Genomic DNA, 57,671 nt, shown 5'->3' on the forward strand with positions numbered 1-57,671 from the left:
CATCAAGTAGCAATCTTTTAAAACCAATACCATTAGGTAAATTATGATCTAGTAAAAATAGTTGGTAAGCTAATTCTTCCTCAATGTGCATTTTGAGGTATTCTAATTTGGGTATTTTTCCTAGTCGTAATCCTGCATATTCCAAATAACTAGAAAATTCCCATTCTCCTGGTTTGTCTACTATTCCTGCTTTGACTGGATTGAGGTGAATATAGCGAGAAAGATGAAAAAGATATTCAGTTTGTGAAACAGGAATACTTTGAAATCTTCCCTGAAATAATACTCCAGAACGATTAAACCTTTTATTAATTGCCTTTGTGTAAGCAAGTGAGAGAGATTTCATAGCATCAGAAAGACTTTCATCTCTCAGATATACCAACAAATGATAATGATTAGGCATTAAACAATAAGCAATAATATCTACTGCATTATTTGTAAGATGTTCTTTGAGTAATCGGAGAAAATAAATATAATTTTCGCGTTCAAAGAAAATATTCTGACGATTATTCCCACGATTATAGATATGATAGAAGTTACCACTTTCTAAGGGTGTTGTTCTTCGAGGCATAAATAAAAATGTGACTTATTAAGAATATTATACTTCTTTAATATCTAAATACAAGATCCCCGACTTTTTTGTGGAATTATCTGTTTTTTAGAAAATAAATTGATCTAAGAAGTCGGGGATCTATAATGGAGACGATGATTCAGATCCCCGACTTCTCTGTGGAATTGTCTGTTTAATAAGAAAATTGATCTAAGAAGTCGGGGATCTAGAGGGGGACTATCTATAAATATTGACCATATCCTCACCAATTTGCTTAATTTTATCAACTAATGATTGTGGTTTTACTACTTTTACACCTGCTTTAAAACCGAGAATCCAGCGTAATAATTCTATGTCATCTAAACACCATTGAGGGAGGATAACTTGAAAGCGATTAGGAAAATTATGATCTCCAGTTGCTGGGAGAGAAAAAATAGCTTTTGGTAAATTTAATTTATTTCCGGTAACTGGTAAAGACATTTTCATTTGTTGTGATGGAAAGCGTTTAGTTCCTTCAGCTACAAACCGAAACATTCCATCACTAAACCAAAGTTCTACAGTAACGCAGACCTGAGAACGTGCTTTTTTATTTCCAGCCAGAAATTGTTTTTGGTCCTGGGAATTATATCCTAAAAAAATTCCTCCACTAGCTTCAGATAGTTTTTTGAGTGATTTTAATGCTGCTTCCTGTTCTAGTTGAGAACGGGTTTTTGTTTGGGGTTTACCAATAAATAATCTATCTAATCTTTCAAATCTCAGTAAACCGTCATCTTTACCTTCAACAAGTTCATAACCCAAATACCAAGCATAGTTAGAAAAAACTATTTGGAGGGGAAAAACTAAGAAAAAACTTTCTTCATCTAAGATAAATTTACCACCACCGGGAAAACGGTTTAATTCTAAAAGTTGTCCGTTGATTATTGCTTCTTCAACTTGTTGTAAATTTCTTGCTAAAGACTCCGCTGGTAAATACTCTGGGTCAATCATACTACGATTTGCGATCGCTCTCACCGGATAAACTTCACTCACACCCAATTTACTTTTTTCCATGCGAGTAGCGAACTTTTCATAAATCTCTAAAGCTATGGGGTCATTAAGACTTTGTGCTTGAGACTGAAGCACTTGAAAGACTTGAGTTAATTCTAATGTTGATAAAATCGCAGTTCCCGCAAAATAACCATCGCGCATAGAAAAATCAGGTAAAATTTTATAGGGTTTGAGAATTTTTTCGATATCTTTACGAACAGAATTTAAAACAGTCTTGAATATATTACTATTATTGACATCAATTATTCCCTGTTCTTGCATAACAGAAACCAAAGTTTTTAAACTTCCTTTTCCAGTGTTGACTAAAAAAGGATGATGTAAAATTAATCTGATTGTGTGTATTAATCGCTGAAATGCTGGTAAATCTGAATAAGGATGAGTTACTAAATTACTGGAAGAATTACCAACATAATCACCAGGATAAATAGGAGTATGGGGTGGTGAAGAAATGGTATTAACGCCAATGATAGCGTTTTTTTGTAACCATAGTAAATCATTAGCGATCGCTTTTTCATCTGCATAGATTTGACCATGCAATTGCATCATAAAACCAGTAATTTCTGATAAAGCAGTTGGAAAATCAGGAACATTACCGAAAATATTTACTATTAAATTAGGTTGAGTTTCTGTTAAGTTCCCAATTCCTGGATAGTTGATTATCAAAGAAATGAGATATATTAAACGTTCAAAATCCAGCAATTTACTATAAGCATGAAAAGTCATTTGACTATTGCGATTACTGCGATTGATAAGAGTTTTATCAAGCTGTTGAACGTGAGTAGAAATTTGTTGAAAATCAAACTTTGCAGCAGTAACATCAACTTCTTTAATAATTGCAAATCCTTCCGCTGCAATGGGGGGAAAATCTTGTAGAGATTCGGACATTTTATCAATTATCACATCTGGAACTTGACGACTGCGTTGTTGATTCCAGTGCTTACAGATTTCAATAGGTGTTTGTAAATACCACCCCATCCACAATACAGGGGTACTCACAGCTAAATTCAGCTTTTGTAATAAATCCAGTCTCCATACACGCTTGGCATTAGTAGCATCATAAATCACGCTAACACCTTCAGTAATAGCTGTCACAACCGCAGAGATGACTTTCGCTTCTATTTCTATCCATTCACCTTGAATAGTCGCATCACTATATAATTGTCCACGAATAGCATCTGTAGAGATAACGCGATAATTGCCTAATTTAGCCAGATTAGCAGCAAAAGTTGATTTTCCGCTACCAGGGACACCGATGAGGAAATGACAGATGGGAGGGTTGGACATTTTTTTTCATACTCATGATTTGTCTTGCATTTTCTCCCGTTCACTAGGGTGAAAGTCTAGTGTTTTCAAGCGAATCACGAATTTTTTCACCTCATTTACCCAGTAAATTTCGTCGTTCGCATGAGTAGCAGTTTACAACCAGTTTTTTACCGCTAAGATAAAAACACAACATAAATCTTTCAAACTTCACAGATTGCAAAATACAGCCAAATTTGTTGATATATCCTTTGATATGTAAACAAAACCTGATGTTTAGTAAACAAAACTTAGTCATTTATGACAAAACCTGTTGCTTTTAATCAATAAATATTACAAAGTATCTTTTTTGAGGACAGTATAACTGATAACGTGTATGTTGAAAATTAAGCATAACAAGGAGATACATAGTTAGTGAATAAATATACTGCTATCACCTTTGCTCCCGTTCAAGGGTTTATTGAAAAGTCGCGTAAACTTCGAGACTTGTATGGTGGTTCTTTAATTCTTTCTTATTTGAGTCAACAAATAGTTAGTTATGTAAAAAGTCCAGATAATGATTTAGTGTTAATTTCTCCTGCGCTTCCTAGTGTACAAAAAGGAATGCCTAACCGTATTTTAATTAAAGGAGAAATGAGTAAAGAAGAAGCTGAAAAAATCATTCTTTCTGCATGGAAAGAAATGTTAAGAGTTTGTCGAGAATGGATAGAAACAGAATTACCTCCACCTGAATTTAAATATGAATGGGAAAGAGAATGGAGTTTATGGGGTTGTCACACTTGGGAGATATTTCAAGGATGTGGTTGCTGTATTGAAGCAGCGATGAATGATTTAGAAACTAAGAAATTATCCCGTGATTGGACTGCTGTAAATTGGATTGGTGAAAGTTCCAGTTTAACGGGTACTGATGGTATTGCTTTTCCTGGTTTGGGTTCTGATTATCGTAATCCTAAAACGTTAGATTATAAATATGATGACGATCAAATCAAGGAGTTTTATACAAGATTAGCGCGAAAATTAGATAATTGTCCAGATGACAAAGAACCAGAAGGTAAATTTATTGCACCTAATGAAAAGCTGAGTATTCCTGAGTTAGTAAAAAGGTTAGTTACTTTACCTGAAATAGCAGATTTAATTAGTAGAGAAAAACCAAAGGATAAACGATTAGCAAAACTCAAAGGATTTAAAGAAATTGACCGTAAACCAACTGATACAACACCTGGACAATGGACAGGGTGGTTTATGGGGGATGGTGACAAGGTTGGAGAGCATTTAAAGAAGTTAGCACTTGAAAATAATGATGGTCAATCAATTACAGAATTTAGTAATGCAATACGTGGTTGGGGTCAAAATTTTGAAAAAGAGTTTCCTAAAGAATTAGGTAATATAGCTAATTCTATCAGCATACAAGATTCATCACAAGATCGTTTATTTCCTAAAAAGTTAGGAAGAATAGTTTATGCAGGAGGTGATGACTTTCTTGGAATAATTTATAATCCCATTTTTCAGAAAAAATCTCACAAACAGATATCAGGTTTTGTTGCTTATAAATGGCTACTCACATTAAATGATAAATGGAAGGAACACGGAGAAAAAATTAATGTTAGTGTGGGTTTTGTTTGGGTTGCGGGTAGTGTACCCCAGCGAGATGTTTTACAACATTGTCGTGAAGCGGAAAAGGTAGCGAAATCTTTAGATAGAAATAGAGTTACTATTCGGGTGGTTTTTAATAGTGGTCAATATGTCCAGTGGACTTGTCCTTGGGACAATTTGGGGATTTTGATGAAGTATCGAGATAGGGATAAACAATCAAATTGGAGTCACATTTATCAAGACTTAGCACATTTAGAATCTCGTCGAGTATTTGATATTGAAAATGCCAATGAAGCACCTATCGTCAAAAAAACAGCTTTGGAATTTTTTGATCTTTACTTTCCCGGTGAAGGTCAGAAGTTAATCACTGATGTAAAGTATGGAAAAAATATAAATGATAAAAAGAATGAACTAGCAAAAAAATTAGTTGGCTTTAGTGATGATAGCGATGAAATTGATCGTTCAAAAGCTATCGTTGGGTGGATTACAGACTTAGTAAAAGTGGGTTGGCATTTATGTTAAAATACCTAATTAGTATTAATCCTTTGGGTTTTATGTATGGTAGTGCTGGGGCATTTTTATCACCAGAAAATTTAGTAGGTCGTTCTGGTGCTAAATTTCCCCCTGATGCTGCGACACTAGCAGGTTTAATGTTTAGCATTAACAAGGTTAACAAAGAATATTCTCAAGAAAAATTGAGAGATAATCTTTATATTGCAGGTCCATTTTGGGCAAACTCAACTAATAAAAGTACAAAACAAAACTTTTTTGTTCCCATTCCTTGGCATAAAATCATAGCTAAAAAAGGTTTCGGAGAATGGAAAATAGAAAAGGATGAATGGAAGTTAGAAAAGAATATAGATAAACCTGAACCGGATTATCGTTGGCAAACTATAGAATCTTGGAAAACCACTCCAAAAGGACTAATAAAAACTGATAAAGTTGCTGATAATCCTTGGAAATTTGTTTCTTTTCTTCATCCAAAAATACAAAATTCAGAACGTTGTGTAGAAAAATCCAATGGACTCTTTTTAGAGAACTCTGTACAAATTCCTGATGATGTTTGTTTAGTCTATTTATCCACCTATCCTATTGAGAATGGTTGGTATAAATTTGGAGGAGAAAATCACATTGTAGAAATATCTTGTGATCAACTTAATCCAAAAACTATCAACCTTTTAAATCAAAAAATCGGTAAAAGTTTCGCATTAATTACACCAGGAGTTTGGGGTTCTAATCGTATATCTCACCGTCAACCGCAAGATAATAGTTTTCCTGAAACTATGCAGATGTTAACTGATAAACCAGTTCCCTATCGTTACCGTTCCCAAGGAACATTAGGAAGAGGACGTTATGCAGTTCCTGCGGGTAGTGTTTACGTTCTCAAAGAACCCATTAATAAACCTTGGTGGGAATGGGACGAAAAATGGTTTCCCCAAGAAGGTTACAGTCTCAAAAAAGTCGGTTGTGGTTTGTGTTTACCAGTAGAAATTCAAGGAGTTAACTAAAATGTACAAAAAAGCTTATGGAATTATTGAAACCTTAGCACCTCTTCATGTTGGTGCAACCGCAGGAGAAGAAAGCGGTAATTTAAACCTGATTTTCCGTGACCAATTTACCCAAACTGGGATTATTCCTGGTAGTTCTATTCGTGGTCGTTTGCGTTCAGAAATGTATAATTCTCAAGGAAAAGAAGAGGCTGATAAATGGTATGGCAATGAAGGAGAAAGTGGTACGACAAATAGTACAACAGAATCTATCGTTAAATTTGAATATGCTTCTATTATTTGGATTCCTGTTTTTTGTCCTGGTCAACCTATAGTATGGGTAACTTGTCCCCGCTTATTAAAACGTTATCAAAGAATAGCTGGTGATAAGGTTCAAGTGCGAGTAGAAGGTAATACTAAACTTCTCAAAGAAATCTCCATTCCTGATATTTATACAGGTTCAACTAATCTTGTAGCTAAACAAGCAACAGGAGGCAAAAAAACCATCTTCTTTAATTTAGGTTTCTTAGAAATTAACAAAACCAAAGACTTATCACCTTGGTTTCCTAACCTCAAAGAACAACCAGCAGTCATAGTTGCTGATGGTGATATTGGCATGATTCATGATATGGCATTATATCGCCAAAGTCGTGTGCGATTAAAACCAGATCAGAAAGTAGTTGATGGTGGTGGATTTTTCAACACTGAAGCATTACCAGAAGGAACTATTTTAGTATTTCCTGTGGCTATTAGAGATGATAAATCTGGTAAAAAATGGCAACCATTTAACGGTAGTTCAACTATAGATATTTATTTAGGTGGGTTAGAATCTATCGGTTTAGGTCATTGTGAATTAACCTTCAAAGGAGTGTAAATATATGACTTGGAAATCTTACAAATTAGACCAACAAGCACAAAAGTTAGTCCTCACATATCGGGATAAAAAAGGTGTAATTGGTCAATCTCATAAAATGCGAAGTACAGTAGCTTATGGTTTAGAACGTTTTTGGGGTGAACATTTACGACTGTTAGGTAAAAATAATGATGAAGAACGGGAAAAAGGTAAATATTGGCGTGAAACTTGGACAACTTTTGTAAAAATCATGAAAGATGCAGGAATTAAATTACCTGATGATCAAGTTGATGGCAATAATACCCCACAAGTACAAGATTATGCAGCGAGATTATGGGCTTTAGATATTGAAGATCAACGCATTTGTTTAGCGGTTTTGACTCAATTTTGCGATAGTTTAGTTTGGTGGACTCAACGTTATAAAAAAGCAGGTGATAGCGATGGCGAACAGTAATGAAGTTCCCTTAATGTTTCAAGCACCAGTTACAGGTAGAGGACAAATTCAATATATTCAAAAACCAGAACAGTCGGAAAGATGGGTTGATGAATGGGTAGAAGCTGCGGCTACAAAATCTCCTGAATTTGGTCATAATGTCAAAACTAAAGAATATCAAATTTCTTGGCGTTTGCTTTCTAATAGTGGACAAGATGACGATATTATCAGACCTGTCATAGCTGCTAATGGGTTTCCCTATTATCCTGGTGCAAGTATGAAAGGTGCATTTTTAAGAAGTTGCACCTCTGAACAAAAAATCAAATATTGTGGTTTTCAAAATAATAATGAAACTAAACCGGGAATACTGCGTTTTCATGGTGCATATCCTCAAGATGATACTTGGTGTGAACAACCATTAATTGATGTAGTTCACCCTCAAGAAAATTGGCAAGTTAAAAATAGTAATTCTCATTCTGCTTTCTTGCAAATTTCCCTCTATGAACCAACTTTAGTTTTTGGTATTTCTAGCACTGTTAAATTAGATGATAGTGAATGGGAAACTATTTGGAGTATTTGGGATAAAGCCATAGAAAGGGGTATTGGTTCTAGGGTAAGTGCGGGTTATGGTCAACCTGTTAACCACCCAGAAACTAAACTCATTACTGTGAATTTAAAAGGACAAGGTTTAGCATCACAATTAGTAGATAAAAGTGGTGAATTTCGTCCAAATATGTTTAAGGCTGCTTTACGTGGTCATACATTGCGGTTATTTAGTGCGGTGACTGATGAGAATACAGCAGAAGAATCAACTAAGGAACTTTGGGGAGGTTTTGCAGGTGCTAAAGGTGCAATAGTGGGAGATTTAGGTATTACTTTTCATGCTGAAAAGTTAGTTATGGATGAGTTTAAATATAACAAAAATAAAATGCCCATCTATGACTTAAAAAAAGGTAATTTAACTATTCTCTGTATGAAAAATCGTTCAGAGGAATATAGAAAGCAATTGAGAATTTTAGCTAAAGCAATTTTGCGATTTTCTTTGTTAATAGGTGGTTTTGGTAAATCATCCCGTAGAATTGATCATAGAATATTTTTCCCTGAGTATTTCGACTATGAAGATAAACCTATGATTGGTTGTCAGTGGGGATTTACTAAAGAATCAGAACAATATTATTTTCCTGTCAATAATATTAAACACATCAAAAATATTATTGATGGTGTTTATAAAGCTGTAAATAATTGGTTGGTTTTTAAAGGTAAATCCCAGAACTATCAAAAAAATTCTTGGCGGGAATCTTTTCATCCTGAAAATGTCCAGGTATGGGGGCGTTTTGCAGTGGATAAAGATGATAGTTTAGCGGTGCGCTGGTTTCATGGAAATTATAAAGGCAGTCAATCAATTAAAGGTTCTAAATTAACGGGTAAAATGGGTCATATTGGCAGAATTTATCACCGGATGTATCCCAGATTGATCAAAACAACAGATGATCAATTACGTCCTAAAGGATATGTAGAATTATTAACCATCTTTCCCGATAAAAGAGATGAAACCACAAAAGAGTTTTTAACCTTTTTACCAACAAGTGGGTTTGAAAAATTGTGGGGTGTTTAAGGAATAAAGTCCCCGACTTCTATGATTAATTGTCGGTTGATTAAGAAGATTAAAAAAGAAGTCGGGGATCTGAAAGTTTGAGTAAATAAATTTTAAGGAGTTGAAAAAATGAGTATTTGGATTGTGACTACTGGTAATAGTGATGTTATTCTTAAACATGATAGAAGTTGGGGAGATTTACACTATGAAGCAATTGATAAATTAGAACATTCTAATTTTGGATCTGTTCATCAAATTGATGTTTATGATCAAGATGCGGGATATAAAGCACCAGCGCGAGTATTAGGGATAGTATATCAAAATCAATTAGATGATTATTTTGATGATTTATTATTCCCCTTGCTTGATGGTTTTACAGAGTATTTAAAATCTAAAAATGACCATGAAAATCTGAGTGTAGATAAGGTTATTTTGATTTTAACTAATCAAGAAAATGTTTTTGATTCGGAAATTGAAGATCCTAAATGTCCTTATTGGCAAGATACCTGCACATTAAAACCAATTTTTGAGAGGTATTTTGAGAAAAATTTTCCTAATTTCAAAGGAGAAATTGAATATTTAGAATTAAAACCTAATGCTTCTGATGAAGGTTTAGATAACTGGGATAAATGTTTAATATTAGTCAATAGTTTATTTCAGCAAAATATCACAAATATCAATAATAATAAAGGAAAGAAAAAAGACGATAAACAGAATAAGATTTTTGTTAGTCATCAAGCAGGTACTCCAGCTATTTCTTCAGCAGTTCAGTTTGCTAGTTTAGCTAAGTTTGAAAAGCAAGTAGAATTTTTAGTTAGTAATGAATATCAAACAGAAAAAGTTACTAATATTTCTAGCTCAAATTATCTCAAAGGGATTAAACTGCAAGAAGCAAAAGAACTATTGGGTAGATATGATTACTCTGGTGTTGATAAAATATTAGCTGAACTGTGGAAGCAGCAATCTTTAAATGCAGAAGAACAGAAAATAAAAGAACTATTAGCAATGGCTATTCAATGGAATAGTGCTAATTTTGATGATTTTGCAAAAGCTATTAGTTTTATCAATGATGATGCTAAAAAACGTACTCAAGAATGGTGGTGGACTGGTTATGAAGCTGCTTATTTAGCAGTTATAAGAGTCATACAAGGTAACTATGTGGAAGCATTGTTTCATAGTTTCCGTGCTGTTGAAGGTTTATTAAGATATCTGGATAAAAATAAATATGAACACAAAGGTATTCATGATTTAGTAGAAATAGTTTTACCTAATTGGAAATTAAGTGATGATATAAAAATGTTTAAAGATTACACATCCAAGCAAAGGAATAACTTATTTCATAACTTGCTAGGATTACAACAAGAGGAAGTATTTAAAGTATGGAATACTAAAGATTATAGTAAATGGCAAGAAAGAGTTTTAGGTTGTATTAATTTCATCTCTAGGCAAAACTTTACTAAGTTAAAAGATGCCAGTCTCATGTCATCTGTACATGAAGAACTAAAAACAGCAATTAATAATTATGAATTGCAAACCTAGCATTAATTAACAATTTACTCATAATCTCTTTATCCCATGATAATACGATCGCCAGATTTTCGACTGCAATTAATAAATCAACTAATCAAGATCAACACTCAAATAATCAACCTGAACACTCAACTGATCAAACTAAACACCCAAATAATCAACTTGAACCGTCAATTAATGAAGCTCATAAAGCTGATGTAGAAAACGAATTGAGATCCCCGACTTCTTTCGATAATCTAGCTATTAAACAGATAATTAAACTATAGAAGTCGGGGATCTTTAACCTTTCAAAAGTCGGGGATATTTAAACAGAATCTTCACACTTTGCCACTTCTAACATAGTCTGTAAAACAGAATCAGGATTCAAACTAATACTATCAATTCCCTCCTCTACCAAAAACTGCACAAATTCCGGGTAATCACTAGGTGCTTGTCCACAAATGCCGATTTTACGATTGTGTTTTTTCGCTCCCGCTATCGCCATTTTCACCATTTGCTTCACCCCTTCACTGCGTTCATCAAACAAATGCGCTACCAAAGCCGAATCTCTATCTATCCCCAAAGTTAGCTGAGTTAAATCATTAGAACCGATAGAAAAACCATCAAATATCTGAGCAAATTCTTCAGCTAAAATCACATTACTCGGTAACTCACACATCACATAAACTTGCAAATTATTCACACCTTGGTGTAAACCATTTTTTGCCATTTCTGCTAATACCAACCTTCCCTCATTAGGAGTACGACAAAAAGGAATCATGGGAATAAGATTAACCAAACCCATCTCCTCCCGTACCCGCTTCATCGCATAACATTCTAAAGCAAAAGCAGCTTGATAACCTGGATCATAATAACGCGCTGCACCTCGCCAACCCAACATCGGGTTTTCTTCCTCCGGTTCAAACTGTTTCCCACCTAATAAATTAGCGTATTCATTACTTTTAAAATCCGACATTCGCACAATTACAGGTTTGGGATAAAATGCAGCAGCTATTCTGCCAATACCTTGGGCTAATTTATCAACAAAATATTCAGATTTATCCTCATAAAGTGCGGTGATTTCACTAATTTTGTTTTTGACAAACTTATCTTCTAACAAATTATAATTAATCAACGCCATCGGATGAATTTGAATTTGATTAGCAATGATAAATTCCGTTCTCGCTAAACCCACACCATCATTAGGAATAGCAGATAAACTCAAAGCTTCTTGAGGATTACCCACATTCATTAAAATTTTAGTCCGAGTCCGGGGTAAATTATCTAAAGGAACTTCCTGTAATTCAAAAGGTAATAAACCTGAATAAACTTTACCTTCTTCCCCTTCCGCACAAGAAACAGTTACGAGTTGACCTGGTTGTAAAATATCAGTCGCATTACCACAACCAACAATGGCAGGTACACCCAATTCTCTAGCAATAATTGCCGCGTGACAAGTCCTACCTCCAGAGTTGGTAACAATTGCACTAGCACGTTTCATAATTGGTTCCCAATCAGGATCAGTTCTGTCTGTAACTAACACTTCTCCCGGTTGAAATTGGTCAATTTTACTAGCATCTAAAATCAGATGTACTTCACCTTGACTAATGGCTGAACCTACCGCCCGACCTATAACTAGCGGTTGTTCTGTCTGCTTTCCATCTCCACCAATTAGCCGATAATTCCGCAGGACATTACCTTGTTTTTGTGATTGGACTGTTTCTGGTCTAGCTTGGACGATAAACAATTGATTGGTAATGCCATCTTTTGCCCATTCGATATCCATTGGGCTGTAATTATTGTGAACTTGAGAATAGTGTGATTCTATTAAACAAGCCCATTTTGCTAATTGAATAATCTCATCATCGGTAATTGCAAATTTACCTTGTTCACCTTGAGTAACTGAAATATTTTTTGTGAATCGAGAACCGTCATCATAAACCATTTTCAGTTTTTTACTACCCAATCTTTTATCAATAATTGGGCGAAAACCTGTTTCTAAAGTTGGTTTAAATACATAATATTCGTCTGGGTTAACTGTTCCTTGAACGACGTTTTCCCCTAAACCATAAGCAGCGGTAATTAAGGCTGCATCTTTAAATCCGGTTTCTGTGTCAATGGAAAACATCACACCAGATGATGCTAAATCAGAACGCACCATTTTCTGCACACCAACAGCTAAAGCCACACTAAAATGATCAAATCCTTTAGTGTGACGATAGGAAATTGCGCGGTCTGTAAATAGGGAAGCAAAGCATTTATGACAAGCTGCTAAAACACTTTCTACACCCACAATATTCAGATAACTTTCCTGTTGTCCCGCAAAACTCGCATCGGGTAAATCTTCAGCAGTCGCGCTAGAACGCACCGCAACATCGGTATCTGCATTGTATTTTTGACAAAGAGTTTGGTATGCTGAGGCGATCGCATCTCGCAGATTTTTGGGAAATGGTGTGTGCATTAACAGCGAACGGGCTTTTTTTCCCCGCACTTGCAGATTTTTCATATCATCCACATCTAAATCTGCAAACAGTTCTCGCAGTTTGCTTTCTAACCCAGCAGATTCTAGGAAATGACGATAAGCATAGGCCGTGGTAGCAAACCCTGTAGGAACATTTACACCTTTGGGTGTTAACTGCTGAATCATTTCCCCCAGGGAAGCATTCTTCCCCCCAACAAAGGGAATATCCGCAATCCCAACTTCATCAAACCAGAGGAGGAGTGAGCTATCTTTATCAGATTGAGATACAGTGTTTCTAGATACTGCAACCATCAGTATTACCTCTTATGTAGATGCTCTAGCTTTCAGTTTATAACCGCTAAGAAATTTTGCCTATATTCAATTGTAGAGTTGTTATTTTAAGTTATGGCACTAAAGATAATAGTCTAGTCAAGAAAAATTAACAATTATTCGAGATAATGATTGTACGTAAAATAAAACCTCAAATACACCATGTCACAATTAGAACGATTCCTGAAAATGGCAGAAGATGAATTAACTGAATACAGCACGGATGCCCGAAAAATGGAAAAACTCCGCCGCAAGATAGGTTTATCCCTATCATTAGTAGAACAGAAACAAATTAAACAAGAATTATTAAATACAATGTCAGCTAGTAAAATTGCGGCAATAGTCGAAGAACAAAGACAAGCCGCAGCTTTACCATTTTGGGGTATTGCTGGTTTGGGTTTGTTGTTTGGAATTTCTCTCAATCAACCAATATGTTTATTAGCAGCCATCCTGGGGACTGTAGCAGCTTTCAGAATTCAAAAATGGGGTTGGCAATTACAAGCAAATCGCCTCTTGTTACGCACCCTAGAAGATATAGAAGCGCGTATTGCTCAACCGCATCAATAATTTTCTTTCAGCCTATCTTATTATTTTGTGATAGTTCTTCCTTGTCGGAGTCTAGTCTATCAGGTTTGAAGATAAAAGTCAATAGGTTAATCTCTTACTATGCGAAATTCTTTTTGTGAAAATTTCTCTTACCTATTTGTAGGATGATAAAAGAGAATTTAGTATTCAGGTATTCAGGCATCTGTGCGATGCTGTTGCATTTTCAGGATAGGAAAATAGAGTGACAATACAAGAACATAAAATCACAGTAAATTCATTAGAATGGTTTTATCGGGAAGCAGAACCCATTGGTAGAAGTGACTTATTGCCAGTGGTATTGCTACACGGTATAGTTGCCCAAAGTTATAGTTGGAGAAACATTATACCAGCATTAGCAGCACAAGGAACGAGAGCGATCGCACCAGATTGGATTGGTTATGGTTTTTCTAGTAAACCAGAAAAAAGCGATTTTGCCTACACTCCCGACGCATTTATCAAAGCTTTAGATGAATTTATTCAAGCCATAGAAATAGAAAGGTTTTCCTTAGTTGTACAAGGATATTTAGGTTCAGTTGGCTTACAATATGCCTTACGTCATCCTGAAAAAATAGCTAACATCGCAATTTTAAATACTCCCATTTCCACATCTGCCAAATTACCTTGGAAAATTCAACAAATGGGTTTACCATTAGCAGGTGAAGTCATGACTCAAGACCCCCTTTTAGTTGATAGAACTTTAGAAGCTGGTAGTCGTTATCGCGTCGAAGATAAAGATTTAGATATTTATCGCAAACCTTACTTAAAAAGTTCTTCCTCTGGACGTGGACTGCTTTCAACAATTAGGAATTTACAACTTGACAAAGCCATGACAGAAATAGAAACGGGATTTAAACAATGGCAGAAACCAATTTTATTACAATGGGGAATGATGGACCCTTGGTTATTTGTAGACATAGCCGAAAGTTTTGTGAAATCTGTACCTGATGCGGAAATAATCAAACTTAATAATGTGGGACATTATGCCCAAGAACATTATCATGAGGTAATTTTACAAGACCTTTTACCCTTCCTGCGTCGTTCTGAATCTAATTAGGTTTAAAGAAGATAAGATCCCCGACTTCTTTTATTTATTGTGTCCATAAATGATAAATTGATCTTAGAAGTCGGGGATCTGGATATAAACGATGAGTATACAAACGTTAAATTATTGTTACGATAATTCACAGTTTTTAACCTAATCTGTATCCTTGTCAACAATTACCGTAACCTGAATAATGAGAGTAAATGCAATCATCTGTAAATTGATTAAGGTAGGTTAGGATTCATGGCTTATTCGTGGTTTAAAGCATTTCATATTATTGGCTTTGTGGTGTGGTTTGCAGGGTTATTCTACCTTGTGCGTCTGTTTATCTACCACGTGGAAGCAAACCAAGAAGCAGAACCCGCAAAAACGATACTAAAAAATCAGTATCAGATTATGGAAAAGCGCCTTTACCATATTATCACCATCCCAGGAATGATAGTAACGGTAGCAATGGCCATTGGTATTCTTTCCACTAACCCAGACTTGTTAAAAGAAACCTGGTTACATTTTAAATTAGGATTTGTGGGTATTTTACTCATCTATCATCATTATTGTGGTAGGTTGATGAAACAGTTAGCCGCAGATGAATGTAAGTGGAGTGGACAACATTTACGAGCTTTAAATGAAGCACCAACATTGTTGTTAGTTGTAATTGTGATGTTGGCTATCTTCAAAAATAATCTACCTACAGATATCACTGCTTGGTTGATTTTTGGTTTAGTGATTTTCATGGCTGTGAGTATTCAAATGTATGCCAAAATCCGCAGACGTAATCAAGAGAAGATGATGGCAGAAATGAATCAAGCTAATCAAGTTCCCCAAGCACAAAGTTAGGTTTTTGAGGTGGGCATTACCCACCTATATCCTGTCAATGCAAAAACCACAAGTTGGTAAATAGAAACGCTAAGGGATATCAAAAATACCATCAATCTCTTCGCTAAGGTGCGAAAATTAGGATGTATGCCTAAAACTCGAAAACTTCTCTCTATTGGTCACTCCTATGTAGTCAGTCTCAACCGCCGACTAGTCAATGAAATAGCCCGTTTAGGAAAGGAAGAATGGGAAGTAACAACAGTTGTTCCTGCATTTATGCACGGAGATTTACGACCGATATCTCTAGAAACAGACCCTGATGAAATCTGTCATCTTCAAGCAATACCTGTGTATAACAGCAAAATTCCCCACATCATGACTTATGGTTGGCGACTGCGGGAAATTATGCAACAAAATTGGGATTTAGTCCATTGCTGGGAAGAACCATACATATTTGTCGGTGGACAAATTGCTTGGTGGAAAACAGAAAAAACTCCATTGGTTTATTCTACATTTCAAAATAAATCTAAAGAATATCCACCCCCATTCAAGTGGATTGAAAAATATGCGATGAGCCGTGCTACAGGATGGATTGCCTTTGGACAAACTGTTAATGAAGCTTTAAAATCTCGTCCAGGTTATTCACTTCCCATGCGAGTGATTCCTCCTGGTGTGGATATCAATCATTTCCATGCTTCTAATGATGCCAAACATCAAATTCGTCGTCTGCTGGAATGGGAAGAACAGGGAACGCCTGTTATCGGTTATTTAGGGCGTTTTGTTCCCGAAAAAGGATTAGATTTACTCATGGGAGTTTTAGATAGTTTAGCAACTCCTTGGCGAGCTTTATTTGTTGGTAGTGGAGTGATGGAATCATCATTAAGAAATTGGGCAAAACGTTATCCTGAACAAGTAAGAATTTGCACAGATGTTAAACATAATCAAGTTCCCCAATATCTTAATGCTATGGATATTCTTGTTGCTCCCAGTCAAACTGTATCTAACTGGCAAGAACAATTTGGTAGAATGCTAATTGAAGCTTTTGCTTGTGGTATTCCAGTAATTGGTAGTGACAGCGGTGAAATTCCTTATGTTATTAAAGATGCAGGTTTGGTAGTTGGGGAAAAAGATCAAATGGGTTGGATTCAAGCTATTTCTGACTTGTTAAATAGTCCATCTCAGCGTCAAGAATTAGGACAGAAAGGTTTAGAGAGAGCGCACAAAGTTTACATTTGGCCTTCTGTTGCTAACCAACATTTGCAGTTTTTTAATGAATTGTCAGATAGTAGATAAATTGAGCAGTAGTTTTTGCTAAATAGCCGCAGTTTTTATACTATTAAAAGAAAATAAAATTAACAATATGGCTCAAATGCGTCTCGCTATTATCTGCGATTACTTAGAAGAAAATTGGCACAGCATGGATTTATGCGCTCAGATGCTAATTAAGCACCTACAATCTGAACAAACTGCATCTATTCAAACTATAGAAATATTGCCAAAATTTAATCACCGGTTTCAACAAATTCCCAGGATTGGTAAAAAGCAATTTGCTTATAATGCAGACCGTCTAATTAACCGATTTTGGGACTATCCCCATTATCTCAAACAGCGGGTAACAGATTTCGATTTTTATCACATTGCTGACCATTCCTACGCTCAATTAGCCCATGTTTTACCCCCAGAACGGACGGGAGTTTACTGTCATGATATTGACGCTTTTCGCTCGCTTTTAGAGCCGGAAAAAGAACCTAGACCAGCTTGGTATCAAGCCATGTCTCGCCGAGTTTTACGCGGTTTGCAATCATGCGCTGTTGTATTTTATTCAACAGCAGAAGTAAGAAAACAAATTGAGCATTATCAACTGCTAGAACCATCACGGCTAGTTCATGCACCTTATGGTATCGCTGCTGAATTTAGTATTAATATTGTTAATCAAAATCATCTTGACCAAGGAATATTAGAAAAAATAGGTACTGCACCTTTTTTGCTCCACGTTGGTAGTTGTATTCCCAGAAAACGTATTGATATTTTATTAGCAGTATTTGCACGACTACGAAATATTCATCCAAAGTTACAATTAGTTAAAGTGAGTGGAGAGTGGACACAAAGCCAACAACAGCAAATTACTGATTTGAATCTTAGTAATTCGATAATTCACCTCCAGGGTTTAGAACGTGCAACTATAGCAGCCCTTTACCAACGAGCATCAGCCGTGTTATTAACAAGTGAAGCCGAGGGTTTTGGATTACCTGTAATTGAAGCCTTAGCTTGTGGGGCGATAGTAATTACTAGTGATATTCCCGTATTGCGTGAGGTAGGTGGAAATGGTGTGATATACTGCCCAATTTCAGATGTATCAGTTTGGGTAAAAACAGTAGCACAAGTATTATCAAATCCAATTACTGCTCCTAGTTTAAATCTCCGTCTGCATCAAGCACAAAAATATTCCTGGTCTAATCATGCTCAAATTATTGCCCAATCTTATCTAAAATTAGCGGGTTATTGAAAATATATGAAAATTGTATTTGTGAATCCGGTGGGTGTTATTGGTGGCGCTGAAAGAGTTTTATTAACTATCTTGGCTGCACTTTTGAATCAACAGTCAGATATTAAATTACACCTAATTGTTGGTACTGATGGACCATTGATAGAGAAAGCGCAAAAATTGGGAGTGCAGGTAACATTACTGCAACTACCAGAAGAGTTTAACCAACTGGGTGATAGTGCTTTTAAAGGTAGAAATAAAGCTATAGGATTATTGATACTATTATTACGACTAACAAAGATTTTACCAGGTATCGGTAAATATTTGGGAGAATTTAGGCGATCGCTCCGTGAACTCCAACCAGACTTAATTCACTCCAACGGCATTAAAACTCATCTACTCATAGCATTAGTTGGAATCAAGGATACACCAGTCATTTGGCATATTCATGATTTCTATGGCTCACGTCCATTAATAGCAAAGGTTTTAAAATTAAAATTCATCAACTATTGTGCTAAATTGGGAATTGCTATTTCTCAAGCTGTCGCCCAAGATGCAAAAACTACATTACCTCAATTACCAATAAAAATAATTTACAACGCCGTCGATATTAATTATTTTTTTCCCATACCTTCATCCCCAAATCTGCCTCTGCGGGTAGGATTAGTTGCCACTTTTGCCCGGTGGAAAGGTCATGATATTTTTCTAGAAGCAGCATCAGAAATTATTAAAACTCATCCTGATTTAAACGTGCGTTTTGATATTGTTGGTGGGGCAATTTATAAAACTCGTGGTTCTCAATTTTCCGAACAGGAATTAAAAGACAAAGCTGCATATCTGAATATTGCAGACAAAGTTAATTTTCTCGGTTTTCAGGAAGATATAGCCGCAGTTTACCGTGATTTGGATATTGTAGTTCATGCCAGTACCCAACCAGAACCATTTGGTTTGGCAATAGTAGAAGCAATGGCTTGTGGTAAACCAGTGATAGTGTCCCAAGCTGGAGGTGCAGTGGAATTATTTACCCATAACTATGATGCAGTTGGAGTTTCTCCTGGAGAACCAAAAGCTTTAGCAGCAGCTATTTTAGATTTACTAAATCACCCAGAAAAACGTCACACTCTATCAGAACAAGCAAGGCATACAGTCACAGAGCGTTTCAGTCACGAACGTTTAGGTAAGCAACTTATGGAAGTTTATAAACTTGTTTTAGATAGCCAGTAAAATTCTAGCAGCAGTTTTATTTAGAGAAATCAAGTATGTGATTGTTAGACTAATAAAAAATATCACTCCTGATGAAATAATTAACATTGGAGTTGATAACTGATAAGTCATAATTTGTGGGTATAACTTAATCACTATTGGCAAAAAACCAGCAGTTATTAAAGCATGGATTAAATAAATTCCAAAACTAAAATAACCCATTTTTTTGGCAATCAGACTAATTAATGAATGACGAGAAATTATTTCAGAGATAAAAATAGCGTAAAGAAATGATATATATGGTACGAACAAATTGAGAAAATATAAATTTAAGTTTAAGATAGCAAAAATCCCTAAAGGCACTAAAAATAATACTATCCATTTGTATTCTCTTTTGTGTCCAATATCAATGCAATTAGAAAGTAATCTTTGCACCGGGTAATCTTGAATTATGATAATAAATATAATGTATGGCATACACTTGATTATCCAAGCTAAGACAACAAGTATAAATCTTATTAAATGAAACAGCCAAGTATTAGCAAATGATGAGATATCAATAATCTGTTTAAATGCAATTCCTTCTCCTAATGCAAAATCATTGCCAGTTGTCACCATTAAGTAAAAAAGATAAATACTGAAGAAAAAACATATTAATACTAATAAAATACTTTGGATTTTTTGGAACATTTTTATAACTGGGATTACAATTAAATTACCACAAAATAACAACGGTAAAAAATATAGTTGCACTCCAGCCGCACCAAAAAATATAATATTTATTGGGTCAGAAATTAATCTATTAAAAGATTCTTGATTTCCTATTAACGAGCCAATAAATCTTGCCAATAAATAAATTAATGTCCATAAAAAATAAGGTATTAAAATTCTTTGGCTGCGATTATTTAAATAATTTTTCGTATCATTCAACGAAATTGACTTTCTAGTAAAGTAGAAAGAAGTTATCAAAAAAAAAGGCACACATAACACTACAAAAGAATTAGAAATAAATAGAGAATTTTCAGTCCGAGGTATTTCTCCCAGTCCATGAATGAGAACTACCCCATAAGCGGCTATACCTCTAAAAATATCAATTCCTAATAGTCTTTTGCTCGCAACTCTAGAATTTTCTAAGGTCATAAGGGACTTCCAAGAAATAAATTATCTAACGAACCGCAGAGGCGCAGAGAAGCCAGTGCTTTGGGCGGGTTCCCCGACTTGTAGCAACTGGCGCAACACAGAGGAATAAGGGTTTGAGAAATTTTTTGGCGTTAGCTGGTTGAGTGTTTTTTTATTTGGAAATCCCTAATCACAATGATTTTACAAATAATCAAATCTTGGGTAAGTTAGATTAATTACCCCTTCTAAATTCTAAATTCTGCATTCTTTTAATAGTACCTACACATTAGACGCACCGTAAGCATAATATTCTTCATTAGCACTGATGCCATTCATCGCTATCCCTAAAACATTTTGGTGAGCTTTATCCAGCATTTCCTTAGAGAGAGAAACGCTATTAGAATCAGCCACTCCAGGTCTCACTACAAACAAAATTCCATTCACCAATTTACCTAAAACAGTTGCATCCGCTGCTACTGTTAATGGTGCAGTGTCGATGATGACAAATTCATATTTTTGTGCAACTTGTGCCACAAATATAGCCATTTGACTGGAATCAAGCAGTGCAGCAGGATTATGATTTATCTCACCAGCTGTTAAAACTTCTAAGTGAGGCACAATTTCTTGGACAGCTTTATCTAAATCCAACTGACGTTTGAGAATGTTACTTAAGCCAACTTCGTTGGATATTTCCCAAATTTTGTGTTGACTAGGATTACGCAAATCTGCATCTACTAATAAAACATTACGCCCTAATTGGGAGATAGAAAAAGCTAAGTTGGCAGCAATGGTTGATTTACCTTCTTTTGGTACAGAACTTGAGATGACAATCACTTTAATAGATTGTTCAGAGTTAAAAAATCTCAGGTTAGTTTGTAGCATCCGAAAAGCTTCGCTGACAGGGGAATCAGGTTGGCTCTTGGCAACTACTTCTGGGATAAAATTCCCATTGGGAAAAGGTGGAATATAACCCAGAACGTTATAACACAATAAATCTTTTGCTGATTTTGGGGTTTTGATAGTATTATCAAATTTTTCTAAAACGAAGGCAGTAGCTACTCCCAAGACAATTCCACCAATTACTCCTTGCAGCAAGTTGATATATTGACGGCTTCTAATTGGTATTCCCGGAACTAAGGCAGGTGTAATAATCCTCGCATTACTTACTTGCATATTTTCTGCCACCTGGAGTTCCTGATAGCGAGCCAAAAGGTTCTGATAACTAGACTCCGTTGCCGCTATTTCCCGTTCTAGTTGGCGTTGCTGCAATTCTAGCTGTGGTACACTATTAGCCCTTTGTTTGTAAGATTCGATGATTCCAGCCAAAGATTTCAGTCGTACCTGCAAACTGAGTCTTGCCGCTTCGGCGTTGGCATAATCAGATAAAAGTCCTTGTTGTAGACTACCAGCTTGTACTATTTGTTTGGAATTTTGGATTTCATTAAAACGCCCTGCTTGTCCTATAAAATTTTGTTCTATCCGCTGCTTGAGTTCTTTTTGGAGAACAACTTCCTGTTCTTTGAGGTTAATTATTGTTGGGTGAGTATCAGTTAAAGTCAAACCTGCAATTTGGATTTGTTCTTGAACATCTTGTAATTTTTTGAGAACTGAGTTTGTTGATGGAGATTCAGCAACAAAGCCCGAAATTACAGCCGATTGTGAAGTGACTCCAAACAGTCGCTGGATGGATTGCATCCGTGCAGTTTGTGTAGATAGCTCAGTTTTAGTTTCAGCCACTTGTTTATCTAAATCAATGATAATTCCTACATTAGCGGCCGCCTCTGATTTCAAGTCTAAGACTTTATTCTGCTGTTTAAAAAATTGTAATCTGCGTTCAGCTACTTGTAATGCAGCTTTTCTGAGTGGCAATTGTTGGGCAATAAAATCTCTAGCCGACCTAGTTTGAGCGCGGTTGGCATTGATATCATTTTCTACATAGTTTTTCATTAAAGTATTAACAACTGAAGCGGCCTTTCTAGGATCTTCACTTTTGTAATATATTTCTAAAATATCAGTATTTTCAATGTTTTTTACTTGCAGGTCTCTTAAAAAAACTAGAGGGTTAATATTAAGTCCAAGGGTAGTTATTGTCTTTTCAGCTAATGGTAAAGAACGCAAAACAGCTACCTCTGTTCCCAATGGTCTACCACTGACTGAATTATCCAGTTGTCCTAATTGGCTACCAATTCCTGTCAGGGAAGAGGTTGAGTTCTTTTTCAGTACCAGCTGGCCTCCTGCCTGATAAATGGGGGTTTCTACTAATGTTTTAACTATGCTCAATACCAAAAGAGTTAAAAAAACTATAGAAGTAGGCAACCAACGGCGCTTAAGTATTGACCAATACTGCAAATATTCTTCCATCTTCTTGTTTATGTAGTTTGAATTTGATTATCAACAGGCAAAAAGCATCTGTTACAGGTTATGATGTTGACATGACTTACGCAACTGGCATATTATATAGATAGTATCATTTTGTATTAATTATTACATTACCGAATTATTAAACATGACGCACCCTATAAGAGATATTTAAGTTATTAAGTGTAACACTTACGTAAGTCTTGATTGTATGTTAATTATGGGGAACTACTGTGATTAAACAGATACAGCACATTACATTTTAATTATATATAAAATTTGTTACATCGCTATATCACACAAAGCTTTTAATCATGACTCATGAATTTTAAGTTAAGGCAACGCACCTCCTTTGAGTGTCAAATACAATACTGAAAGCTATTTAATAGACTGGTTTTATGGTATCGTTGTTTAGTTTGACTAAAATCCATCTAGTTGTCAATACATTAGTTGAAATTACCTTAATAAACTTTACAATAGAGTCTAAGCAAAAATTGGTAAACTATGTTGTCTCAATCTCTTGACTGCTGGTCAATTGACATAAAAAAGTCAATTAAAGTAATATCCTTAATCAGGAAAACATTTTACATTGGACATTTTACCAGCTAAAATGCAATAATGAGAAAAGTAATCATATCTACGGGAAAATACTTAATTGGGAATATCTAATTCTGATAATTCATCCCCTATTTACAGAACATTGACTCATAGATACGCAATACCAAATTTGCATACCTAACCTAATCTATAAAATATTACTTCAAACGGACAAATGAACACAAAAAACCAGGAAAAACAACCAAAAAAGCCCATAGAAATCACAGGTGGTCTCGAAAATCTCTCTTTTCCCATACTACACTTGCTTGGATATATTCTCTTAATATTTTCTCTGGTTGATTACCTGAGTATATTGATTCCCCCCCAGCTAACAAATCCCGTTTGGGAATTTCAAGCTATGGGACAAATGGTAGATCATGTATGGTCTATTTTATTGGGATTAACTTTTATATTTTTACATAACAAAGGTAGCTTCATTAAACCAAGAGAAATCGCCATTTTAAAGTTTTTATCTTGGACTGCCTTAATCATAGGAATATTTTATCTACTGATGCTGCCTTTGGGAATCAATAATAGCCTCACACTCTACAAAAATATTAATAATCAATTTGTCAATCAACAGGGACAGCAACAAGAGCAACTGCAAAAAGTGACTGAAAAATTAAATGCAACCAACTCAGCGCAAGAATTAAATAATTTATCTAGAATCTTGAATATACCGCCAAATCAAAACAGTTCTAGTCAATCTCCCCAAGAATTAAAGACTAAAATATCTCAACAAATTCAAAGAGTTGCTCAAAATTCCACAGCTACTGCTAATGCCGTTAAGCGAGAGCAGATTAAAAATATAGTTAAAAATGCGGTGAGAATTAATTTAGGAACAATCATATCGGGGGTTTGCTTCATTGCTCTCTGGAATATGACTCGTTGGATACGCATTATCGATAAAAATATTTGACAAGAATGAGATTTAAAAATGTTTATCAGTAATCAACAGATGCAGAAAGCTATCCAAGCGTTTTTCCAGCGATTCCAATTCTTACTACTAACCCAGCGATTTTACTTGCTTGGAGTTTTTAGCACCCTGGCTGTTTTGCATTTGGATATTATTAGAAATCATCGAACTGAAGGTGAACAAATCACATTTTATGCCCTTTATTGGGGAGGTCTTTTATACTTAATTTGGCAAATTAAGAGACAAGAGTATACACCCAGTTTTCTATCGAGTTGCTTAGGATCATTCCTGCTGTTTATAGTTATATTTAGACCTATTAATCTTTGGCATTTAGACCTAATGCTATTTAGATTTGGTCCGATTATTGCTGGCTTAGGTTTAGGGCTACTATTTTTTGGATTTGCAGAAATCAGGCATTATTGGCGCTTATTTTTATTATTATGCCTGATGCTGTCTCCCTTTGGTTTTATTAATGGGGTTTTTAATACCCGCTTACATTTTCCAGAATTAACTGCCACTATTTCTGCTTTTTTGCTCCATTATCTAGGGTTTGGTGCTACTCATTCTGGAAATTTGGTGAAATTACCCACAGGTCAAGTTGAAGTTATTTATTACTGCACTGGTGGACTTTTGATTGTCTGGTTACTACAACTGACGTTATTGATTCTAGTAGTAGTTAGTCCTTTGACTTGGAAACAGAGATGGGGATTAGTAATATCTGCTGTTAGTACAGGATTTTTAATTGGTTGTATTCGTGTCGCTTTGTTAGCTGTGGTGGTTAATAATAAGAGTCTATTTGACTATTGGCATGGTCAGACGGGAGGAACTATTTTTATGGCGATCGCAACTATTAGTTATGCCGCCTTATGTAATTGGATACTACCTGTGGATTTTTTATCCCCAACCACAAACCCTATTCAAACTACAACGTTTATAGAACCAAAAAGACGTTTTCTTCTAGCGGGAACTTGGTCAGGAATTATAGTCACAGCTATTTATTTAATAGCCAGTAAACAACCCATTGGTACTGCTATTTTTCCAGAAGCGATCGCTGTTAATAATTGGCAACTAATCAACGTCAAATCCCTAAATCAGTACAAATATAAAAATACCGTTACTGATAAATTTGAGGTAGTGCAATCTGGACAAGACTATAGCTATCTCAAAAATGGACAGAAGTTAGCAGTGCAGATGCGTTATGTCATCAATACTAGAGGAGAACCAAATCCTTTCGTATATCAGCTAAGTAAAGAATTGATGAAAGAAAGCCAAAACAATATTAAACAGTTAACAGGAATTGGTTACTATGCACTCTATAGCGACGGCAAACAAGCTTATTTGACAGCCTGTATTAATCCTCGTGGGGGTAGTACCGTAATTTCATCTCAGTTTATGAAGAATAGATATAAATATGATGTTAATTTCAAGAAGTTAATACCTTGGTTTTTAGGTCAGAATGTCCTCAGAGATGACCGCTGTATATGGACACAGTTATCTATGCCCTTAAGTGACGTTATTGCTACTGACAATTACACTGTGTTAGAATCTCTTTGGAAAGATAATTATTCTACTTGGCAGTCGCTATTAATGAAAAACTATTAAGCATCCTATTTTATTCCAGCTAATTCATTTGAGATACTAGATGTCAAATTAGTTGTTTCAAATTCACAAATTATGGGAATGTGTCAATTTTAGGATGGAATATGGGTACTTTATAAATATAGGAAATTGAAAATATATTCTTCAAAAATTCATTGCCTAATAATAATGAAGAGTATAAAGAATTCAATTGGGATTTGGTTAGAGTGACCCGATATCATCATTTGTAAATTAACCCAGGCGTTTTGTTTTAGATTTTAAAAACCATGCCAAAAACACCGAAATATCGGATTATTCATTTGTCTAAATATTATCCTCCAGACCGGGGTGGGATAGAAACACACGTCCAAACTCTAGCTCAAACCCAAGCTGCTTTAGGTGCAGAAGTTCATGTAGTTTGTGTCAATGCTTTTAATCAGCAAGGACAGTTATCTCATATAACCAAGACTGTGAAAGAGATGGATGGTGATGTAAGTGTGACAAGGATGGGTAGGCTGTTATCATTAGCAAGATTTGATATCTGTCCAGACCTCCCTAAAAAAGTATGTCAAATAGCTCAACAACCAAATACCTTACTGCATTTGCATACACCTAACCCCACAATGTTGATGGGTTTAACAATGCTCAGGAAAAGTGTACCTTTAGTAATTACCCACCACAGTGATGTCATCAAGCAAAAGAAATTAAAATATTTATTACGTCCCTTTGAATATTGGGTTTATCGTCAAAGTTCCTGGATTTTAACAGATAGTTTACCATATATTGAAGGCTCAAAATTTTTACAATTTTATGCTAAAAAATTAAGTGTTCTACCACTTGGTTTAGATACTACGAATTACAGTCAACCAAACAAAAGAGCTATTGCATTTAGTCATCACCTCACAGATAAATATCCAGGTCCAATCTGGTTGGCAGTTGGTAGATTAGTCTATTACAAAGCATTGCATATAGCCATTGAAGCTTTGAATTTTGTTCCAGGAACATTAATGATAATTGGTGGTGGTCCTTTAGAACAAGAACTAAAAACTCTAGCTAAGAAGATTGGAGTAGACAAGCGGATTGTTTGGTTAGGTCGTGTAAGTGAGGATGAATTGGTTGGTGCTTATCATGCTGCCACCAGTCTTTGGTTTCCTTCTAATGTTCGTAGTGAAGGTTTTGGTTTAGTTCAGGTAGAAGCAATGGCTAGTGGTTGTCCAGTAATTAATGCTCATATTCCCTGTAGTGGTGTACCTTGGGTCAGCCGACATGAACAGGAAGGTTTAACAGTCCCAATTAACGACCCAGTGGCTTTAGCTGAAGCTGCAAAACGGCTGCTTTCTGAACCTGGACTGAGGAATAAACTCGTTAAAGCCAGTCGCAAACGAGCAGAATATTTTAACCACACAACAATGGCCGAACGCAGTTTTGAATTTTATGATCAAGTTTTGAATCAAGAACGAAATTATGTAGTTATGCCAAAGCCAGTGGATTTATTATGAAAATTATGCACGTTTATGCAGGAAATTTCTTGGGTTGACATAGATTTACACAAAATCTTGATTATCCAACTCCAGTAACTTGAGGCAAGGATTAACTATCATCATGTTTATTAAGTATGATTCAAATACTACACCTCAAAAGCAGGGTTATATTCCTGCTCTTGATGGAATTAGAGCCATAGCTATACTGTTAGTGCTTTTTGCTCATAGCGTCATTTTTGATCAATTCACTTGGCTTCGTAGTATTGGATTCCAATTAGGCCTTTTTGGGGTTTCTATATTTTTCGTACTCAGTGGTTATTTGATCACACGATTGCTGATTCAGGAAGAAGAACAAACGGGGAATATTTCGCTCAAATTTTTTTACATTAGACGTGCATTTCGATTGTTACCCGCATTATATTTGTACTTATTCGTTGTCTGGGTATTATGGATTATGGGACTATTACCAGATAATCCCTGGCACAGCTTTATTAGTTCTTTACTTTACATCAGAAATCTAATCGGTCGTGGAGATGCAACTAACCACATCTGGTCTTTATCCTTTGAACAGCAATTTTATTTTTTGTGGCCTATCACCATAACATTGTTTAGGCAACAAAATATTCGCCGCTTAGTTATCGCCTTTATATTAATATTGACTGTGGTTGTCTGGAGGTGTTATGCCATAACCAACAATTTAGCGACTTACGGCGATGTTTATATCCGTACTGATTTTCGCTTAGATTCACCGCTTATAGGATGTGCCATAGCCATAATTGAAAAGATAAAACCTCGGCTAATAATACGATTTAATTCAAGCCCTTTCCGAAGTGATATGTTGTTAATCACAGCAATAATGTTAATGATTTGTTGGATGACGATTCAATTACAAATAGGTATAGTTTGGAGTATTGATTCTACCATAACATCTCTAATTGCTGGTATTGTTGTCATTTCCCAAATTGTTCATTATGATAGCTTTGGTAAAAGATTTTTAACTTTACCACCACTAATCTTTATTGGCAAAATATCATACGGACTTTACCTTTGGCAGGGGTTGTTTCTCGGTTTGCAAGTAGGGGCATTTGGAGTTATGCGAAAATTTCCAATCGATTTGATACTATCTTTTTCATCAGCTTTGATATCTTATTTTTTCTTGGAGAAAAGGTTGCTGAAAATCAAAGATAAGAAGTTTCATAAATGACCTCATCTTTTATCTATTTACAAATTGTTCACAACTTTATATTAGACAAATTCAGCCATTTTGAAATAGGGTTCACCTATTTTTTGTCCACACAGCCAACCATATTCATTTTTCAGAGAAAAACCAAATGCCATTTCCAAAGCATATAATCAAAGCTGTTTTTCAATCTTTTGGATATCAAGTTAGAAAATGTCCAAAATCTCTATCATCAGCAGCTTCATTTCTTCACCTTGATCCCTTTTACGATCAACAATTTCTGCTGAGAAATATTGCCGTTGATACCATTTTCGATATTGGCGCACATATTGGGGAAACTGCAAAGCAGTACCACCAACTTTTTCCCAAGGCAAAAATTGTCTCCTTTGAACCATTTCCTGATTCCTATGCTCAATTATCTGAATTTAGTGCCACTATTGAGCAGATAGAAGCACACAATCTAGCAGTTGATACAGCGACTGGAGAAAAAACTTTTTATTCAACCAGTTTTAGTCCCATGAATTCCCTTTTACCGTTAGCAGAATCCAGCGGTAAACATTACGAGCAAGCTGTTTCTACAGTTGTTGATTCTATTCATGTTAAAGCCACTTCATTGGATGATTTTTGCAAAAATAGAAATATTCAGAAGATCCAGATATGCAAAATGGATATTCAAGGAGCAGAACTACTGGCACTTCAGGGAGCAGTAGAATTGCTAACAAACAAAGGAGTTGATTTGTTTTATCTTGAAGTTTCATTTAATGAAATTTATCAAAATCAAGCTCTTTTTTATCAAATTTGCGATTTCCTAGCCAGGTATGATTATAAATTATTTGGTGTATATAATTTATATCATGGTAAAAATAATCTCTCCTTAGTAGCGGGCGATGCGTTATTTTTGAGTCCCAGAATTGCTGATAGTCTTGAGTAGTTTTTAGTGATGGAATTATCAACTTTTTCACCCGAACACCCTTTGTTGCTGATTACCGATTATCCAGCAGATACCGGCGGTGGTGGTGCTGTCATTTTGCGTAGTCTGCTGAGTCAGCAAGAGCGAGAAAAGGTGATTTGGCTGAGTTTGTCCGGTGCGACGCAATCCGATCCAGCCTTATGGAAAGGACATCATCGTCTCACTCAAGGTTCATCTGGAATGATCTCATCTGCTCGGCGCTCTATTTTTTTAGATAGCACCTGGTTTGCCGGCAATTTAGCCGCAGAAATCCTTGATATTGCCAAAGAGCGCCAAGCAAGAGGCTTATGGGTAGTAATGCACGGTGCAGTCGTTCACGTTGCGGCTCATCTTATCCGTGCTGGACAGCTACCGATCCACCTAACTGTCCATGATGATCCTACCTCTTACATAATGCGTTCCAAGAAAAATTTTGTTTTAACACCTTTAGTAGAGAGAGATTTAGCATTCGCTTTAAAAAAAGCAGACTCAATCGACGTAATTTGCCAAGGTATGGCTCAACGATATAAATCTCGATATGGTGTTGACAGCACTATTGTTCATCGGGGAACAAATCAAGAAATTGAGCCAGAAACAACCTATGATAAAAATCGGTTTGGTCTTGCTATTGGTGTTTTGGGGAATACCTACAGTTACGAGCAATTACCAATTCTCTGCCAAGCCATCATAGAGGCATCTCGTCAATTGGGAGTACCAGGAAAATTAGTGATTGTGGGTCAAAGCTTTGGCGATCGCTTACAAAAGCATTTCTCTGGACAACTTGATATTGATGTAGCCAATCATTTAGACGAAACAACAGCAATAGAACGCCTACGCCAGTGCTTTATGCTTTATCTTAATTATCCGTTTTCCTGGCGGACTCGTGTATTGCGTCAAACTTCTTTCCCGACAAAGCTGAGTACATATCTGATGACTGCAAGACCGATCATTATGCACGTTCCTGATGATAGCTCAGTTATGCCCTTAGCTAATTATTCAGGATATATAAACCTGTGGAATAATTGTGATCCAATGACGGGAGCAAAGATACTCATAAAATGTTGGAGTGAGTCTAAAAGCGAGGATAATTTTCATATCCCGGCAGAAAATATACGTCAAAAATACTATGATTTGAATCGCAACCAAGAAAATTTATTTAAACTTTTGAATGCCCTCACCTAAAATTACAGAGGAAAATCGTGCAACACACAACGCAGGACTTACCTAATCTTTCTATATGGGGAAAAATACATTGGACATGGGCGCACACCTTTATCGTGCTACAGTTTATCCTGCAAATATTACTTCTAGTGCCAGGAATTGGCGGGATTCGAGGTCCAATACGGATTGCTGCTTTTGCTGTGGGTTTGTTTTTATTGATGTTTTTAACAGCCAAAGAAACAAAGAAACATCCAGCAACTACACCAGCAATTATAGTCTTAGGAATAATGCTGTTACAGTTTTGTCTCAATCCCTATATTAATTCGATCACCGCAGGAATAGCTCAAGGAGCTATGTATCTGGCTATTCTCAGTCCTCTTTTTTGGGGAATGAGGTTAAAAATTACAGAAAATGCTTTTGAGAGCTTAATGTTTATGATGTGGGGTATTAATACATTAAGTTCCATTTTCGGAGTATTGCAGGTATATAATCCAGGTAAATTTCAGTTGGGTATTTCTACTCTTGTTCAGAACAACCGCTTTGGTGGACAAGATTTATTAATCACCTTAGCTAACGGCCAACAGACTTATAGACCGACAGGATTAAGCGATATACCAGGTGGTGCAGCAAATGCGGGATTATATGCGATTTTATTCGGTGTTGTGATTGCGCTTAAACACAAAAATCCAGTTTTAAGGATAGTTGGTATTGGGAGTGCAGTCCTGGGTTTATTTTGTATTTATCTGACTCAAGTCCGTTCTATTTTGATCTTAGCTGTTATTTCTATGGTGTTTTTGGCATTTGTCTTGGTGAAAACAGGTCAAATTGCCCGTGCAACAGCGATGATATCAGGAGTGACAGCCTTGTTTGCGGGGACATTTTCTTGGGCGATCGCCATTGGTGGAGAATCAACATTACAACGCATAACTAGCTTATTTGCTGCTTCTCCTCAACAAATTTACCAACAAAACAGAGGTAAGTTTTTAGAAAATACTATTGACAACTTACTACCTCAATATCCTTTAGGGGCAGGTTTAGGACGTTGGGGGATGATCAATAACTATTTTGGCGATAATGTCGATTTGGTATCCCAACCAATTTGGGTGGAAATCCAATGGACAGCATGGTTAGTAGATGGGGGAGTACCGCTGATATTTGCTTACGCTTTTACTATTTATTGTGCCTGTCAGACCGCTTGGAATATTGCTGTAAATCGCAAATTGGGAGATTTTGCCCTGTGGGGAGGGTTAATTTTTGCTTATGACATTGGGGTGGTAGCACTGACTTTCAACTACCCTATTTTTATGAGTCAAGGTGGTATGGAATTCTGGTTACTGAATACAGCATTATTTGTAGCCGCTGGCAATATTCTGGCTCAAAAACCTTTAGATGTGTAGTGATGAAATCTTATTTGCTAGTAACAGGTGATTTTGTCAAAACAGGTGGGATGGATAGAGCTAATTTTGCTTTGGCTGACTACTTAGCAAGGCAAGGTGAACAAGTACATTTAGTAGCTCATCGAGTTGCTAGTGAATTGTTAGCATATCCTCATGTTAAATTCCATCAAGTCCCAAAAATAGGTAATTCTTATTTACTTAGCAGTCCTTTACTAAATAGAATGGGACGTATTTTAGCACAGCGTCTAGAGGCGAATGGTGTTAGAGTCTTGGTCAATGGTGGTAATTGTCAATGGAAAGATGTGAATTGGGTGCATTATGTTCATGCTGCTTATGAACCTAATCATCAAGCAGGTTTGTTACATCAATTCAAGGGATCTGTTTCTCGTCAAATGTTTTTAGCCGCAGAAAAACAAGCATTACAATCTGCGCGGGTAATTATTGTTAATTCAGACCGGACTAAACAAGATTTAATTGATAAATTAGCGATTCCTGAGCAAAAACTGCACAAAGTCTATTATGGAATCGAACCGCAAATTTTTCATCCAGTGACACCAGCAGAAAAAGCTGCATTGCGTCAGCAATTAGGATGGTCAGAAGATCAAGAAATTGTTATATTTATTGGTGCTTTAGGCGATCGCCGGAAAGGATTTGATACACTTTTTGCAGCATGGCAACAGTTATGTAAAAACCCTAATTGGAATGGTTATTTAGTAGTGATTGGTACTGGTGCAGAATTACCAGTATGGCAAAATCGCGCTGCTGATGCTGGTATTTCTAACATTAATTTCCTGGGTTTTCGTGCTGATGTGCCAAAATTGCTACAGGCGGCTGATTGTTTAGTTGCACCTACTCGTTATGAAGCTTATGGTTTGGGGGTACATGAAGCTCTGTGTTGTGGTTTACCCGCTTTAGTCAGTGCTACGGCTGGAGTTGCAGAACGCTATCCCCAGGAGTTACAAGACCTATTAATTAATAATTCTGAGGATATTGTTGAATTGGTGGCGCGACTGCAAAAATGGCAGAAAGATAAAAAATATTACAAAAATAACGTATCTTATCTTTCAGAACAATTACGCAGTTATACTTGGGACGATATGGCCAAAAACATTAGAGAAAAGATCAACAATCATTAAATACACTAAAAAGATTTATTTATGGATAATCCAGCATTTAAGCAAAGAATTGCTTGTTATACATTAATTTCCAAAAATGCGGGTAGTTTAGCATCTGCAAACTTTTTGATTGTAGAAGAACTATTGAAAAGAGGTTATGAAATTGATTTATATGGCATAGGTAATTTTAATTATCCTGAAGAATTATCTGATTATAAAAATCTTCATTACATACCGCTAAGAATTGCACCAGTTCAATATATTTGGTATTTTTTAGAAAAGCTTCCCCAAAAAGGAGGCAAATTATATACAATTTGGGCTAAAATAAGTTCTGCAATATATTTCAATTTTATTGGTAAAAAAGCAAATGAAAATCATCAAGATGCAAAATATAAGTTCACATTATTTTTAGGACTTCCGGCTTTTTTTAGAATAAAAAATATTCCTAGTATAAGTTGGCTACAAGGGACTTTTCAAACTGAATGGGAATCTATTAAAAAGCTAAAAAATACGATAATTTCTTTATGTGGAATTAAAGAATACTTGATTTTACAAGCTTTTTATACATATTCAAACATGGTAAATCGCAGAATATATAAATTTACTGATATTTTCATTTGTGGTAGTGAATGGTCTCAAGAAAACCTGATATTATGGGGATTAGATAAAAAGAATATCAAAATATTACCTTATCCTATAGACCTTAACTTTTTTCAACCTAAGAGTGTAGAGAGAGACAATAAAGATAGTAAAAAAGTATTTTTATGGCTAGGAAGAATAGTTCCCAGAAAAAGATTAGATTTACTATTAGAAGCATTTCAAGAGCTTTTAAAGGAAAACTATAATGTGCATTTAATTGTTATTGGTCAATTTTCTTACGCCAAAGGTTACAAAAAACTGATTAAAGAATTTGAATTTCCTGAAAATTTACACTACCAAGAAAATATTTCCAGACTCGATGTACCAGAATTAATGAATTCAGTAGATTTTTTAATTCAACCTAGTGAAAGTGAAAATTTTGGTTCTTCTGTAGCTGAAGCTTTATGTTGTGGTGTACCGGTAATCTTAGGAAATACCAATGGCACAAAAGACTTTATTAGTTCTTCTTCGTGGATATTTAAGGAATATTCCGTAAAATCTCTGAAAGAAATTATGCAAATAGCAATGGATACTATAAATGAGAAAAGAACAGAAATATCTTTAGAAGCAAGGACAACAGCCGAAAAAGAATTTGATATTGTCACAGTTGTAGACAACCTGGAAAATATTTTTGCAGAAGCTCTCACAAAATTAAATCATTGAAATATATATCACGTTAAGGAATTATAAAATTAGTGGAAAATAGATGAAATCACTACGAATTTTGCTGGTAATAAATTCACCACCTCTACCATTTGGAAAAGCTGATGCTAGGTGGTACTATGTTTTACTTCAAGGATTAATTGAGAGAGGTCATCATGTCACAATCTTTGCAGTTTGTAACACATTAGAAGATATTGCCAAATCTCAAGCTCTTTTTCCAGCACCAGAATATGACCTCCGTTGTTATCTCATTCCCAAGGAAAATAAGGGACTGATGGCCAAAATAAAAACCATCCAGCAACCCTATTCTTATGTATTTAGTCCTGAATTGCGTCAGGATTTAGCTGCGGAACTGGCAAAACCTTATGACATCTTGCATCTTGAACAGCTTTGGAGTGGTTGGCTAGGACTTGAACACAGGGAAAAGGCTATAGTTAATATCCATTATCTATTTTCCTTAGATGGAACTTTTGAGGATCATAAATCTTTAGAAACTCGGTTGAGAAAGTTTTTTACCTATCGAGCAGAGCAGAAATTATTGCGGGCTTTTCCGAGAATAATGACCTTATCAGCACGCCTTAGTAAACATATCAAAGCAGTTAATCCCCAAGCTCAGATTTATACAGTTCCATTAGGAATTGATTTTTCACTTTATCCATTTGCGGAACAAAAACAGATCAACCCACAACCAATTGTAGGATTAATTGGTAGCTTTAATTGGACACCATCCTATACTGCGGCTGAGAGACTTTTGACTAGACTATGGCCAGAGATTAAACGCCGTGTTCCCCATGCTAAATTACAAATTGTGGGGCTTTCTGCTCAAGATACACTGGCAAAATTTACTGATATAGAAGATTTAGAAATTTACCAAGATGTACCAGATACTTTACCATATTTTGCTAATATGGATGTGATGCTATATGCACCTATTTCTGGCAGCGGCATGAAAGTTAAAGTTATGGAAGCTTTTGCTTTAGGGACACCTGTTGTTACTACTTATGAAGGGGTTGAAGGTATTCCGGCTGGTGATGGTGTTCATGCTGGTATTTGTGATGATGATCAAGGTTTGATTGAACGGACTGTGGAATTATTAAATAATTCATCTTTACAACAACAAAGGAGGGTAAAAGCTAGAGAATTACTTGAAGAATATTGTAGTCCACAGGTAACTGTAGATCAAATTGAAGGAATTTATCAGGAAATTTCAGATAGTCAGCAATCAAGTTTTTATCAAACTACAAATAATCAGGTAAATCTAAGATGAGTGTTGTAATAGTCACGGGTTCGGCTGGACTTATTGGTTCAGAATCAGTACGTTTTTTTTGTCAACAGGGCTTTAATGTTGTCGGCATAGACAATAATATGCGAGAGCAATTTTTTGGGAAAGAAGCCTCTACGGAATGGAATCATGAGCGACTATTAGAAGATTATCAAGACCAATACATACATTATTCCATTGATATTCGAGATCATGAAGCAATAGCTGAAGTATTTAATACCTATGGTAAGGATATTCAACTAATCATTCACACTGCGGCTCAACCATCTCATGACTGGGCTGCTCGTGATCCTTACACTGATTTTACCGTTAATGCTAATGGTACTTTGGTGTTACTAGAAAATACTCGTCAAGTTTGCCCAGATGCCGTATTTATTTTTTGCTCAACTAACAAGGTTTATGGAGATACACCCAATTATTTACCACTTATTGAGCAAGAACTAAGATGGGAAATTGAGGAAACACACCCTTATGTTCAAGGTATTGATGAAACCATGAGCATCGATCAATCCAAACACTCTTTATTTGGAGCATCGAAGGTATCATCTGATATTTTAGTTCAAGAATATGGTCGTTATTTTAATATGAAAACTGCCTGTTTTCGAGGAGGTTGTTTAACTGGTGCTAGTCATTCTGGCGCAGAACTGCATGGTTTTTTATCTTACTTAATGAAATGCACAATGACTGGAAAACCTTATCAAATTTACGGTTATAAAGGTAAGCAAGTGAGAGATAATATTCACAGCTATGATTTAGTCAATGCTTTTTATCATTTCTACAAATCACCTCGCATAGCCGAAGTTTATAATATTGGAGGAAGTAGATTTAGTAACTGTTCCATGTTAGAAGCTATTAAAATTTGTGAAGAAATAGCTACAAAAAAACTTGATTGGAGTTATGTTGAAACAAATCGTTCAGGTGATCATATTTGGTGGATTAGTAATATCCGGAAATTCAAAAATCATTATCCTGACTGGAATTTAAAGTATGATGTCCAGGATATTTTGCAGGAAATATTTACCCATAATACTACTCGATGGATATAGAACATCAATATATTTGAATATTGGAGAATTTGGCTCAAGTATATGTAGGGTTTTTAAGTCAATAAAACAAGAAATAACACAATTATGAAGTTTAAAAAATACCTAGAATTCAAACAATATATCTGGAGCAATTATCAACCTTATGCTCAAGAATTATCCCCTATAGAAGAAGGTTATAAAACTGGTACAAATTGGGCTAAAAGAAATGCACCAAGATTTTTCCGAGCATTACAAGTAATTGATTCACTTATTACTGAGGCAAACTTTACTCTTATAGATGTAGGAGCATATCCTGGTAGTTTTTCCCGGCTTGCTAAAGCTAGTTTTGGTGAATCTATTACCGAAATTCATGCTTGTGGTATGACACCGGATGAGGACTTTAAAAAGCTTCTAGCAACAGAAGAAATAAATTTTTTTCCTTGTAATCTCGATCCAGATATTCAATCGCCTTTTAATATTCCAGTGGGGTTACCTCTGGCAGATAATTCTGTAGATTGCATAGTTTTAATGGAAGTAGTAGAACATTTATATTCATTGAAAACAATAATGTTAGAATGCTATCGGGTTTTAAAGCCTAATGGCATTTGCTATATAACAACCAATAATATTTCAGATCGTGTAGGACTTTTACGGCTTCTTTGCAAGAATAGCACAAATCTTGACGAAGACTTAGAACAAACGAGTATTTGGTCTGATTATAAAAATACATGGCGAGGTCATGTTCGCTTTTTTTCACTAAATCAATTATGTGAAGTTGGTATGAAATCTGGCTTTAAAATAGAAAGAGCAAGTTATTTTCAACATTATGAAGATCCTGATGTATATATTCATAAGGAGGAAGCAAATATTTTCTCCCGGATTTTGCGAAATAAGCTTAAAGGAGATGGATCTAGACCTCCACTATGGTTAAAAATGTATGCACAATCTATATGGCATCTAGGAATCAAGTCGCTTTCTATTTCTTACAGTAGTCATATTGAAATTGTTTACCGTAAGCCATCTTAAATAAGAACACTTTTTTTAATATAATTAACTTCTTTGAAAAGGTAGGATGAATACTAAATGCTCATTAATACTAACAAAAAACAGGATATTCTGGCAATAATTTCATGTAGTCTAATTGCGGTAGTTTTATCAATATTACCCCATCTGGCAGTCTTCTTTCAGCATGGCACTTTTGAATACTTAGCAGATGGAGATGATGTAGTCTATCTTGCCATAGCAAAAGCTCCATATTATGGAGAATGGTTGCTAAGAGACCCTTTTACTAGACCCACTGATGCTATTCCCACGCTTTATGCTTGGCTTCAATTTGTACCAATTACTAAATTAGCAAGTTTGTTAGGCATTCCTTTAATTCTTGCTCCTGTAATCTGGCGTATTCTAGGTGGTGCATTTTTAGGATTATCACTTTATATCTTGTTTAGATTGCTATTTGAGAATACTAAGCGTTCAACTTTTTGGGCTTGTGTCTGTACGATAATTTGTCTTTGTGATGGAGGATTTATAGGTCGTTCTTTAATAGAAAACTTTATTAATTTGAAAGCAGTTATTAGTAATGGTGTATTGCCTAGACCCATTGGCAACGCCGTACTACCACAGTATCGCATTGTCACACCTTTACTGAATTTACCATTGTTATTATTACTGCCTTGCTTTTTTCTTCCTGTAGTTCGTCGAAATTGGCAAACAGCATTACTCGGTGGTATTTTTCTCGGTGGCTGCGTACACTTATACTTTTTCTATTGGACTACCGCATTTCTGGCGCTGGGAATTTATGGGCTTGTCTATCTCTTTTTAGGATGGAGAGGAATTATATCAAAAAACAGGACTGTAGAGGAGTTATGGTTTGTAGGATTAATTTTATTAGGTGGTTTAATCATTGGACTTCCTCAAATAATTTCCAATTCAGCTATTTTTTCTGCACCTGAATTTAAAGTAATTCTAGAACGTATGAGTAGGGGTAGAAAGTTACTATTAAATGATCCTTTTCGCATGATATATCTGATCAACTTATGGACGTGGCTGCAATTAATAGTAGGTGCGATCGCTATTATTTACTTTCGTTACTTTAATCTCGTAATTATCTGGATTATGACCTGCTCAGGTTATATTTTGATGAATAGTGCGATCCTGACAGGTCTAGAATTTGAAAACTATCACTGGAACTATATCACTAGACCATTTGGAGAAATACTACTTTTAGGATCTTTCGTACTTATATTTCAAAATAAAAAAATTTTTAACAGAGTTATAAAAATTTTAGTAGTCACTATACTTTTAACTGGTATATTTGGGAGGAATTATGAAGCTCTTCACGCTACAGAGCCTGTTCAATATAGTAAAATCCTAGAAGAACTAAGGCCATTACGTCCCTCTCTTGCCCAAATAGATAAAAACTCAATTCTTGCTGGTTCATTTGAAGCAAATGTGGCTTCATTGTTTACTCAAGGAGGTCAACTGTTTCAATTTAATCAAACCTCCCATAGTTCTGTAGTTTCTGACAGTAATGTATTGGAACGTCATGCTTTGAATGCTTGGCTATTGGGTTATACACTAAGTGAATACAAAAATCTAGATATTGATAAAAATTTTATAGTTGGAAATGGTGACTTAAAACCTATAAAATGGCAACCAGAATCAATAAAAAAAATCCGTCTGCATATCTTTGAATCTATTCTTTCAGGAGAAAGAGAAACGGAAATTTTAAGAAAATACTCACCTGAGTATCTACTACTAAGTTCTGATAAAAAAGCAATCAGAGGAGGAAAATGGAAAGTAATTGCTAATTCAGAAAAATGGTTACTATGGACAAAAATATGACACATTATCTTGATTCTATTGTGATTTTAATTCCAATTTATGACGACTGGGAGAGTCTTTCCATACTTTTGATAAATCTGGATAAGCAATTATCAAGCTTGGATATCAAAGTATCTGTAGTTATCGTAGATGATGCTTCTACTGTTACATCTGTTAATTTTCACTTTGCATCTGAATGGAAATGTATAAATACTTTGCTAGTAGTTGAATTGAGACGTAATTTAGGAAGTCAAAGAGCGATCGCTGTTGGTTTGGCATATATACAGGCAAATATAACTTGTGATGCTGTAGTTGTTATGGATGGAGATGGAGAAGATAAACCAGAGGATGTACCTAGACTAATTGATAAATGTTGTGAAGAATATCTCAAAAAAGTGGTATTTGCTTACCGAAGAAAGCGTTCTGAAAGTCAGCAATTTAAAATCTTTTACTTACTTTATAAAAAAGCTTTTCAAATACTGACAGGTAGACATATTCGCTTTGGAAACTTTAGTATTATCCCTCGATACAGTTTGGATCGTTTGGTAGCAGTAGCAGAAATATGGAATCATTATGCTTCAGGACTAATTAGGTCACGGTTACAGTATTCAGAAATTCTGACTGATCGAGGTTATCGTATTGCTGGTAAGTCAAACATGAACTTTACTGGCCTTGTCACTCATGGGTTAAGTTCCCTTTCTGTTTATAATGATGTCATCGGTACAAGATTACTAGTTTTCTCTTTGATCCTAATTTTCATCGGATTATTATTAATAGGAGTTGTGATTAGTATCAAAATACTGACAAATCTGGCTATTCCTGGCTGGGCAACATTTACTATTGGATTACTTTGTTTATTTATTTTACAAACTACTACTATTTCTTTACTGTTAATGTTTACTGTGTTAGGCTCTAGAAGTTTGTATACAGTATTGCCTTGCAGAGATTACCAACACTACGTTATCCAATCTTATAATATTTATCCAGAGATTTCTCATGACTAGTCAATATATCGGAACTGAATTAGAGGTATTTGCTCATGCTACTAATTGGAAAAACTATTATGCTGTAATTATTGATCCCTATTTAAAAGGTAAAGTTCTGGAAGTAGGTGCTGGAATAGGAATGACAACTAAAGTTTTATGTCAAGGAAACTATGACAAATGGATTTGCTTAGAACCTGATTCATTACTGTTGGCAACAATAGAAGAATTAATTTGTACTGGGGAACTTCCTAGTTGTTGCGAAGCTAGAATAGGTACTATTTCCGAGTTAAATGAAAACTCGCTCAATACAATTATTTATATTGATGTACTAGAACATATTAAACATGATCAAGATGAATTACAAAACTCATTCAATAGCCTTGCTATTGGAGGAAATTTAATTATTCTTTCACCTGCACATCAGTGGCTTTATTCCCCATTCGATAAAAAAATTGGACATTACAGAAGATACACAAAAAAAAGTTTAGCTTCTATTATACCCCCAGGTTTTAGATGTGTTAAATTCATTTATATAGACTCTGTAGGAATGTTGGCATCAATAGCCAATAAAATGTTATTAAAAAGTTCAACTCCTTCAGTCAAGCAAATTTTATTCTGGGACAGAGTTATGGTTCCCATTTCTAAAATTATTGATCAGTTACTATTTTTTTCCGTTGGGAAGTCAGTAATAGGCATTTGGGAAAAAATTTAATTATTATGATAACGTATGTCCTGGTACTCTGAATTTAATTACAGAAAAATTAAAACCAACTCATGACTTAAAAACTATAGCAATCCTACTTGTGTTTTGTTCACGTAGTGTGCCGGAGGCATCACGGGATTTTTTGAACAAACCGCAGAGAGCGCAGAGGCAGAGAAAAAGAGGTGTGATACCTACGGTACGCTTTGCGAACATATCTTATTTAGGATTGCTATATTCCTGTCAACGTGTCTGGTTGTGGGCTTTTATTTGCTGTCCGTCTTTAATAAATTTTTAAAATTAATGAAAATTGCTTTTAACACCCGACTTTTAAACTCACCAACTCTGAGAGGATGGAATCGCTATACTATTAATCTTTTGATAGAATTGTCCTCATTAGATATAGAGCTTTTTTTATATTCTGATAGCCCATTACATGAAAGCCATCTAGCCAAATTACCAAAAGACAGTTATCAAATCCGTATTTCTCCGCCGATGCGCTATATTTTATGGGAACAATATTGGTTGCCAAAACAGTGTAAAGAAGATCAAATAGATATCCTACATTGTCCCATGAATTTTGGTCTCCCTTGGTTTAGTCCTTGTCCTCGTGTGCTGACGTTACATGATGCCATAGACCAAATTTATTACTCTCAAGATAGACCTTGGTTCCAAAAGTTTAGTCTTACTAATATACAGAATAACTTTTATCACTGGGTTGCTAGAAATAAAGCAGATCATATTATTACTGTTAGTCAATATTCAAAACAAGATATTGTCAAATATTTGCATATTCCCGAAAATAAAATTACAGTTATTTATGAAGCTGCTGAGACAAGTTTTCACCATGAAGTAAATCAAACAAAACGATTGGAGGTTAGATGTAAATATCAACTGCAACTTCCTTATATTTTCTATATTGGAGGTTGGGAAAAACGTAAAAATATTCCATTTTTGGTTAAAGCTTTTGCAGAAGCTAACTTAGATGATGTAGAGTTAGTATTAGCTGGTGGTCAAGATGAACAACGTGATATACTTATGAAGTTGGGAGAATCATTAGAAATTGCCAATCGTTTGCGATTATTAGGTTGGGTAGATGATGCAGATTTACCTGCACTTTATGCTGAGGCTGTTTGTTTTGTTTATCCCAGTGAATATGAGGGTTTCGGTTTACAATTATGTGAAGCAATGGCGGTAGGTTGTCCAGTTTTGGCAGCTAGAAGCACCTGTTTACCAGAGGTTTTAGGTGATGGGGGTAAAACTTTTTCGCTGGCTGAAACTACAGAATTAGCTAAGTTATTACGGCGTTTAAAAAGGGATAAATCTTATTATGATGATTTAGTAAATAAAGCAAAAAAACGAGATTATGAGTTAAATTGGCAACTGACGGCTCGGCAAACTGAAGATGTTTATAAAAAAATACTGTAAAAATTATTATGCCCCAGAATCTGGTTTATTTGAATTATTGGCAAAGAAAAGAGTTATTAAAATCAGGAAATCCGAAATTTCCTTTGCTAAGATGGTGGATTTCATCTGAACTTTGTGAGGTTGAAAAAAAGATTTTTACTCAAGTTAAAGATCAAGATACTCTGCTTGATGTAGGTGCAGGTGATCTAAAAATCATGCAGAAACTTCAAAAAGCTGGTTATTCAGGACAATATCATACACAAGATATAGGAGAAGAATTTGAATATCATTATGCAAATATAGAGGCAATAAATGAGCAATATTCCGCTATTTTATGTCTAGATGTGATTGAACATTTACAACTTTCAGAAGGATTGACTCTAATTCATAAGTTGGTTAATTTACTAAAGCCTGAAGGGGTAATTATTCTTCAGACTCCTAATGGCAGGTGTATCAGAAGTCCATTAATTTCAGATATGACCCATTTACATTGTTATAATTTACCTGATTTATGGGCTTATCTAACTTCTATAGGTCTACAAGTAGAAGGATATAGAGTTGTTTTTGAAGCAGAAAATAAAACCTGGTTACAAATGATTATAGAATTGGGCAAGAGATATATTATTACTCGTTTTTTCGGTCTTGATTATGCTGACAATATAGTTGTAATTGCCCGGAAAACAAATATTATTTAATAAATCTTATTTTTATGATATGTCGTTCGATTCGTAGAGGTTTAGATGTTAATTGGCTGGCTCAATTGTATCTAAACCGTTATGCGGGAAAAGCTGGTATGTTTGTTTGTCGAGGTAGAATCCAACTCAGCTTATCTTCAGAAACTATTATTCAGCCTAATGATGCAGTTTGTTATATTGGCATAGCATTGTTAGGAAAATCAACCCCCAGAAATGATACCACTGTGATTAATTGCGGTTCTCAAGCGGTAATTTCCTTAAATGGCGCAACCATAGGAAGGGGTGTAAAATTGAGTGTTGGTGATTCTGCCTATCTGAGCATAGGAAGTAACTCTTATATTACTGACAGTAGTAGAATAGCTGCTCAAAACTCCATTACTATTGGTAAAAACTGTGCTATTTCCTTTGGAGTTACAATCATTGATGATGATGGACATGGATTTGGTTTACCTCCCTATTCAGCCCCAATAGTAATTGAAGATAATGTCTGGATTGGTTGTAATGTAACTATTTTAAAAGGTGTCACAATTGGAGAAGGTTCAGTTGTTGCTGCTGGAGCAGTTGTAAATAAATCTTGTCCACCTCATTCTTTAATTGGTGGAGTTCCGGCACAAATAATCAAAGAAGGAGTGAATTGGACTGATAAATCTAAACTTGAACAGTCAATAATATAAGCATTTCACTGGTAATTTTCTTTCTATTCCCCTTCCTCATACCTAATGGATTTATACTAAACACGGTTGAGACATGGACTTTTACAAAATTACGAAAAACCCAGATTTGTAGGGGTTTAGCAGTGCTAAACCCCTACCCACAGAATCAAATGATTAAGCCGTGTTGAGTATATATAAATAAAATGCAACGAACTGGACGCTCAGTAGTCAACTTTGCCACGGGACTTATGTTACAGGTGATGACACTGGGCATAGGTATAATTAGCACTCCCTTATTACTTAGTTGGCTTGGTGATGAACGCTATGGCGCATTTCGTGCTGCTAGTGATTGGGGAAGTTATCTCAATCTCCTAGAATTGGGTATTAGTGGTTCATTAATGGCACTGTTAGCAAAAGCGGTGGGAATTGGAGAACGTCAACAAATCCGCCTCACACTGGCAACAGGAATCAGAGCCTATCTGAAAATTATGATCGTGATGGTATTAGCAGGAGTTGTGCTAGGTGTATTCATCACTCGTCTTGTGCCAGTTGAAGGAGTTTTAGTCAGTGAACTACAAAAAGGCTACTGGTTAGGATTCTTCGCTATTTTTTTATTACCATTATCTCCCTTTCGGCTCTTGGCAGATGCTAGTCAACGCAGCTATTTTGCCAATGTCTTTATCATGTTTCAAAGCCTGTTAATCACTGGTTTGGGACTTCTGCTGGCACGGGGGGGATTTGGCATTACTGGACAATATATAGCTGCACTTGCTGGCAATATTGGTTTTCAAATTTTGATGTGTTGGGAAGGATTACGTCGCTATCCAGATGTTTTTTCAGCAGTTAAAGATTATAAAGCTCAAGCTTCCATAGAAAAAAAACTTTGGCAACTCAACTGGTCAACATTTACTCTCAATCTTTCCGGTCGCTTAGGTTTATTTACTGATAACATTATCATTTCTTATAGCCTTAGTCCGGCAACAGTTGTACCTTTTTTTGTCACCCAACGTTTAGCTGCGCTGGCACAAGGACAAATACAAGGTATTGGTAATGCGACTTGGGCAGCTTTAGCTGATCTTTATGCTAAAGGAGAAATAGAAAAGTTTAATGCTCGTTTGCTTGAACTAACGCGGTTAGTAGCTGTCATGGGTGTAACATTCATGGTGAGTATTGCAGCTTATAACCACCACTTTATTAGATTATGGGTAGGAGAAGACCGCTTTGGTGGTGATGGACTGACTCTACTTGCTGCTTCTAATGGATTTTTACTAGGGCTTTTATCGCTTTGGGGTTGGTGTTTTAGTGGAACTGGTCAGCAACCTAAATTAGTGCGACCTACTACAATTTCTGCTGGTATTAATTTTCTAGCCAGCATTCTCTGTACTCACTTTTTTGGTATTATCGGACCATTATTAGGTACTTTTATTGCATTTACAAGTGTTAGTTTGTGGCAGTTACCATTATTAATGCGGGAAGTTTTTGGTACATCTTTAAAACAACTTTTTTTAGCAGTTGTTCAACCTTTAGCAGTTGGCATTCCTTATGGTTTAGCGGTTTGGTGGATTGCTAAAAACCATATTCCTTGGGGATGGTTAGGATTAACTGCGGAAATGGGTATATCTGCATTTATCTATCTTGCTGTAGCTTGGTTTTTCGTGTTAAATCAATCTGAGCGTCAGCAGTGGAATGATAGATTAAATATGTTATTGTCCAGATTTCAGCGGTAATCTGATTTCAAGTTTGTTTTTAGTTCACTCTCCACACCAATACATATTAATGATGTAAATGCTCAAAATAAAGCATCTAGGTTTAGAGAAAGTTGCCACTATTTGCAGTTACTATCTCTTTAATTGCATATTATATGGTATTTGTTAGATATCTGAGGATAGATAGTATAACCCTTACGGAAGCTGTATTTATGATCAAAGTCAGACACCACAAGACTTTTCAGCTTCTGACCTTTAAAAATAACTAAGAATCAGAGATTGTGTTGCTTGGTTTACAAAACAACTATTTAGTCAATCTATCTTTAGATAGAGTTTTTCCTATCTCTTCAGATAGATGAGGTCTAAGAGAAATAAGTTATATCTTCAATTATGAGACATTGATAAGATTTCCTTGAGTGGAAACTACATTGTTGTTAAGGCTTTTCCTTGCACAATTGCAGACTACATATTATCCAATTTCTCTGCTCAATCCACCTCTCTTCAAAAGAGGCATTAATGACTTCAATTTACCCCTTGATAGTTTCTAATGATTGTAGAAACCATGAGGGGGTATTTTTCATTTTTTCGGACTAACTCTGAATTAATTGTTGAAAGCTTGGTTCTGTATTGATATCATCAAAATCTATATCTGTTGCAGCATCTTCTTTGTAACTGGGTTTAAGCTCAATTGCTTTTTGCAGATTCTCTACAGCTAATTCAACTTCTCTTTGCAGTGCATAACAAGCTGCTTTATTATAATAAGCACTAGCATAGTCTGGCTTTATTTCTAGTGCTTTGTCAAAGTTGATAATTGCTTCGTCATCTCTCCCTAATCTTACCAATGTATAACCGCGTTTATCTAAGATTTTGGGTGAGTCTGGTTGGAATTCTAACGCTTTATCAAAGGATAAAATTGCATCTTCATAACGCTCTAATTCTACTAAAGACAAACCACGATTTAACCAAGCTACACCGTCATCAGGTTGAATTTGCGTAGCTTTATCAAAACAGTTAAAGGCTTCTTTGTGCTTACCTAAATTACCACAAGCCACACCAATATCACACCAAGCTTGATGATAGTCAGGATTGATTTTAATGGCTTTATTATAAGACATAATTGCATCTTTGTAGCGTTTTAATCTGTTCAGAGTTAAACCGCATTTTAGCCAAGTTTCTGCATCATCAGGATTAATTTTAACGCTTTGTTCATAAATACCTAAAGCATCTTCATAGCGTTTTTCTGAAAATAGCATATCGGCTTCTTTGATATAATTATCCGCAGAAACTACTTGTTGTGGTGCTTCTGGTATGGGTTCTGGTAATTTTTCTAGTTCTGGAGTAGGTTGAGTTTTAATTTCTGCTAACTCTTGCAAAATAGCATCTTTACGTTTTTGAGCATCTATTTGTAATTCTTCAACTTGGTTGATAAATTCAGCTTTTAACTTTTGGAGATTTTCTAAGATGCTCAATTTTTGTTGTTGAACGTCAGTTTTAATATCAACAAACTGAGCAGTAAATTCACCGATGGAGGTTTCTAAATCATCAATTATTTGCTGTTGACGTTGTTCCGCAGTCTTTTGTAATTTTCCAAGTTGGTTGATAAATTCAGCTTCTGACTTTTGCAACTTCTCAAAAATATTCAGTTTGCGTTGTTGAACATCAGTTTTAATATCAGCAAACTCAGCAGTAAATTCACTGGTAGAGGTTTCTAAATCATCAATTATTTGCTGTTGACGCTGTTGAACAAAATTTTGTAATTCTGATATCTGCTTAATAAATTCAATTTCTAACTTGCGGAGATTTTCAAAAATACTCAATTTTTGTTTTTGAGCATCGGTTTCAATATCTGATTTTATATTTGAAACCTGAGAATTAAATTCACTGGTGGATGTTTCTAAATCATCAATTATTTGCTGTTGACGCTGTTGAGTATTATTATGTAATTCTCTAACTTGGTTAATAACTTCAGATTCTAGTTTGTGGAGATTTTCTAATATGCTCAATTTTCGTTGTTGAACATCTTGTTTTACACCAGCTTGAATATTTAAAACCTGAGCAGTAAATTCATTGCTGGATATTTGTAAATCGTCAATTATTTGCTGTTGATGCTGTTGAGCATTATTCTGTAATTCTGCAATTTGCTGAGAAAATTCTAACTGTAAGTTAGCCAAACCTGCAAATAAACTATCTTTTTGGCTTTGAGAATCAGTTTGTAATTCAGTAAGTTGTGATTTAAACACAGTATTTAGATTCTCTAGATTCTTTATAACCACATCTTTTTGATTTTGAGTATCTAATTGAAACTGAGATAATTCAGCCGTAAATTCTGACCGAGATTTTAATAAGTTTTCAAAACTCTGCTCTTTTTGCTGTAGAGCTTCTGACTCTATCCCCTGCAGTTGAGATATCAGATGAGAACGAGATTGTTCAATCTCACTAACAGCGACATCTTTGTGATTTTCAACTTCTAATTTCAGTTTATTTAATTGAGAAATTAGATCAATTTCTAGCTTTTTGACATTTTCAAGTGTTATTTTTTGTTGTTGAGCAGATAAAGTAACTTGTTCTAATTGAGTATTCAATTTAAATTCTAAACTGCTGATATTTTCTTGAGCAGATTCTACTTCACGTTCTAATGCTGTTAAAAATTCTTGTTTTGATTTTGGTAAATCCGATAAAAGAATAGATAAATTTTCTTCTTCACCTTGAATTGCTGTTTTTAGTCTATTAGCTTCCTCTGCTAATTCCTGAGTGATGTTTTGAGATGTTATAATCAAACTTTCAGCATTTTGATTAACAGAAATTAATTGAGTTTGCAACTTTTCTATTCCTTCTATTTGTTGCATTGCTCGCTCAACAATTTCCCGAATTATAGCTTTACGTAATAGCCATAATGTTGCAATTAAAACTACAGGAAATAAACTTAAAATAGTTAACCAGATATTGAGCAGGGTATTCGTGCGAGTAAAAGCACGCTCAAAGTCTGACTGTATTTGCTGTTGAGCGCGGTTTTCTTGTCGCAGTCTAGTTAATTCTTCTCTTTCCTGAGTTGATAATACCTGAGCATTAGCAAAACCCGTTGATATCAACAAGGGTGACAGTAAAATGGCGCTTTTTAAAGCTAATTTTGAAAAAATGGGTTTTTTGCTGTTCATAACACCTTCCCTATCCGTTAGTTAATTTTTGCAGCGGTGTGTCTATATTCCGTCTATCATAGATGATGGATATAAGGTTACTGATTTTTAGGGGGGTTGTTTGATATTAGCAGATTTGTGGAGATAAAACGCTCTACCAATAAGCTTGTAACTGTATTGGATAAAGGTGTATTAAAATTGTGACTATGGTTGGCTGACAAAAAGTGCGTTATTCGTCATTGAGCAAATATTCCAAAATTTCAGGTGTTAACCCTCGTGCTTCTGTTTTTGCTCCGATTTCATCCATTAATTGATTGAGAGAAACAGATGGTTTGTCTAACAATTCTCTAATGCGTAAGCCTAAGAGTAATTGGATCTTTTTTTGTTCTTCTTCGGATGATTTGGTGTAAGCCTGTGCTGTAGCAACATCGACAGGAATAGAAATTGTTTGATTTTCCATTGTTGATTATGCAGTTTGGTTTACATCGCTGTAGTTTTATTTTACCATAATTATGTCATGCCAGTAATATCATTAGGATAGAAATATGAAAAAATCAAAGCAGGAATTTTTAGAAGCTAAAGGTTGGAAAGTGGGAACAGTTGCAGAATTTTTAGAACTAACTCCAGAAGAAGCAGCTTTAATAGAAATTAAATTAGCACTTAGTCGCAGCAATAAGACAAAGGAAAAATCTTAATACCCGGTTGCTGTTAAGTCGGTAATAGTTTAAAATAAATATAATTACCATTTAAAATTTAAAGTAAATTCTGTGCTGGATTATATCACTGCTAATCTCCCATTGTTTGCGGATTTGGATCGAAAGTTGATAGTGAAAATAGAAGATATTGATAAAGTTGATTTTGAGCAGTCTAATTTTATCATCAATGGAGAAGCTTTAGATTCTCTGAAAAAACTACCAGATTCATTAGTACAAACGGTTGTTACCAGTCCTCCTTATTATGGTCAGCGTGACTATTGTGCAGAAAAACAAATTGGTATTGAAGAAAGTGAAGATGAATATATAAACCGACTTTTAGAAATATTTGATGAAGTCAAAAGAGTATTAAAAGAAGATGGTACACTCTGGTTAAATTTAGGTGATAAATATATAGATGGAAATTTAGCAGGTTTACCTTGGAAATTGGCATTAGCACTTAAAGAAAGAGGATGGTTTTTGAGATCAGATATTATTTGGTATAAACCCAATGCTATGCCATCTTCTGTTAAAAACCGTCCTACGACTGACCATGAATATATATTTTTATTTGCGAAAAATTTAAAGTATTACTATGATGCTGATGCTATTCGTGAACCTCATGTAACTTTTTCCGAAAATAGTAAAATGCGGGGTGGAAGAAATCATTTAGGTAAAAAAGGGGGAACTCCAGAACAGGGAAAAAATGCAGGTAATTCTAATTTACATAATGGTAGATGGGATCAAGCTTTTCATCCTAAAGGGAGAAATAAGCGGACTGTTTGGGAAGTTCCTTTATCTAAATTTAGAGATGCACATTTTGCAGTCTTCCCAGAACAATTAATAGAACCATGTATTTTAGCAGGTTCATCTGAAGGAGGAATAGTTCTTGATCCTTTTTTTGGTGCTGGTACTGTGGGTTTAGTTGCGATGAAGAAAGGACGTAAGTTTATTGGTATTGATATTAATGAAGATTATTGTAAGATTGCAACTAAGCGAATTTTCTCAACCTAATTATTCAATTGATTGAAAAATATGTAGAATTTCTTTGAGTTTATTATTGAGTAAGGGTTCTACTTCAATAATTTGATTTGGGTTTTTATCAATGTGAATAAAGTCCTGAGATTTCAATGATTCAAAATCTATTTTCCATGCTTCGGCTATGATAATGGGAATACATTTACATCCCTCCTTCTTCGCTTTTTCAATTGCTTGATTAATATCTCTGGTAAAAAGTAGAGCATGACCACCACCAGTTGTTTCTCTTGTTTTCACTGGAATTAATATTTTTCCGTTATTTCCTGTAACTGTAACATCATAAGTTTCACCAGCAAGTTTAATTTGAGTTTCCCCAACCGTGAGGTTTATATTATTAAATTTAAATACTTCTTTCAAAGTTAGCCTAATAATTGCCTCAAATAAAGTTCCTTTTATGGCTCGACGGCTTCCTTCTAAACGCTCCATCATCACTTCACAAATAGGAAACCATTCCCATCTTTCTGGTTCAGGTAAAATAGTAGATACATATTCACGCACATGATTTATAAGTATTGCTTTACGCTCATTAGCTGTCCCATCAATACTTTTGAGTATTGTTTGCAACCTTTGTATAGGAGCATCTCTAAAAATCCAACCTAAAAGAAGCCATTTTGCTTTACTTTGAGGATATGGACGAGCAATACCGTCATATAAATTTAAGTCTTTAGGAATTTTGCGATTAAAATATTTTAGCAAAGTTTCTTGTGCTTTATATGAATCTTTCTCAATAACAAATTCATATAATTCAGGATAATTTTCTGATTTTAAAAATTTAATAAAGTCATCGAAAAAAGGTTTATTTGAATTAGCTATGATTGCTAGTTCCTTCAGTCTGATATTGTCAGGAATATTATTCATCAAAAAACTCTTTGGGTGAAATATTTAACGCATCTGCAATTTTATGGATATTCACAAGGCTAATATTTCTTTCTCCACGTTCTACTCCTCCAATATAACTACGGTCTAAGTTACACAAATGCGCTAATTCTTCTTGAGATAGTTCTAGGTTTTGCCGAATTTGACGTAGCCTACTACCGAATTTTTTTTGAATATTTTTATGATCAGGTGTTGTCATAAAGATAATTAAAAGCTATTGATGATTTTAAGTCCACGGACTTTAAGTACCATAGTCATTTAAAATCGGGTATGAACCTTTCCCCCAAACTCACCGTCTACAAAATGACATAGTTTAAAAAGTGCATCAACCATGAAAAACAGACAAAAAAAGGCTTGTCACCAACTCATCAGCATCACCTTACTAACCACCTTCCTCACACCCTATTCCGTCACCGCAACCCCACCCAGAAACCCAGATAAAACCGTCAACTGTGAAATTCTCGTTGTGGGTGGTGGACTTTCTGGAGTTGCGACAGCTTATGAAAGTTTACTTGCAGGAAACACCGTTTGTTTAACAGAAATAACCGACTGGTTAGGTGGACAAATTTCCTCTCAAGGTACATCTGCATTAGATGAAAGACCAACTCAAAGAGCTAAACAATTCTATTCTCGTGGATATTTGGAATTGCGAAACCGCATTGAACACAAATATGGTAAACTTAACCCTGGTGAATGTTGGGTAAGTGACTCCTGTTTTCTTCCCCGTGATGCTCATAATATCATTTCTCAAATGTTAAAAGATGCGGAAAAACAGGGTAGAGGAAAATTACAATTATTCCCAAATACAGTAATTAAAGATTTACAAATTAGCGAAGATGGTAAAATTATAGATGGTGCGATCGCAATTCAACATCAACCAGCACTAAACGCACCACCTCTTAATACTTTCACCTTATCGCAAACCATAGAAGACGCTTATAGTTACCAAAACTCATCCCGCTTCAGTAAAAATATAATTCGTTTTCTTCCCAAACAATCTCAAAAAAATAATAATAAATGGTACGTTATCGACGCAAGTGAAACTGGGGAAATTATCGCTTTAGCAGATGTTCCTTACCGTCTGGGAATTGATGCGCGTTCCTATCTTGAACCTTCATCTTCTAGCACTACAAACGACCCCTATTGTACCCAAGGTTTTACATACACCTTTGCAATGGAGGCCACTAAAGAACCGCAACCCCAAATCATGCCCCCATTTTATAATCAATATGCCCCATATTTTAGTTATGAACTATCAAGATTAGCTAATTTTGATTTAGTTTTCACCTATCGTCGTATTTGGAGTCCCCAACAAGGTCAACAAACTAGATTCGGTGGTATTAATTTTACTATTCCCACACCTGGGGATATATCTATGCAAAACTGGACTTGGGGTAATGACTACCGTCCAGGAACAGCGGAAGATAATCTAATTTATACACGGCAACAATTGCAAGCCACAGGTCAATTACAACCTGGTGGCTGGATGGGAGGACTGAGAACCGAAACTTTCCGCAAAGGTGAAGAAAATGCTCTCGCTTATTATTACTGGTTAGTTTCGGGAAATACTGACTCTCAACTCGGTGAAGGTGTGAAACAACCACAACCGAATAACAGATTATTAACAGGTATAAATTCGCCGATGGGAACTGCATCTGGTTTATCAAAATACCCCTATATGCGAGAAGGAAGACGCATTATTGGCCGTCCCAGTTGGGGACAACCCCAAGGGTTTGGAATTTGGGAAGTTGATATTTCTCGCCGTAATTATAATGATGAGTATTATCGGAAAACACTGCCAGCGAATACATATCGTCAGTTAAAAGCGACACTTGCAGGTTTAGAGGCAGCATCAGTAATTAGAGGTGAAGTCAGTCCAGATAAAGCCATGAAACGCGGTCGTTCCACTATTTTCCCTGATGCTGTAGGTATAGGACATTACGCTATAGATTTTCATCCTTGCATGGAGAAAAGTCCAGCAGAAGCACCTGGTAATATAGAACGTCCAGGAGAAAGACGCGGTGCTGGTAACGCTTATCCTTTCCAAATTGCCCTCAGAGCGATGATTCCCCAAAAAATTGATAATTTATTAGTAGGTGGTAAAAGTATTGCGACCAGTCATATAGCTGCTGCTGCTTATCGGGTACATTCTTTTGAATGGTCTGCGGGTGCTGCTGCGGGAACTGTGGCTAGTTTTGCACTTAAACAAAATATTGCACCCTATCAGTTAGTTGATGATTTACCGAGATTAGAACCGAAGTTACAGGTTTTACAACGCTTGTTAGAAGAAAACGGTAATCCTACTGCTTTTCCTGATACTTCTATTTTTAATCAAAATTGGGAAGATTGGCGATAAATATAGCACGACAACAATTGAGATTAGCACTTAAACTCACTCAGGAACAAATGTCAGAAGTAACTGTTTCTAAAATGGAAAATCGTACTGATTTAATGCTTTCAATTTTGCGAAAGTATATTACTGAGATGGGTGGTGAGTTGCGTCTTGTTGTTGAATTTCCAAATCATCATCATGAGTAATCAAGATCCGGTTTTCATATAACGCAAAAGCAATTTGTTCTCTATCTGACACACCAATTAATCCTGCTTCTGAAGTTGTAGTCACATTAATTCCTCGACGACGTAAACCTAACGCAATGGCATTACTAACACTTTCATCTAAATGGAACTTAATTTTTTCTGTCATTGCGCTGTTTCAGTTTTTGTTGCAAAATCGAAGGAGTCTGTGCTTGAATTTCTTGGATAAAAGCTTCTGATTCTGATATTTGTTGCCTAATTTCTTCTCGATGATCATGATAGTATGCTAAAGCTGCATAGACATCAGATAAAGTAATACTAGGATAGTGGTAGAGAATTTCATCAGGCGACATTCCCATTTGTTCATGCCAAATCACAATATCCTGAACTCGAATCCGATGTCCAGCTATCCGGGGTTTTCCTCCACAAATACCGGGAGTGATTTCAATATGTTCTTTGATTATGTTAAGGGACATATCTATGATTTAGAGAATTATTTAAGCCGATTATATCACTATTTTACTGGAGATGTCTATTATATTTATCGTAGGGGTTTAGCATTGCTAAACCCCTACCCGTCCATTTGTATCATTTCAGCAATTTAAATGTGATTTGGAAAATTATTTAATTTTTTACTTGTTGAAAAGTTTTATAATTTTGACAAACAACCTCTCAACAAATATCTCCTTGCAAATGAAAATAAATCAGTGAGTGTAAATTGGTGTTACCTACTTCATTTTGATTGACAAATGGATAAGATGTAGATAAATATTCCTGAATATTATTTTCAATTCTTTTCAGTTCAACTTCTCCTACCCAAAAACAAATATCTTCATCTTCTGTATTTAGAGGTTGAGAAAAACCAGGTGAATAATGTGGTAAAGTTCAAGAGCGACATCATCAGCTTCAGGACCGAAGGTAAAGTCAAGACGTAATCCCAGGGTTTGAGGATTTAAGGAAATACCAACTAAGTCAGCACTTTTTAAATATTCCATAAAATCTGATAACATAGGATCATTGTTTATTGATTCACAAATTGAAAAGACAAATTGAAAAGATATGATAGAACAAGAACTGCTCAACCGTATTTCCCTAGATCCGAAAGTAATGGTGGGAAAACCTACTATTAAAGGTACAAGATTAACTGTTGAATATATACTTAATCTTCTGGCACACGGCGCGACAGTCGCAGAAATTCTGGAAGAATATGAAGGTTTAGTAGAAGCAGATATTCGAGCTTGTTTATTATTTGCATCTCGTCCCCTAGATGTTAAAATGGTATAGAGTAAGATAGAGTAAATAATATGAGCTATCAAGATATCATTACCATTGAACCAGATAAGCGGGGTGGTAAACCTTGTATTCGCCGGATGAGAATTACAGTCTATGATGTTTTAGGTTGGTTAGCATCTGGGATGTCTTATACAGAGATATTAGAAGATTTTCCTGAATTAACGGAAGCAGATATTAGAGCTTGTTTAGAATTTGCATATTAATTATTACCATTGAACATATCTAACTATTGTAAAACCAATCAAAAGAACTAAAAAAAGACTAAAAACTTCACTCAGAAACCCTCTATCATTAATTAATTTTTTGATAGATTGAATGTTATCTTGAGTATCAATTACTGAATTTTCCTGGTGTGATGGAGTTTCTTTCATCAATACTGAATCGGGAGGAGATTCTTGTTCTACTTTAGAATCACTAATGTCTAATTCTTTTTCTTGAGTAAAATTTTCTTGTTTCAATTTTGAATTGGAAAGAGATTCTTGTTCTATTTCCTCACTAAGTTCTAAGTCAGTTTTCGGTTTAAAAGCTTCTGTAATCAATGAATTAAAATTGTATTTTCTCGAAAGGGTAGCTGAAGCAAAGGAAACCAAAAAAAGTATTAAGGCGTTAATGATGTAAGCGATAATATTATGTTTATTCATTTTCTGCATAACTCCTTGTATTACATTCTAAGCTAAATCTATTACAAGCATAACTTCTGATTTTTCTTCCTACCCAGTAACCTGCAGATTTACCTTTGTTAAATCCATCTCCAACTATGAAGGCATCATACTGTTTAATGACAGGATTATTATTCTGAAATCCAGTGTTTATTTTAATGCGTGGATTTTTATAATTTGAACTTGGACTAATTTTCAAGTGAGTTTGTGAATTTTTAATAAGCTGTTGTGCATCTTTATCAGCTATAGATTCTGCCTTGGATTCTAAATTATCCAATAATAGCAATGAGCATATTATTAGGATTACAAGACTGAAAAGGAAACATTTTCTGATCATTACTATTTATTTTTTGTGAAGTTCTTAAAATCCAGATACACCTGATGGAAATTCTACGATGAAACCAAGAATCCATCCAGCTAACCATAAAGCAGCTAAAACTACTAATGTTGATAATACTGTTGTGAAGAAATTATTGATCATATTGATATCCTCTCTGTAATAGGGTTTTCCAAATTCAAACTCGCGTTTATTTATACCCACCCTACACCACACACCCAAACCTGAAAAGCGGAAAAAAGCGGATCGCAAAAAAATTTACAAAAAAGGACGGAAAAAAGCTGATAAATACGGATAAAGTCTGCTAAAATTACCTATGTCGCTTTACATTTCTAAATATGCAGGTTCACGAACTACTACAACTTGTGGATGACGCTGTTTATCTCAACACAGGCGAGCATCTCAATGACTTACAACGTGGAGTTATTGAGGGATCACTAAAACATCAAAAATATGCTGATATAGCCGAAACCTGTGGTTGTAGCGCCGGTCATGCAAAGGATGTAGGTTACGAACTATTGCAATTGTTATCTGATATTTTTGATGAACCGGTTGATAAACGAAATCTTAAATCTGTTCTGGAACGACAGGGAAATGTAAATCTTTTTTTAGGTGATAAAAGTATTAATCAAAATATAATTGGCTGTATAAATATTGGTTCTAAACAACCTCAAAATAAATCAGATAAAAATAATTCTAGTAATTCTAAATTAAAGCAACGTAAAAATAATAAAACTCAGATAGAAAAAATTGATAAATTACGGTATTTTGGGTTAAATGATGAGCAAATTGCAGAAGTGTTAGAGTTACCTTTAGAGGTGATTAAACAGGTGGAATCGGAATAATAAAGCTTTTAATTTCCAAGACGCTAGAAATTCAACGAAGTTAAAGCATTTTTCAAATCTTGTTATATAATTAGATTTATCATGGATGTAAAAATATGAAGCTAAGAGTAATTCTAGAACCTAGTGATGAAGGTGGCTACACCGTTTATGTTCCCTCCTTACCTGGTTGTATCAGTGAAGGGGAAAATATTGATGAGGCATTAGCAAATATTCAAGAAGCTATAGAGTTATATCTTGAACCTGTAGAAAATGAATTTTCCGCTCAGGAAGGTATCATTGTTCGAGAGTTGGTTCTATGAGTAAAGTTCCCAGCCTTCCATACACTAAAATCATAGCTGCTCTAGAACGAGATGGATGGATTGTGGTTCGTCAACGCGGTAGCCACATTCGATTAGAAAAAGAACTGACTGATGAAGTCCTTAAATTGACAGTTCCGGCTCATAAGCCTGTTAAACGCTCTACTCTTGCCCATATTTTGAAACAAGCCCACACTGATGTTGAGCGATTTCTTGATCTCCTGTGATGTGTGATGCCTACAGCGATCGCAAAAAAATGATTTAATTAGAACAATGCTAAACTAAATCTTC

54 protein-coding genes and 1 pseudogene (1 of these 55 running past the window's edge) are annotated in these 57,671 nt (G+C 35.2%); 40 read left to right on the forward strand and 15 right to left on the reverse strand.

All coding sequences use genetic code 11. The features are described from left to right. Positions 1–568: REP-associated tyrosine transposase (locus VB694_RS05875; protein WP_323359377.1), on the reverse strand; the 568-nt coding region annotated here is incomplete at its 3' end. Positions 569–784: 216 nt separating this feature from the next. Next, positions 785–2,878, reverse strand: coding sequence for a WYL domain-containing protein (locus VB694_RS05880; RefSeq protein WP_323359378.1), 2,094 nt, complete (start codon positions 2,876–2,878; stop codon positions 785–787). 390 nt (positions 2,879–3,268) lie between these two features. Here VB694_RS05880 and VB694_RS05885 point away from each other — a divergent pair, with 390 nt between their 5' ends. The 6 genes from VB694_RS05885 (at position 3,269) to VB694_RS05910 (ending at position 10,353) form a co-directional block, all read left to right on the forward strand. Beyond that, positions 3,269–4,969: a type III-B CRISPR-associated protein Cas10/Cmr2 gene (locus VB694_RS05885; RefSeq protein WP_323359379.1), complete on the forward strand. Its 1,701-nt coding sequence runs from the start codon at positions 3,269–3,271 to the stop codon at positions 4,967–4,969. Beyond that, entirely contained in the window at positions 4,963–5,955 is a 993-nt protein-coding gene (locus VB694_RS05890) for a type III-B CRISPR module-associated Cmr3 family protein (protein WP_323359380.1), read from the forward strand. The genes VB694_RS05885 and VB694_RS05890 overlap by 7 nt, the downstream gene beginning before the upstream one ends. Position 5,956: 1 nt before the next feature. Next, positions 5,957–6,808 carry a type III-B CRISPR module RAMP protein Cmr4 gene (gene cmr4, locus VB694_RS05895; protein WP_323359381.1) on the forward strand — a complete coding sequence of 284 codons (852 nt, stop codon included), beginning with the start codon at positions 5,957–5,959 and terminating at the stop codon, positions 6,806–6,808. 4 nt (positions 6,809–6,812) lie between these two features. Beyond that, positions 6,813–7,241, forward strand: a complete 429-nt coding sequence (locus VB694_RS05900) for a hypothetical protein (protein ID WP_323359382.1) — start codon at positions 6,813–6,815, stop codon at positions 7,239–7,241. Next, the gene (locus tag VB694_RS05905) at positions 7,228–8,835 is read left to right on the forward strand and encodes a hypothetical protein (protein ID WP_323359383.1); all 1,608 of its coding nucleotides are present in this window, start codon (positions 7,228–7,230) and stop codon (positions 8,833–8,835) included. The genes VB694_RS05900 and VB694_RS05905 overlap by 14 nt, the downstream gene beginning before the upstream one ends. A 108-nt stretch (positions 8,836–8,943) precedes the next feature. Next, positions 8,944–10,353 (forward strand): hypothetical protein, encoded by a 1,410-nt coding sequence (locus VB694_RS05910; RefSeq protein ID WP_323359384.1) that lies wholly within the window; start codon positions 8,944–8,946, stop codon positions 10,351–10,353. Between the two features lie 295 nt (positions 10,354–10,648). On the opposite strand, the gene ppsA is transcribed toward VB694_RS05910, so the two are convergent. Continuing rightward, positions 10,649–13,096 (reverse strand): phosphoenolpyruvate synthase, encoded by a 2,448-nt coding sequence (ppsA, locus tag VB694_RS05915; protein ID WP_323359385.1) that lies wholly within the window; start codon positions 13,094–13,096, stop codon positions 10,649–10,651. Positions 13,097–13,276: 180 nt separating this feature from the next. Here ppsA and VB694_RS05920 point away from each other — a divergent pair, with 180 nt between their 5' ends. From VB694_RS05920 to VB694_RS05945, 7 genes and pseudogenes are all read left to right on the forward strand, one after another. Then, positions 13,277–13,681, forward strand: a complete 405-nt coding sequence (locus tag VB694_RS05920) for a hypothetical protein (protein ID WP_323359386.1) — start codon at positions 13,277–13,279, stop codon at positions 13,679–13,681. A 220-nt stretch (positions 13,682–13,901) separates the two neighbouring features. Continuing rightward, positions 13,902–14,753 carry an alpha/beta fold hydrolase gene (locus VB694_RS05925; protein ID WP_323359387.1) on the forward strand — a complete coding sequence of 284 codons (852 nt, stop codon included), beginning with the start codon at positions 13,902–13,904 and terminating at the stop codon, positions 14,751–14,753. A gap of 231 nt (positions 14,754–14,984) precedes the next feature. Next, a complete protein-coding gene (gene hemJ, locus VB694_RS05930) occupies positions 14,985–15,578 on the forward strand; it encodes a protoporphyrinogen oxidase HemJ (RefSeq protein WP_323359388.1) in 594 nt (197 codons plus the stop codon). A 126-nt stretch (positions 15,579–15,704) separates the two neighbouring features. Continuing rightward, a pseudogene (locus tag VB694_RS25290) lies at positions 15,705–16,229 on the forward strand (glycosyltransferase family 4 protein); the annotation flags it as partial. Between the two features lie 87 nt (positions 16,230–16,316). Continuing rightward, positions 16,317–16,850, forward strand: a complete 534-nt coding sequence (locus VB694_RS25295) for a glycosyltransferase family 4 protein (RefSeq protein ID WP_416233468.1) — start codon at positions 16,317–16,319, stop codon at positions 16,848–16,850. Positions 16,851–16,917: 67 nt separating this feature from the next. Further along, entirely contained in the window at positions 16,918–18,063 is a 1,146-nt protein-coding gene (locus VB694_RS05940; protein ID WP_323359390.1) for a glycosyltransferase, read from the forward strand. Between the two features lie 6 nt (positions 18,064–18,069). Further along, a complete protein-coding gene (locus tag VB694_RS05945) occupies positions 18,070–19,266 on the forward strand; it encodes a glycosyltransferase family 4 protein (protein ID WP_323359391.1) in 1,197 nt (398 codons plus the stop codon). Here VB694_RS05945 and VB694_RS05950 read toward each other — a convergent pair. Both VB694_RS05950 and VB694_RS05955 read right to left on the reverse strand, forming a co-directional pair. Next, the gene (locus VB694_RS05950) at positions 19,252–20,385 is read right to left on the reverse strand and encodes an acyltransferase family protein (RefSeq protein ID WP_323359392.1); all 1,134 of its coding nucleotides are present in this window, start codon (positions 20,383–20,385) and stop codon (positions 19,252–19,254) included. The two genes, VB694_RS05945 and VB694_RS05950, sit on opposite strands and share 15 nt — an antisense overlap. 258 nt (positions 20,386–20,643) lie before the next feature. Beyond that, entirely contained in the window at positions 20,644–22,725 is a 2,082-nt protein-coding gene (locus VB694_RS05955; protein ID WP_323359393.1) for a GumC family protein, read from the reverse strand. 769 nt (positions 22,726–23,494) lie between these two features. On the opposite strand from VB694_RS05955, the gene VB694_RS05960 reads away from it, so the two are divergent. The 19 genes from VB694_RS05960 to VB694_RS06050 all read left to right on the forward strand — a co-directional run bounded on the left by VB694_RS05960 (position 23,495) and on the right by VB694_RS06050 (position 45,696). Beyond that, the gene (locus VB694_RS05960; RefSeq protein WP_323359394.1) at positions 23,495–24,238 is read left to right on the forward strand and encodes an HpsJ family protein; all 744 of its coding nucleotides are present in this window, start codon (positions 23,495–23,497) and stop codon (positions 24,236–24,238) included. Positions 24,239–24,256: 18 nt separating this feature from the next. Beyond that, on the forward strand, positions 24,257–25,837 hold the full coding sequence (locus VB694_RS05965) for a cyanoexosortase A system-associated protein (RefSeq protein ID WP_323359395.1): 1,581 nt from the start codon (positions 24,257–24,259) through the stop codon (positions 25,835–25,837). Between the two features lie 263 nt (positions 25,838–26,100). Continuing rightward, the gene (locus VB694_RS05970) at positions 26,101–27,312 is read left to right on the forward strand and encodes a glycosyltransferase (RefSeq protein ID WP_323359396.1); all 1,212 of its coding nucleotides are present in this window, start codon (positions 26,101–26,103) and stop codon (positions 27,310–27,312) included. A 103-nt stretch (positions 27,313–27,415) separates the two neighbouring features. Beyond that, the gene (locus tag VB694_RS05975) at positions 27,416–28,498 is read left to right on the forward strand and encodes an acyltransferase (RefSeq protein ID WP_323359397.1); all 1,083 of its coding nucleotides are present in this window, start codon (positions 27,416–27,418) and stop codon (positions 28,496–28,498) included. A 127-nt stretch (positions 28,499–28,625) separates the two neighbouring features. Further along, a complete protein-coding gene (locus VB694_RS05980; RefSeq protein ID WP_323359398.1) occupies positions 28,626–29,405 on the forward strand; it encodes an FkbM family methyltransferase in 780 nt (259 codons plus the stop codon). 9 nt (positions 29,406–29,414) lie between these two features. Next, the gene (locus VB694_RS05985) at positions 29,415–30,605 is read left to right on the forward strand and encodes a hypothetical protein (RefSeq protein ID WP_323359399.1); all 1,191 of its coding nucleotides are present in this window, start codon (positions 29,415–29,417) and stop codon (positions 30,603–30,605) included. Positions 30,606–30,622: 17 nt separating this feature from the next. After that, positions 30,623–31,981 carry a hypothetical protein gene (locus VB694_RS05990; RefSeq protein WP_323359400.1) on the forward strand — a complete coding sequence of 453 codons (1,359 nt, stop codon included), beginning with the start codon at positions 30,623–30,625 and terminating at the stop codon, positions 31,979–31,981. Positions 31,982–31,983: 2 nt separating this feature from the next. Continuing rightward, entirely contained in the window at positions 31,984–33,117 is a 1,134-nt protein-coding gene (locus tag VB694_RS05995) for a glycosyltransferase family 4 protein (RefSeq protein ID WP_323359401.1), read from the forward strand. A 21-nt stretch (positions 33,118–33,138) separates the two neighbouring features. Then, positions 33,139–34,398 (forward strand): glycosyltransferase, encoded by a 1,260-nt coding sequence (locus VB694_RS06000; RefSeq protein ID WP_323359402.1) that lies wholly within the window; start codon positions 33,139–33,141, stop codon positions 34,396–34,398. Between the two features lie 43 nt (positions 34,399–34,441). Continuing rightward, complete coding sequence (locus VB694_RS06005; RefSeq protein WP_323359403.1) at positions 34,442–35,665, forward strand: glycosyltransferase family 4 protein; 1,224 nt, start codon at positions 34,442–34,444, stop codon at positions 35,663–35,665. After that, positions 35,662–36,726 carry an NAD-dependent epimerase/dehydratase family protein gene (locus VB694_RS06010; protein ID WP_323359404.1) on the forward strand — a complete coding sequence of 355 codons (1,065 nt, stop codon included), beginning with the start codon at positions 35,662–35,664 and terminating at the stop codon, positions 36,724–36,726. Before VB694_RS06005 ends, VB694_RS06010 begins: the two co-directional genes overlap by 4 nt. 84 nt (positions 36,727–36,810) lie before the next feature. Beyond that, positions 36,811–37,731, forward strand: a complete 921-nt coding sequence (locus VB694_RS06015) for a class I SAM-dependent methyltransferase (protein WP_323359405.1) — start codon at positions 36,811–36,813, stop codon at positions 37,729–37,731. Positions 37,732–37,788: 57 nt separating this feature from the next. Further along, entirely contained in the window at positions 37,789–39,549 is a 1,761-nt protein-coding gene (locus VB694_RS06020) for a hypothetical protein (protein WP_323359406.1), read from the forward strand. Further along, a complete protein-coding gene (locus VB694_RS06025; RefSeq protein WP_323359407.1) occupies positions 39,546–40,532 on the forward strand; it encodes a glycosyltransferase in 987 nt (328 codons plus the stop codon). Before VB694_RS06020 ends, VB694_RS06025 begins: the two co-directional genes overlap by 4 nt. Continuing rightward, positions 40,525–41,226, forward strand: coding sequence for a class I SAM-dependent methyltransferase (locus tag VB694_RS06030; RefSeq protein ID WP_323359408.1), 702 nt, complete (start codon positions 40,525–40,527; stop codon positions 41,224–41,226). Before VB694_RS06025 ends, VB694_RS06030 begins: the two co-directional genes overlap by 8 nt. A gap of 291 nt (positions 41,227–41,517) precedes the next feature. Then, complete coding sequence (locus VB694_RS06035) at positions 41,518–42,642, forward strand: glycosyltransferase family 1 protein (RefSeq protein WP_323359409.1); 1,125 nt, start codon at positions 41,518–41,520, stop codon at positions 42,640–42,642. Between the two features lie 8 nt (positions 42,643–42,650). After that, the gene (locus VB694_RS06040) at positions 42,651–43,316 is read left to right on the forward strand and encodes a class I SAM-dependent methyltransferase (protein WP_323359410.1); all 666 of its coding nucleotides are present in this window, start codon (positions 42,651–42,653) and stop codon (positions 43,314–43,316) included. Between the two features lie 14 nt (positions 43,317–43,330). Then, positions 43,331–43,990 (forward strand): acyltransferase, encoded by a 660-nt coding sequence (locus VB694_RS06045; RefSeq protein ID WP_323359411.1) that lies wholly within the window; start codon positions 43,331–43,333, stop codon positions 43,988–43,990. A gap of 182 nt (positions 43,991–44,172) precedes the next feature. Then, on the forward strand, positions 44,173–45,696 hold the full coding sequence (locus VB694_RS06050) for a polysaccharide biosynthesis C-terminal domain-containing protein (RefSeq protein ID WP_323359412.1): 1,524 nt from the start codon (positions 44,173–44,175) through the stop codon (positions 45,694–45,696). A gap of 569 nt (positions 45,697–46,265) precedes the next feature. Here VB694_RS06050 and VB694_RS06055 read toward each other — a convergent pair. Both VB694_RS06055 and VB694_RS06060 read right to left on the reverse strand, forming a co-directional pair. Continuing rightward, positions 46,266–48,830 carry a tetratricopeptide repeat protein gene (locus VB694_RS06055; RefSeq protein ID WP_323359413.1) on the reverse strand — a complete coding sequence of 855 codons (2,565 nt, stop codon included), beginning with the start codon at positions 48,828–48,830 and terminating at the stop codon, positions 46,266–46,268. Positions 48,831–49,038: 208 nt separating this feature from the next. Then, entirely contained in the window at positions 49,039–49,269 is a 231-nt protein-coding gene (locus tag VB694_RS06060; RefSeq protein ID WP_323359414.1) for a hypothetical protein, read from the reverse strand. A gap of 85 nt (positions 49,270–49,354) precedes the next feature. Here VB694_RS06060 and VB694_RS06065 point away from each other — a divergent pair, with 85 nt between their 5' ends. Both VB694_RS06065 and VB694_RS06070 read left to right on the forward strand, forming a co-directional pair. Next, positions 49,355–49,504, forward strand: coding sequence for a hypothetical protein (locus VB694_RS06065; protein ID WP_323359415.1), 150 nt, complete (start codon positions 49,355–49,357; stop codon positions 49,502–49,504). A 132-nt stretch (positions 49,505–49,636) separates the two neighbouring features. Then, entirely contained in the window at positions 49,637–50,515 is an 879-nt protein-coding gene (locus VB694_RS06070) for a site-specific DNA-methyltransferase (protein ID WP_323359416.1), read from the forward strand. On the opposite strand, the gene VB694_RS06075 is transcribed toward VB694_RS06070, so the two are convergent. Both VB694_RS06075 and VB694_RS06080 read right to left on the reverse strand, forming a co-directional pair. Continuing rightward, complete coding sequence (locus VB694_RS06075; RefSeq protein WP_323359417.1) at positions 50,516–51,397, reverse strand: hypothetical protein; 882 nt, start codon at positions 51,395–51,397, stop codon at positions 50,516–50,518. Beyond that, positions 51,390–51,614 carry a helix-turn-helix transcriptional regulator gene (locus tag VB694_RS06080; protein ID WP_323359418.1) on the reverse strand — a complete coding sequence of 75 codons (225 nt, stop codon included), beginning with the start codon at positions 51,612–51,614 and terminating at the stop codon, positions 51,390–51,392. Before VB694_RS06080 ends, VB694_RS06075 begins: the two co-directional genes overlap by 8 nt. 132 nt (positions 51,615–51,746) lie before the next feature. Between VB694_RS06080 and VB694_RS06085 the strand changes: the two genes are divergently transcribed. Further along, positions 51,747–53,771: an FAD-dependent oxidoreductase gene (locus VB694_RS06085; protein WP_323359419.1), complete on the forward strand. Its 2,025-nt coding sequence runs from the start codon at positions 51,747–51,749 to the stop codon at positions 53,769–53,771. Between the two features lie 120 nt (positions 53,772–53,891). Here VB694_RS06085 and VB694_RS06090 read toward each other — a convergent pair whose 3' ends face one another. The 3 genes from VB694_RS06090 to VB694_RS06100 form a co-directional block, all read right to left on the reverse strand. Continuing rightward, on the reverse strand, positions 53,892–54,119 hold the full coding sequence (locus VB694_RS06090; RefSeq protein ID WP_323359420.1) for a DUF5615 family PIN-like protein: 228 nt from the start codon (positions 54,117–54,119) through the stop codon (positions 53,892–53,894). Further along, on the reverse strand, positions 54,103–54,426 hold the full coding sequence (locus tag VB694_RS06095) for a DUF433 domain-containing protein (protein ID WP_096568612.1): 324 nt from the start codon (positions 54,424–54,426) through the stop codon (positions 54,103–54,105). Before VB694_RS06095 ends, VB694_RS06090 begins: the two co-directional genes overlap by 17 nt. Before the next feature lie 369 nt (positions 54,427–54,795). Continuing rightward, positions 54,796–54,945 carry a hypothetical protein gene (locus VB694_RS06100; protein WP_323359421.1) on the reverse strand — a complete coding sequence of 50 codons (150 nt, stop codon included), beginning with the start codon at positions 54,943–54,945 and terminating at the stop codon, positions 54,796–54,798. 64 nt (positions 54,946–55,009) lie between these two features. Between VB694_RS06100 and VB694_RS06105 the strand changes: the two genes are divergently transcribed. Beyond that, complete coding sequence (locus tag VB694_RS06105) at positions 55,010–55,234, forward strand: DUF433 domain-containing protein (protein ID WP_323359422.1); 225 nt, start codon at positions 55,010–55,012, stop codon at positions 55,232–55,234. Between the two features lie 20 nt (positions 55,235–55,254). Then, a complete protein-coding gene (locus VB694_RS06110; RefSeq protein ID WP_323359423.1) occupies positions 55,255–55,446 on the forward strand; it encodes a DUF433 domain-containing protein in 192 nt (63 codons plus the stop codon). A gap of 3 nt (positions 55,447–55,449) precedes the next feature. Here VB694_RS06110 and VB694_RS06115 read toward each other — a convergent pair whose 3' ends face one another. Continuing rightward, positions 55,450–55,884, reverse strand: coding sequence for a hypothetical protein (locus tag VB694_RS06115; RefSeq protein WP_323359424.1), 435 nt, complete (start codon positions 55,882–55,884; stop codon positions 55,450–55,452). Beyond that, positions 55,877–56,179 (reverse strand): hypothetical protein, encoded by a 303-nt coding sequence (locus tag VB694_RS06120; RefSeq protein ID WP_323359425.1) that lies wholly within the window; start codon positions 56,177–56,179, stop codon positions 55,877–55,879. Before VB694_RS06120 ends, VB694_RS06115 begins: the two co-directional genes overlap by 8 nt. A gap of 398 nt (positions 56,180–56,577) precedes the next feature. Here VB694_RS06120 and VB694_RS06125 point away from each other — a divergent pair, with 398 nt between their 5' ends. From VB694_RS06125 to VB694_RS06135, 3 genes are all read left to right on the forward strand, one after another. Continuing rightward, entirely contained in the window at positions 56,578–57,084 is a 507-nt protein-coding gene (locus VB694_RS06125; RefSeq protein WP_323359426.1) for a hypothetical protein, read from the forward strand. A gap of 95 nt (positions 57,085–57,179) precedes the next feature. Next, complete coding sequence (locus VB694_RS06130) at positions 57,180–57,383, forward strand: type II toxin-antitoxin system HicB family antitoxin (protein ID WP_323359427.1); 204 nt, start codon at positions 57,180–57,182, stop codon at positions 57,381–57,383. Continuing rightward, positions 57,380–57,607: a type II toxin-antitoxin system HicA family toxin gene (locus tag VB694_RS06135; RefSeq protein ID WP_323287950.1), complete on the forward strand. Its 228-nt coding sequence runs from the start codon at positions 57,380–57,382 to the stop codon at positions 57,605–57,607. The genes VB694_RS06130 and VB694_RS06135 overlap by 4 nt, the downstream gene beginning before the upstream one ends. A gap of 49 nt (positions 57,608–57,656) precedes the next feature. Here VB694_RS06135 and VB694_RS06140 read toward each other — a convergent pair whose 3' ends face one another. Then, on the reverse strand, positions 57,657–57,671 hold the 3' end of the coding sequence (locus VB694_RS06140; RefSeq protein WP_323359428.1) for a type II toxin-antitoxin system RelE/ParE family toxin. Its footprint extends 315 nt past the window's final position; only the last 15 of its 330 coding nucleotides appear in the window; its start codon lies off the right edge, out of view; it ends in the stop codon at positions 57,657–57,659.

The sequence above is a fragment of the Anabaena sp. UHCC 0451 genome (assembly GCF_034931405.1).
Taxonomy (GTDB): Bacteria; Cyanobacteriota; Cyanobacteriia; order Cyanobacteriales; family Nostocaceae; genus RDYJ01.

Bases quoted from the DNA above. Each gene is read 5' to 3' on its own strand.
- VB694_RS06030 (WP_323359408.1), top strand. From the start codon at position 40,525: ATGACTAGTCAATATATCGGAACTGAATTAGAGGTATTTGCTCATGCT.
- VB694_RS06035 (WP_323359409.1), top strand. From the start codon at position 41,518: ATGAAAATTGCTTTTAACACCCGACTTTTAAACTCACCAACTCTGAGA.
- VB694_RS06055 (WP_323359413.1), bottom strand. From the start codon at position 48,830: ATGAACAGCAAAAAACCCATTTTTTCAAAATTAGCTTTAAAAAGCGCC.
- VB694_RS06105 (WP_323359422.1), top strand. From the start codon at position 55,010: ATGATAGAACAAGAACTGCTCAACCGTATTTCCCTAGATCCGAAAGTA.
- VB694_RS05910 (WP_323359384.1), top strand. From the start codon at position 8,944: ATGAGTATTTGGATTGTGACTACTGGTAATAGTGATGTTATTCTTAAA.
- cmr4 (WP_323359381.1), top strand. From the start codon at position 5,957: ATGTACAAAAAAGCTTATGGAATTATTGAAACCTTAGCACCTCTTCAT.
- VB694_RS06005 (WP_323359403.1), top strand. From the start codon at position 34,442: ATGAAATCACTACGAATTTTGCTGGTAATAAATTCACCACCTCTACCA.
- VB694_RS06135 (WP_323287950.1), top strand. From the start codon at position 57,380: ATGAGTAAAGTTCCCAGCCTTCCATACACTAAAATCATAGCTGCTCTA.
- VB694_RS06025 (WP_323359407.1), top strand. From the start codon at position 39,546: ATGACACATTATCTTGATTCTATTGTGATTTTAATTCCAATTTATGAC.
- VB694_RS06020 (WP_323359406.1), top strand. From the start codon at position 37,789: ATGCTCATTAATACTAACAAAAAACAGGATATTCTGGCAATAATTTCA.
- VB694_RS06065 (WP_323359415.1), top strand. From the start codon at position 49,355: ATGAAAAAATCAAAGCAGGAATTTTTAGAAGCTAAAGGTTGGAAAGTG.
- VB694_RS05880 (WP_323359378.1), bottom strand. From the start codon at position 2,878: ATGTCCAACCCTCCCATCTGTCATTTCCTCATCGGTGTCCCTGGTAGC.
- VB694_RS06095 (WP_096568612.1), bottom strand. From the start codon at position 54,426: ATGTCCCTTAACATAATCAAAGAACATATTGAAATCACTCCCGGTATT.
- VB694_RS06075 (WP_323359417.1), bottom strand. From the start codon at position 51,397: ATGAATAATATTCCTGACAATATCAGACTGAAGGAACTAGCAATCATA.
- VB694_RS05965 (WP_323359395.1), top strand. From the start codon at position 24,257: ATGTTTATCAGTAATCAACAGATGCAGAAAGCTATCCAAGCGTTTTTC.
- VB694_RS06130 (WP_323359427.1), top strand. From the start codon at position 57,180: ATGAAGCTAAGAGTAATTCTAGAACCTAGTGATGAAGGTGGCTACACC.
- VB694_RS06015 (WP_323359405.1), top strand. From the start codon at position 36,811: ATGAAGTTTAAAAAATACCTAGAATTCAAACAATATATCTGGAGCAAT.
- VB694_RS06050 (WP_323359412.1), top strand. From the start codon at position 44,173: ATGCAACGAACTGGACGCTCAGTAGTCAACTTTGCCACGGGACTTATG.
- VB694_RS06085 (WP_323359419.1), top strand. From the start codon at position 51,747: ATGAAAAACAGACAAAAAAAGGCTTGTCACCAACTCATCAGCATCACC.
- VB694_RS06110 (WP_323359423.1), top strand. From the start codon at position 55,255: ATGAGCTATCAAGATATCATTACCATTGAACCAGATAAGCGGGGTGGT.
- VB694_RS06115 (WP_323359424.1), bottom strand. From the start codon at position 55,884: ATGAATAAACATAATATTATCGCTTACATCATTAACGCCTTAATACTT.
- VB694_RS06000 (WP_323359402.1), top strand. From the start codon at position 33,139: ATGGATAATCCAGCATTTAAGCAAAGAATTGCTTGTTATACATTAATT.
- VB694_RS06040 (WP_323359410.1), top strand. From the start codon at position 42,651: ATGCCCCAGAATCTGGTTTATTTGAATTATTGGCAAAGAAAAGAGTTA.
- VB694_RS05900 (WP_323359382.1), top strand. From the start codon at position 6,813: ATGACTTGGAAATCTTACAAATTAGACCAACAAGCACAAAAGTTAGTC.
- VB694_RS05945 (WP_323359391.1), top strand. From the start codon at position 18,070: ATGAAAATTGTATTTGTGAATCCGGTGGGTGTTATTGGTGGCGCTGAA.
- VB694_RS05970 (WP_323359396.1), top strand. From the start codon at position 26,101: ATGCCAAAAACACCGAAATATCGGATTATTCATTTGTCTAAATATTAT.
- VB694_RS05960 (WP_323359394.1), top strand. From the start codon at position 23,495: ATGAACACAAAAAACCAGGAAAAACAACCAAAAAAGCCCATAGAAATC.
- VB694_RS06060 (WP_323359414.1), bottom strand. From the start codon at position 49,269: ATGGAAAATCAAACAATTTCTATTCCTGTCGATGTTGCTACAGCACAG.
- VB694_RS05995 (WP_323359401.1), top strand. From the start codon at position 31,984: ATGAAATCTTATTTGCTAGTAACAGGTGATTTTGTCAAAACAGGTGGG.
- VB694_RS06125 (WP_323359426.1), top strand. From the start codon at position 56,578: ATGCAGGTTCACGAACTACTACAACTTGTGGATGACGCTGTTTATCTC.
- VB694_RS05940 (WP_323359390.1), top strand. From the start codon at position 16,918: ATGGCTCAAATGCGTCTCGCTATTATCTGCGATTACTTAGAAGAAAAT.
- VB694_RS05950 (WP_323359392.1), bottom strand. From the start codon at position 20,385: ATGACCTTAGAAAATTCTAGAGTTGCGAGCAAAAGACTATTAGGAATT.
- VB694_RS06080 (WP_323359418.1), bottom strand. From the start codon at position 51,614: ATGACAACACCTGATCATAAAAATATTCAAAAAAAATTCGGTAGTAGG.
- VB694_RS05905 (WP_323359383.1), top strand. From the start codon at position 7,228: ATGGCGAACAGTAATGAAGTTCCCTTAATGTTTCAAGCACCAGTTACA.
- VB694_RS05980 (WP_323359398.1), top strand. From the start codon at position 28,626: ATGCCATTTCCAAAGCATATAATCAAAGCTGTTTTTCAATCTTTTGGA.
- VB694_RS05985 (WP_323359399.1), top strand. From the start codon at position 29,415: ATGGAATTATCAACTTTTTCACCCGAACACCCTTTGTTGCTGATTACC.
- VB694_RS06010 (WP_323359404.1), top strand. From the start codon at position 35,662: ATGAGTGTTGTAATAGTCACGGGTTCGGCTGGACTTATTGGTTCAGAA.
- VB694_RS05975 (WP_323359397.1), top strand. From the start codon at position 27,416: ATGTTTATTAAGTATGATTCAAATACTACACCTCAAAAGCAGGGTTAT.
- hemJ (WP_323359388.1), top strand. From the start codon at position 14,985: ATGGCTTATTCGTGGTTTAAAGCATTTCATATTATTGGCTTTGTGGTG.
- VB694_RS05955 (WP_323359393.1), bottom strand. From the start codon at position 22,725: ATGGAAGAATATTTGCAGTATTGGTCAATACTTAAGCGCCGTTGGTTG.
- VB694_RS05890 (WP_323359380.1), top strand. From the start codon at position 4,963: ATGTTAAAATACCTAATTAGTATTAATCCTTTGGGTTTTATGTATGGT.
- VB694_RS06045 (WP_323359411.1), top strand. From the start codon at position 43,331: ATGATATGTCGTTCGATTCGTAGAGGTTTAGATGTTAATTGGCTGGCT.
- ppsA (WP_323359385.1), bottom strand. From the start codon at position 13,096: ATGGTTGCAGTATCTAGAAACACTGTATCTCAATCTGATAAAGATAGC.
- VB694_RS06090 (WP_323359420.1), bottom strand. From the start codon at position 54,119: ATGACAGAAAAAATTAAGTTCCATTTAGATGAAAGTGTTAGTAATGCC.
- VB694_RS05920 (WP_323359386.1), top strand. From the start codon at position 13,277: ATGTCACAATTAGAACGATTCCTGAAAATGGCAGAAGATGAATTAACT.
- VB694_RS06100 (WP_323359421.1), bottom strand. From the start codon at position 54,945: ATGGAATATTTAAAAAGTGCTGACTTAGTTGGTATTTCCTTAAATCCT.